This is a genomic window from Sinomonas terricola (assembly GCF_034931225.1).
In the GTDB taxonomy this organism is placed as follows: domain Bacteria; phylum Actinomycetota; class Actinomycetes; order Actinomycetales; family Micrococcaceae; genus Sinomonas; species Sinomonas terricola.
Genome location: NZ_JAYGGQ010000001.1, coordinates 1 through 57,671, shown reverse-complemented (window position 1 = coordinate 57,671; position 57,671 = coordinate 1). Strand labels below are relative to the sequence as shown.

Here is a 57,671-nt window from a genome sequence, read left to right as displayed (position 1 = left end):
GAGCTCGCGCACGAACTTGGAGGCGTTGAGCGGCTCGATGCCGCCCGTGACATTGCGGTGGACGTCGATCACTGGCTGATGCAGGCTAGCGTCCGGCGTCTGCACGAGCACGAATCCCTGCACGTTGAGCTCGGGGAACGCCTCTTGGAACATGCGGACGTAGTTCGCGAGCAGCGGCGGCGCCGCCGCTCGGCTGCCTTGGAGGAGGTGCGCGCCGTCCCAGGCATAGTTGCCGACTGGGACCAGCATCGAATCGACGAGCGCGAGCCGATAGCCCGCGAGGACCGCGTGCGCGACGTACGCGCCGCCAGCGGGGGAATGGAGGCCGTTCACGAGGCGTGCCGAGGGAATCTCGGAGAGGATCTGCCGGCGGATGAGAGCTGCGGTCCGCTGTTCGCGCTCGATCCGGGCAGCAGCGCCGAAGACGCCGCGGCGCCGCGGCTCGCCGTGCTCGCGGCGGGCGGCGGTCTGCTGCGGAACGAGCGGCACCATTCCCGCGGCGTATGGAGGCTCGTAAACCGCGGGCTCGCCGGCGGGATTGCGCTGGGCTCTGGAACCCGGGGTGCGCCGTTCTGTGAAGAACCGGCGGTTGTCGCCGTGGTGCCCGGACGACGGCGGCTGCGCGCCGCCGTCGTCCGTTCCGCCGGCACCCGGGCTCCAAGGAGTCCCGGCGGTCTCCCGCTGCGGGGAGGACATGAAATAGCTGTGGTCGTAGGCCTCGCGGCGCTTGGGATCGGAGAGCACCTCGTAGGCGAGCGTCACCCGGCGGAACTCGGCCGGGTCGCCGCCGTGATCCGGGTGGTGAACCCGCGCCGCTCTGCGGTAGGCGGCTTTGACCTCCTGGGGGCTAGCGGTGACGGGGACGCCCAGGACCTCGTAATGAGAGGGGAGGCGCGACGTCATGGATCAATCCTAGGGTCGCGCCTGCCGTCTCTCTCTCACCGGCAGGCGGCGCCTGCAGTCGTCATGCCCGTCGTGTCGCGAGGCGATTGAGCGCGAGCGCGCCGACGAGGAGTCCGAAGTCGCGGAGTGCGACGTCGAAGAAGTGGCCGAGGACCAGGAGGTTCACGATGATCCCGAGGAGCCAGAGGGCCACGATGAGCGAACCCCAGCGGGGCCTCCACGCGACGATGAGGCCCGCGATGATCTCGACCACGCCCACGCCGTACATGAACATCTGCGGGGTGACCGGGACGACTTGCGTGGCCGCGGGGGCGAGGTACATAGGCCATTGGGTGAGGATGTTGAAGAACTTGTCGAGCCCGAACAGGATCGGTGCGACGGTGTAGATCGTCCGCAGCATGGTGAAGGCCTGATCGGCGCCGGACATGGCCGCGGTGCCCGCACGCTTGGCGGGGAAATGGGCGCGTCCATGGGTTGAGGCGGAAGACATGTGGTGCTCCTTTCCAAAACCGGTGATTGCGATTTTAGACCTATGGCAGATCTAAAACAACGATCTGGCTTTTTGGACTTACACTGGGACACATGGCTGAAAGCCCGTGGTCACAGCGCGTCCGGGTGATCTCGTCGCTCGGAGACCGGAACCGTCGCGCGATCTTCGACTATGTCCGCGCCGCGGCGAGGCCTGTCGGTCGGGACGAAATCGCGGAGGCCCTCGCGATGACGCGCGGCGCGGCGGCCGCCCAGCTGGATCGCCTTGCGGAGGACGGGGTGCTCGAGGTCACGTTCGCCAAGCCTGGCGCCGGGGGGCCTGGGACAGGGCGACCTTCGAAGTACTACGCCCTCGCCCTCCGCGAGGTCGTGGCTTCCGTCCCCGAGCGGAGCTATGAGCTCGCGGGAGAGCTCATGGCCGAGGCCGCCGAACGGTCAATGTCAGAATCGGCCCCCATCGCGGAGTGCCTCGACGCGGTCGGACGGGAGGCGGGGGAGTCGCTCGGGCGCGAGCACGGAAGCATCGAGGCGGTCCTCGCCGCGGCGGGATACGCGCCGGTTGCCGCGGCCCGCGAGGGGACGATCGAGCTCGCCAACTGCCCGTTCCATCGGCTCGCCCAGGGTCACCGCGCCGTCATGTGCGGGCTCAGCGCTGCGCTCCTCGAGGGCGCCCTCGAGGGCTGCGGCGACGCCCTGCGCTGCCTCGAGCCGATCGAGCCAGGCGACGGCGCGGGGGAATGCTGCGCGAGGATCGTGCCCCGGCGAGGGTGAAAGCCGGCCAAACGGAGGGCGGACGTGGCCAGGGGTTCCCATGGTGCACGAGTGGCCAACTCTCGCGTGACGAGTGGCCAGCTCTCGCGCCCGTTCTACAGTTGAAGGGTGCCCGTGTACCTCGACCACGCCGCGACGACGCCCGTCCGGCCCCGCGCCCTGAGCCTCTTCACCGAGCAGGCTGCACTCGGCGGCAACCCCTCGTCCCTTCACGCCGCGGGCCAGCGCGCCCGGCGGGCGCTCGAGGACGCGCGGGAGTCCCTCGCGGGCCTTCTGGGCGCCCATCCGTCCGAGCTGATCTTCACGTCGGGGGGAACTGAGGCGGACAATCTTGCGGTCAAGGGGCTCTTCTGGGCGCGTCGCGAGGCCAATCCGCGGCGCCACCGCATCCTGTGCTCGACCGTCGAGCACCACGCCGTCCTGGACACTGTCGAGTGGCTCGAACGGCACGAGGGCGCCGAGGTCGTGTGGCTCCCCTGCGACGCGGAAGGCGTCACGAGTGTCGAAGCCGTCCGGAGCGAGCTGGAGCGCGACGCGGACTCGATCGCGCTCGTCGCCGTCATGTGGGCCAACAACGAAGTCGGCGCGGTCCAGCCCGTCGAGGAGATCGCCGCCCTCGCGGCCGAACACGGGATCCCCGTGCACTCGGACGCCGTCCAGGCCTTCGGGCATGTGCCGCTCGATTTCGCGGCGTCCGGTCTCGCGACTATGGCCGTGAGCGGGCACAAGCTCGGGGCGCCCGTGGGTGTCGGCGCGCTCGTGGTGCGCCGCGATGTCGTCGTGACACCCGTGCAGCACGGAGGCGGTCAGCAGCGCGGTCTCCGTTCCGGAACCCTTGACGCCGCGGCGGCCGCCGCATTCGCCGCCGCCGCTGGCGACGCCGTCGCGAGCCTGCCCGACGAGGCCGTGCGCCTTGGCTCGCTCCGCGATCAGCTCGTGGAGGGAGTGGTCCGGGAGGTCCCAGGCGCGCGCCTGAGCGGCCCGAGCGACCCGGCGCGGCGACTGCCTGGGATCGCTCACTTCACGTTCCCCGGCTGCGAGGGCGATTCACTCCTGTTCCTGCTCGACATGATGGGCGTCGAGGCCTCGACGGGCTCTGCCTGCACGGCTGGCGTTCCGCGCCCGTCGCACGTCCTCCTCGCGATGGGCCTCACCGAGGAGCAGGCCCGGGGCGCGCAGCGGCTGAGCCTCGGCTGGACGACGACGCAGGGCGACGTCGACGAGTTCCTCGCCGTCGTCGGCCGCGCCTACGAGCAGGCGCGCAAGGCCGGCATGGCAGGTCGCGAGAGCTCGATCCGCACGGCGTCGAGCCGCTAGCGAATCCGGTTCGGAACGCCACAATTCAGATGCCGAAGGGTCCGATTTCACCCGTCTGAGGCGCTGAATTGTGTCGTGGGAGACCCTAAGCCTGTGGCACGAGCTCGGCCAGGGGCACCGCCGGATCCGCGAGGCGCGCGGGATCGACGACCGCGCGCGAGGCGATGAGTGCCTTGAGCGCCTTCTGAGAGCGTGGTGCGTTGACGTTCATCGCCGCGACGGCCTGCCCGTGCTGGAGCCAGAACGCGACGAAGCCGGCGAGGCCCTCGTCGACCGTGTCGATGGACCCGCGCAGGACGAGCTGCGCGCCCCGGGCTCGCTGGACGTAGCCCGAGTACTCGAGGCTCAGGCCGAACTGGTCCGTGTAGAAGTAGGGCGCGATGTCGAGCGCGGCGTCGAGGCCGAGCATCGACTTGGCCGCGACCTTCCCACCGTTGAGGGCGTTCGACCAGTGCTCGCTGCGCACGTGGTCGCCCGTGAACGGCTGAAGCGAGTTCGCGACGTCGCCCGCGGCGAAGATTCCTTCGGCCGAGGTCCGCAGTGCCGCGTCGACCACCACGCCGTTCCCCACGACGAGCTTGGCGTCCCGCGCGAGCCCGATGTTCGGCGTCACTCCGACGGCGGCGACGACGAGATCCGCGCCGAGGCGTTCGCCGGTGTTCGTGACGACGCACGTGACGGCCTCGCCGTCGTCCGCCGCCTTGAACTCGACCGGATGCTCGCCGAGGCGGAACTGCACGCCCTGCGATTCGTGGACGCGCCGGAAGTAGTCGCCGAGCTCGGGCTCGAGCTGCGCGAGCGGCTGAGCGCCGCGCCCCACCACGGTGACTTCGTTGCCATACGTGCGGGCCGCCGCGGCGACCTCCATGCCGATCCAGCCCGAGCCGATGAGCACGACGCGCCGGCCGCCGCCCTCCAGCTCCGACCGGAGCGCGAGTGAATCCTCGAAGCGGCGCAGCGTCACGATGCCCTCGTACTGGGCGCCCGGGAGGTCGAGCGTCCGCGGCTGGGCGCCCGTCGCGAGGAGCAAGGCCCGATAGGGCAGGAGCTGCCCGTCCTCGAGCTTCACGACCCGCGGGGCCGGCACGATCTGGTCGACGTTCTCGCCGAGGCGGAGGTCGACATCGTTCTCGCTATACCAACCCGTGGGATTGACCGCGAGGCCTTCTTCGTCTTCCTTGCCGAGCAGGAACTCCTTCGAGAGCGGCGGCCGGAGGTAGGGGTCGCGATGCTCGGCTGCGATGATCGTGATGGGCCCGTCCCAGCCTTCGGCGCGCAGGGTCTTCGCCGCGCTTCCTGCCGCGAGGCCGCCCCCTGCAATGACCATGCCTTGTTCGTCCACGTGGCCCTCCTTGGCATCGGGCGGCCGCTCGGGCCGCGCGGCTGTTCTGGCTTCGCCGCTAGAATAGACCGGTGCGAGTTCTGGCAGCCATGAGCGGGGGAGTGGATTCCGCGGTCGCCGCTGCCCGGGCCGTCGAGGCGGGGCACGACGTTGTCGGGGTCCACCTGGCGCTCTCGCGCATGCCCGGCACGCTGCGCACGGGAAGCCGCGGCTGCTGCACGATCGAGGATTCGAACGATGCGTGGCGCGCGTGCGACAAGCTGGGGATCCCGTTCTACGTGTGGGATTTCTCGGAACGCTTCAAGGCCGACGTCGTGGACGACTTCGTCGCCGAGTACGCTGCCGGCCGCACGCCCAATCCCTGCATGCGCTGCAACGAGCGCATCAAGTTCGCCGCGCTCCTCGAGAAGGCCCTCGCGCTGGGCTTCGACGCCGTCTGCACCGGCCACTACGCGAAGGTCATCCGGGACGCTGACGGCAACCCCGAACTCCACAGGGCCGCGGACTGGGCCAAGGATCAGTCCTACGTCCTCGGCGTCCTGACCCGCGAGCAGCTCGAGCACTGCCTGTTCCCTCTCGCGGACACGCCGTCGAAGGCGGAGGTCCGCGCGGAAGCGCAGCGCCGGGGGCTCTCCGTCGCGAAGAAGCCGGACAGCCACGACATCTGCTTCATCTCCGACGGGGATACGCGCGGGTGGCTCGCCGAGAAGATCGAGATGACGCCAGGGGACATCGTCGACGAGGCCGGGCAGAAGGTCGGCGAGCACGGCGGTGCGAACGCGTTCACGGTCGGCCAGCGCCGGGGCCTCCGGCTCGGGCGGCCCGCGGCGGACGGCAAGCCCCGCTTTGTGCTCGAGGTCCGGCCGAAGGACAATACCGTGGTCGTGGGCCCGGAGCAGCTCCTTGCGGTCGACGAGATCCGTGGCATCCGCCTCTCGTGGGCTGGCGTGCCGCTCGCCGAGGCGGCCTCGGGCGAGGAGTTCGAGTGCACGGCCCAGGTCCGCGCGCACGGGGACGCGCTTCCTGCGCGGGCGCGCGTCGTCGCCCGGATGGGGCAAGAGGGCGGCGCGGACGACGGCGAGCTGGTCGTGATGCTCGATTCTCCCCTTCGAGGGGTCGCGCCCGGACAGACCGTCGTGCTGTATCAGGGCACGCGCGTGCTCGGCCAGGCCACGATCGACGCCGCGCGCTCGCTCGCGCGCCCGGCCACCTGACCAGGACTCCTCCGAGAGTTCGCCTTCCGTACACCCGCGCGTTCCCTGCGCGGGGGATCCAGATGCCTAGCCTGCGTGCATCCGTGCACCCTGCCTAGGAGTACCCATGATCCCTGCACAGCCCGTCGGCCCCGAGAGCCGCCCCGTTCGCCGTCGTCCGTTCCGTGTCGCCGCAGGCACCGCCGCCGCGCTCCTCTCGGTGGGCGCCGCCGTCGTCGGCCTCAGCAGCCCCGCGTTGGCCGAGCCTCAGGCCGCCGGGCAGCCGGACGCCGCGTTCCGTTTCGCCGTGATTGGGGACACGCCCTATGGGGCCGCCGCCATCCAGGAGTTCCCTCAGCATTTCTCAGCGCTCAACGCGGACGCGTCCCTTGACTTCGTGGTGCACGTGGGGGACATCAAGAACGGCTCGACCGTGTGCTCTGACGAGTACTTCGCCCAGATCAAGGCCGATTTCGACCAGTTCACCCACCCGCTCGTGTATGCGCCCGGGGACAACGAGTGGACGGACTGCCACCGTGCGAACAACGGCGCGTACAACCCGCTCGAGCGCCTCGCGAAGATCCGCGAGGTGTTCTTCGCGGCGCCGGGGAAGACGCTCGGAGCGACGATGCCGGTCGCGAGCCAGGCGGACCTCGGGCTCCCCGAGAACGTGACGTTCTCGCGGAACCGCATCGCGTTCGCGGCCGTCAACGTGCCCGGCAGCAACAACTCGATGCTTCCGTGGACCGGCCTCGGGAAGACCGCACCCACGCCCGAGCAGACCGCCGAGGTGCAGCACCGCACGGACGCCGTGATCGCCGAGCTCCGGCAGACGTTCGCCGAGGCGCGGCAGCGGCATGACCGCACGGTCGTGGTGCTCCAGCAGGCGGACATGTTCGATCCGACCTACGCCGTGCCGTGGAGCGACATCAGCGCGTTCAAGCCGATCGTCCAGACCCTCGTCGACGAGGCCTCGGCGTTCGACGGCGATGTGTACCTCTTCGACGGGGACAGCCATGTCTACAACGCCGACCGTCCCCTCGCGGCCGCTTCGCCTTGGCTCGCGAAGTACGGGGTGGCGGGGCACGCGGACAATCTCCAGCGGATCACGGTCGACGGCGCGGCGAAGGCCACCGACTACCTCCGCGTGAGCGTCGCGCCGAACGGCGCGGCCGGCGCGGGCAAGCCCGTTCTGAGCTGGGAGAACATCCCGTTCGCGAAGTGACTTCGGGTGCGCCGTCAAGTCCGCACGGCATCGAATGTGCGGGCTTGACGGTCGCAACGGCCTCGACGCGGGCCGAATGTCAAGGTTTCGTTTCAATCTCCTCAAACGAGACTTTCATGTCTCTCGAATCGTGGTTCAATGCTTAGTGCATAGGACATGTGATGCATCACACATGGCACGAATGTCCCAGAACTCGAACAGAGACAGAAGGTCAAACCCTCATGGCAAAGACGACCACGGCCGTTCGGGGCGCCATCGCGCTCCTCGGCATCTCCGCGCTGGCGCTCACCGCCTGCACCGGCCCTTCCGGTGGCGGCGCTGGCCAGAGCGGCCCGGCGGGTGGCGGTCCGATCACCGTCGGCACGACGGACAAGGTGACGTTCCTGGATCCTGCGGGCTCCTACGACAACGGGTCGTTCATGGTCATGAACCAGATCTACCCGTTCGTCCTGAACTCGAAGCCGGGAAGCGCCGACCCCCAGCCGGACCTCGCGACGTCGGCCTCGTTCACGGCGCCGACCGAATACACAGTCAAGCTCAAGAGCGGACTCAAGTGGGCGAACGGGGACGCCCTCGACTCCGCGGACGTCAAGTTCTCCTTCGACCGGCAGCTCAAGATCAACGACCCGAACGGCCCCGCGTCGCTGCTCGACAACCTCGCGAGCGTCGACGCGCCGGACGCGACGACCGTCGTGTTCCACCTCAAGCAGGGCAATGACCAGACGTTCCCGCAGGTCCTCACGAGCCCGGCCGGCCCGATCGTCGACCACAAGGTCTTCCCCGCGGACAAGGTCATGACGGACGACGAGATCATCTCCAAGAAGGCCTTCGCCGGCCCGTACACGATCTCGACCTACCAGAAGAACCAGCTCGTCTCGTTCAAGGCGAACTCGGACTACCAGGGCCTCCTCGGCAAGCCCGCGACGGACACGGTCAACCTCAAGTACTACGCCGACTCGAGCAACCTCAAGCTCGACGTCCAGCAGGGGAACATCGACGTCGCGTGGCGCTCGCTGACCGCGACCGACGTCGACAGCCTCGCGAAGGACTCGAAGGTCAAGGTCCTCAAGGGCCCGGGCGGCGAGATCCGCTACATCGTCTTCAACTTCGACACGATGCCGTACGGCGCGAAGACCCCGAACGCGGACCCGGCCAAGGCGCTCGCGGTCCGGCAGGCCATGGCCAATCTCGTCGACCGCGACGCGATCGCCCAGCAGGTCTACAAGGGCACATACACCCCGCTGTACTCGTACGTTGCCGACGGCTTCCCCGGCGCCACGAAGTCGCTCAAGTCCATGTACGGCGACGGCAGCGGCAAGCCGAGCGTCGACAAGGCCAAGAAGGCGCTCTCCGACGCGGGCATCCAGACCCCGCTGAACATCAACCTCCAGTACAACCCGGACCACTATGGGAAGTCCTCGGGGGACGAGTACGCGATGGTCAAGCAGCAGCTCGAGTCGTCCGGGCTGTTCAAGGTCAACCTCCAGTCGACCGAGTGGGTGACGTACTCGAAGGACCGCACGAAGGACGTCTACCCGATGTACCAGCTCGGGTGGTTCCCGGACTTCTCCGACCCGGACAACTACCTCACGCCGTTCTTCACGAAGAACAACTTCCTCAAGAACCATTACGACAACTCCGCCGTCCAGGACCTCATCGCCAAGGAGGCCACGAACCCGGACAAGTCGGCCCGCGAGAAGCAGATCGCTGACGTTCAGGATGCCGTGGCCAAGGATCTCTCGACCCTTCCGCTCCTCCAGGGCGCGCAGATCGCCGTCGCTGGAGCGAGCGTCAAGGGCGTCGAGACGACTCTCGACCCGTCCTTCAAGTTCCGCCTCGGCGTCATCAGCAAGTAATCGGCTTCTAGCCCACCCAGTGCGGCGGCGGGATGCGATCGCGTCCCGCCGCTGCCGTGCGGAGGAAAAACCATCATGACTGCACTCACCGAGACGCCTCCCGAGGCCGCGGGTCTGCCGACGCCGGCCGCCAAGCGAAAGGGAGGTGGCCTCGCCACCTATCTCGTCATCCGCTTCCTGCTCATCTTCCCGACCGTCCTCATCCTCGTGACGATGGTCTTCTTCCTCATGCGGATCACGGGCGATCCGATCACCGCCGCGCTCGGCGGCCGCCTCCCCGCGGACCAGCTCGCGCAGAGGATCCACGACGCGGGATACGACCGCCCCATCCTCGTCCAGTACGCCGAGTACCTCGGCCAGGTCTTCACGGGAAACTTCGGCCGGACCATCTCGGACAACCGCGCCGTGACCGAGATGCTGACGACTTTCGGGACCGCGACCCTCGAGCTCGCCATCAACGCCCTCATCGTCGCGTTCCTCGTGGGCATCCCGCTCGGCATGATCGCCGCGCACCGCCGCGACAAGGGCACCGACGCGGGGCTGCGGGTCTTCGCGATCCTGAGCTACGCGACGCCCGTCTTCTTCGCCGGACTCCTGCTCAAGCTCATCTTCTCGGTGTGGCTCGGCTTGCTCCCCGTCGACGGCCGGGCCTCGACGTCCACCGAGCTCTCGCTCGGCAGCCTTGCCGCCCCGACCGGCATCTACTGGCTCGACGCGCTCCGGAGCGGGAACCTCTCCGCATTCTGGGACGTCGAGCGGCATGCCGTCCTTCCGGCGCTCGCCCTCGGCCTCCTCACGGCGGGCGTGTTCCTGCGGCTCGTGCGGACCAACCTCATCGGGACCCTGGGGAGGGACTACATCGAGGCGGGGCGCTCGCGCGGCGTGAGCGAGTTCCGGCTCGTCACGCGGCACGCGTACAAGCCCGCCCTCATCCCGATCATCACGGTGATGGGCCTTCAGATCGCGCTCCTTCTCGGAGGTGCGGTTCTCACCGAGACGACGTTCGAATGGAAGGGGCTCGGCTTCCAGCTCGCCCAATACCTCACGGCGCGCGATTTCGTGGCCGTGCAGGGCATCGTCGTGCTGCTCGCCGTGATCGTGGCCGTGACCAACTTCATCGTGGACGTCGTGGCCGCGCTCATCGACCCGAGGGTGAGGTACTGATGGCGACTCAGGCAGTTCCCCAGCTCGAGCGGCGCGAGCCGCTGTGGACGCGCGTGCCCGTCCTGACCCACGTCCGCATGAGCGTCGGCGTCCAGCGAGTGATGCTCGTCGTGGGCCTTGCGCTCGCCGCGGTCTTCCTCGTCCTCGCGGTCTTCGCGCCCCTCATCGCGCCGTTCGGGTATTCCCAGATCGCGGACGCCGGGGGTGGCTTCCCGACGCAGGACCCGCCGAGTGCGAAGCACCTCTGGGGCACGACCGTGGGCGGCTTCGACGTCTTCTCTCGCGTCGTGTGGGGCGCGCAGACGGCGGTGCTGGTCATCGTCGTCGCCGTGACCCTCTCCATCTTCGCGGGCGTGGCCCTCGGCCTCGCGTCCGGCTATATCGGCGGGTGGCTCGACCGGATCCTCGTCGTGATCGCGGACGCGGTGTACGCGTTTCCGTCGCTGCTCGTCGCGATCGTCATGTCGATTGTCATCAGCCATGGACAGTCGAGCCTGTGGGGCGGCATCTTCGCAGCCGCGATCTCGATCACGGTCGTGTTCATCCCGCAGTACTTCCGCGTGGTGCGCGCCGAGGCGATTCGCCTCAAGGCGGAGCCGTTCGTCGAGTCGGCGAAGGTCATCGGCGCCTCGAGCTGGCGCATCATGGCGCGGCACATCTTCCGCAACGCGACGCGCAGCATCCCGCTCATCTTCACGCTCAACGCGTCGGAGGCGATCCTCACGCTCGCGGGCCTCGGCTTCCTCGGATTCGGCATCGAGCCGACGAGTGCGGCGGAATGGGGCTTCGACCTCAACAAGGCCGTGGCCGACGTGAGCGCGGGCATCTGGTGGACCGGCGTGTTCCCGGGCCTCGCGATCGTGCTCACCGTGCTGGGGCTCACGCTCGTCGGGGAGAGCATGAACGATCTCTCCGACGCGAAGCTGCGGGCGCGCGGGCGGAAACGGACGACGGCGGCGGGGCGCCGAGGCGGTACGCCCGCGCCTTCCGCGGGCACGGCAGGCAGCGAAGGAGGCCAGGCATGAGCGAGCAGCTTGACGTGCGCCCCGCGGCGCCGGCAGAAACAGTTCTCGACATCGACGATCTCGAGGTCTCGTTCGCGACCGACGCGGGCGAGGTCCGTGCGGTCCGGGGCGTGAGCCTCGATGTCCGCGCGGGCGAGGTCGTCGCCGTCGTCGGCGAATCCGGTTCGGGCAAGACGGTGACGGCCAAGACGATCCTGGGCCTCCTCCCGGAGACGGCGACGAGCTCGGGCGCCGTCGTCATCAACGGACACAACGTCGTCTCGCTCACTCCCGCGAAGCTCCGCGAGCTGCGCGGGCGGGACGTCGCGATGGTGTTCCAGGAGCCCTCGACGGCGCTCAACCCCGTCTTCACGGTGGGGTGGCAGATCATGGAGGGCATCCGGGCCCACCACGACAGGCAAGGTAGACGCGTATCCCGCAAGGAGGCCCGCGAGCGGGCCGTCGAGGCGCTGCGCAAGGTCGGCATCCCCGATCCGGAGAAGCGCGTGGACCACTACCCGCATCAGTTCTCGGGCGGGCAGAAGCAGCGCGTCGTCATCGCCGCCGCACTCGCGCTCGACCCCGAGCTCATCGTCGCCGACGAGCCCACGACCGCGCTTGACGTCACGGTCCAGGCCGAGATCCTCGAGCTCCTGCGCGATCTGCGGGATCTCTACGGAACGTCGATCGTCCTCATCACCCACAACATGGGCGTCGTCGCGGACCTCGCGGACCGCGTCGTCGTCATGTACCAGGGCGAGGTCGTCGAGGAGGCCCCGGTCCGGACGCTCTTCGCGGAGCCGCGCGACGACTACACGCGCAGGCTGCTCGCCGCCGTGCCGCATCTGGGCCACGACTCGGCGTCGGAGGGAGCCACGGAGCGGCTCCATCAGGGCGGCGAAGTGCTCGTGGCCGCCAAGGGGCTCGAGATCGTGTACCCGGGGCGCCTCGGCTCCCCGGCCTTCCGGGCGGTCGACGGCGTCTCGTTCACGGTCTCCGCGGGCGAGGTCTTCGGGCTAGTCGGCGAATCCGGATCGGGCAAGACGACCATCGGCCGGGCGATCGCGGGCCTCAACCGGGCCACGGGCGGCAGCCTCAGAGTCCTCGGGCACGAGATGGTCGGGTTCCGCGAGCGGTCCTTCCGGCCGCTCCGCAAGGATATCGGCTTCGTGTTCCAGGACCCGGCCGCGTCGTTCAACCCGCAGCTCACGGTCGGGGAGTGCGTCGCCGAGCCGCTCGTCGTGCATCTCGAGCTCGAGCCCGCCCAGCTGCGCCGCCGCGTCGGCGAGCTGCTCGAATCGGTGCAGCTCCCGGCGTCGTACGCGTCGCGCTATCCGCACGAGCTCTCGGGCGGCCAGCGCCAGCGCGCGTCGCTCGCGCGGGCCCTCGCCCTCGAGCCCCGCCTGCTCATCGCGGACGAGCCGACCTCGGCGCTCGACGTCTCGGTCCAGGCGAAGGTACTCGAGCTGTTCCGCGAGATCCAGGCCGAACTCGGCTTCGCCGCCCTGTTCATCAGCCACGACCTCGCGGTCGTCGACCAGCTGAGCCACTGGGTCGGTGTCCTCTACAAGGGGCGGCTCGTCGAGCAGGGGATTGGGAGCCGGGTCATGAGCGATCCGCACGACGAGTACACGAAGCGGCTCATCGCCTCGCTGCCGGTGCCGGATCCGGTCGAGCAGGCAGAGCGGAGGAAGGCGCACCGCGCGCTCCTGGGCGGCTGAGACCGCCCCATCGGACTGCAGACCTTCCGACAGACGACGACGGCGCCTCACGCGCCGTCGTCGTCTGCCGTCTCTGCCTCGTCGGCGCCCACGATGCGGATGTTGAACTTCGCCGTCCCGAGGTTCCGCATGAGCTCGAGCCACAGCGGGAGGTACAGCTCGACCCCGCGCGCGGCGGCGATCCCGCCGAGGTCGCGAATCCGGTCCCGATGCCAGCCGAAGGACGCGAGAATGTCTGCTACCTGGGACTTCGCCTCGTCGTCGTCCCCCGCCATGAAGACGTCATGGACACCTTCGCCGACCCGCTCGGGCGCGACCATGACCGGGGCATTCATCGTGTTGAGCGCCTTCACGACGTGGAGCGAGGGAAACGCGTGCTGAAGCTCCTCGGCGAGGCTCATGTGGTGTGAGATCGTGACGAACGGCGGGAAGCCGGCCGAGAAGTCGAGGCGGTTGGCGACGTCGATGAGCACCTTTCCGCCGAGCGCCTCGGCGCCGATCGAGAGGAGCACGTCGAGCGACGCGATGCCTGCCGTTGCGTTGACGAGGAGTTCGGCCGATTCGGCGGTTTCGGCGAAGTCGGTCGCAGCGGCTCCGTGCGCATCGGCCCATTCGATGGCTTCGGGTTTGGCCGCGTCGCGCGAGCCGATCGTGACCCGGTGCCCCAGCTCGAGGAACTTGGCCCCGAGCGTCCGCCCGACAAGCCCGCTTCCGAGGATTCCGATCTCCATGTCTGCTCCTGTCGTCGCTCTCCACGTGGATGTGCGTCTTGAGGTCAACGCCTATCGCGACCGGGCGGGCGAGTCAACGGCTGGGCGGCCCATAGACTGGCACCATGACCGAGCAGCACCGCCCTGACGCCGATTCCGCCGCCCTCGAAGGGGAGGGCGGGTACGATCCCACCGCGAGCTCCCTCCAGGGCAGCGTGGACCCCGCCGTCATGGAGGAGCTCCTCTCGATCCGCTCGAGCATCGACAACTTCGACGCGACGCTCGTCTATCTCCTCGCCGAGCGCTTCAAGGTCACGCAGCGCGTGGGCTGGCTCAAGGCCAAGCACCAGCTGCCGCCAGCCGACCCGGCGCGCGAGGCCGCGCAGATCGCGCGGCTCCGGCGTCTCGCCGAGGAGGCGCACCTCGACCCGGCGTTCGCGGAGAAGTTCCTGAATTTCATCATCAGCGAGGTCATCCGCCACCACCAGGCGATCTCCGAGGACCATCAGGCCCGTCAGGGAGAGCCTCGCGAGGCTCCCGGCGCGAACCAGGCGTAGGGCGTGGCGGATCAGGTCACGGCGACCGCCCTCGGCGACTGGCCGGGCACGGATCCGGTCGAGGCGGAGAAGGCGATCCGCGGCGAGCTCGGCTCGCCCCACCTGCCCTTCCTCCCCGAGCTTCCCGGGCGCGGGGTCGGCTCGGATCCGGTGGGCCGCGCCGCGACCCTCCTCGTCGATTTGCACGCGGATGTCCAGCCCCACGGCTGGCGCGTGGTCGAGCGGCCCGGGCGCGACGCGCTCCGCGCGGCCTCGGCGCTCTCGACCGACCTCAATGTCCTGGCCGACGCCGTCGGGGCCGAGGAGGCGCCCGCCGAGGGACTCCAGATTCGCGTGCTGGGCCCCTTGAGCCTCATGGCGGGCCTCTATCTTCACCAAGGCGAGCGCGTCCTCGTGGACGCCGGCGCCCGCAGGGATATCGCGCAGTCGTATGCGGCGGGGGTCGCCGGGCTTCTCGCGCGTGTCCGCGCTGCGGCTCCCGGGGCGAGGCTCACCGTCCAGCTCGCGGAGCCCGACGCCGCGCGCGTCCTCGCGGGCCTCATCCCTACCGCGAGCGGCTACCGCACGATCCGCTCACTCCCCGGGAGCGAAGCACGCGCGGCGTGGTCCGAGCTCGTGGGCGCCCTGCGGGGCGGCGGCGCCGAGCACGTGATCGTCCATACGGACGCGTGGGAGGCGCCCATCGAGGCGATCCTCGAGGCGGGGGCAGACGGCGTGTCCCTCCCGCTCGGCACGCTCAGCGTCCCCCAGTGGGAGACGGTCGCGGGAGCTGTCGAAGCCGGCGCGCGCGTGTGGCTCGGCCTCCTTCCGCTTGAGGCCTCGCAGGGCGAGCGGACGGGCGACGTCGCCGAGCGCCTCCTGCGGCCGTGGCGCCAGCTGGGCCTCCCGGCCGCGTCCCTCGGCGCTGTTCGCATCACCCCGGCGGGGAGCCTCGTCGACCTCACCCCGGAACGGGCGACGGCGGCGCTCGCCCGTCTCGTCAAGCTCGCCGACGCTGTCAATCAGCTCGCGTTCGGCTGAGCAGGCGCCTTTGGCCCCGGCCTCGGGATGCCGATCCGCGCGAGCCTTGTGCGGACCGTTGCCCCCACTCCAAACTGTGCGGTGGAACGTGCAGTCGACTCATGGTGGTGGCCGGGTGTTGTGGTGCGGACCGCGTTTGTAGGCAGAGTGCGCGAGCTCAGCGCGATGTCGGGCTGCCTGCGTGACGCGATGGCAGGCACTCCGCGATTCGTCCTGCTCGAGGGGGAGGGAGGGACTGGGAAGACGGCTCTCCTTCAGGAGTTCGCGGCAGCCCAGCGGGGCGTTCAGCTGGCGTGGGCGACCGGGGATGAGGCAGAGACGGTGCTCTCCTACGGGCTCTTGAATCAACTGCGAGCGCGGCTTCCACGGCCCGAGGCGGGCACACCGAGGACTGAGGGCAATCAGGACCCGTTCGCCCAGGGGGCCGCGTTGCTCCAAGAGCTGGGCGAGGCGCAGAGGGCGGGGCCTGTGCTGCTCGTCGTCGATGATGCCCACCTCGTCGATCGATCGTCCTTGGCAGCGTTGACGTTCGCGCTGCGCCGGCTGCGCAACGACCAGGTGATGACGGTGCTGGCCACCCGCGAGTCGGGAGTGGAGCACCTTCCAGCCGGTCTGTTGCGCCTCGCCCAGGATCAGGGCACGCGATTGACCCTGCGCGGTTTGACGGTGGCGGAAATATCTGAGCTCGCGGAGGCAACGGGCTTCGGGAGAATTTCGGTTCCCGCGGCGGCCCGTCTGCGCGAGCACACCGGTGGGCATGCCCTCTATCTGCGTGCGTTGCTCGCCGAGGTGGGGTCTGACCAGATCGAGGCTCTCGACGTTCCGCTCCCCGCGCCCCGGTCGCTGGCGCTCACAGTCCTCGCAGGTCTCCGTGAGACATCTGCGGAAGCCCAGCGGCTGGCTGCGGCATGCGCGGTGCTCGGTCCGGGAGCCACGCCCTTTGAGATCGCCCGCATCGGTGGGGTCGTTGATCCGCTGCCCGCGATCGAGGAGCTCCAGAGGCTCGCGCTGGTCGTGGCCGAAGACCACCCTGACGGACGCCGCATCGGCTTCGCGCATCCGCTTCTTCGGGCTGCGGTCTACGACGATCTGGGGCTCGCGACCCGAGCCGCTCTCCATGTCCGAGCCGCCTCGATGAAGAGCGGACGCGAAGCGCTGCGGCATCGGGTCGCTGCCGCGTCGGAACCCGATCCGGGGCTTGTGGCCGCTCTTCGGGAACAGGCCGGGGCCGATCGCGAGATCGGCGCCTGGGAAGCGGCCGCGGAGGCGCTGTTCGCCGCGGCGCGGCTGAGCCAGCCTGGGCCGGCTCGCGATCGGCTGTGGGTGGACGGGATCGAACTGCTCCTCGCAGACGGTGACGTGCCCTCCGCCCAGATGCACCTGCGCCAGCTCGCTAGTCGGCGCGAGGACCCGCATGCCTTGCAGCTGAGCGCCAGGATCTGCCTGCTGCTGGGCGACCTCGGGGCCGCCGCCGAGCAGGCTGGGGAGGCCTGGAGGCTTGCGCGCCAGCACGACCCTGGCGCGCGCGACAGCGCGGCAGGCATTCTCGCGCTCCTCTGCCTTCTGCGAAACGACGGAGACGGAGCTGCAATGTGGGCCGAGCGAGCCCTCCTCTCGGGGCTATTGCCCCCAGAAGCTGCGTCTCCGACTCGGGCGATCTACGCGTTCGGCCGTGCCCTCGCCGGACGAGCCGACGACGGCCTCAGGATTCTCGCGGAGGTCTCCGATGTCCCCTCCCATCGCCCTGAGATCGACGTGCGCGGCTTCCTGCGGCTCTGGACTGACGACATCGCCGGCGCTCTTGCGGACTTGAGGAGCGTCGATTGGGTGGAGGGGTTCGGCCGGGGGAGGGGGCAGGATATCTTCCACGTAGCCGCCCTCAGCTACCTTGCCGAAACCAACTTCCGCCTCGGGGACTGGGATGCGGCGTGGGTGACCTCCGAGCACGCGGTGTCGCTCGTGGAGGACACGGGCCAGATCTACCTTCTCGCCCAGGCACACGCCATGGCGACACTGGTGCCTGCCGCCCGTGGGCGTTGGGATGAGGCTGAAAGGCACCTTGAATTGGCCGTCGCCGCCGCGGAGGCAAACGGGGATGCGCCGAGCCGCTGCTACGCCGACAACGCAGCCGTGCACCTTGCCGCTTGCCGGGCTGACCCTCGTGCCGTGGTCGGTCGCGCCCAATGGCTGCTCACCGACGGGCCGGGCGGCACGCATGAGCCGGGCTTCTACAGCTGGCCGATCCATTTCGTCTCCGCGCTCGTGCAGCTGGGCCGTTTCGAGGAGGCTGCTGTCATCGCGGAGCGGTACGAGGCAGTTGCGAGATTGCGCGGCAGGCGGTCGAGGCTCGCCGGACTGGCCCGAGTGCGGGGCGAACTGGCCGCCGCCCGTCGCGACACCGCGACCGCGAGGGCGCTATTCGAAGAATCGATCCGGCTCGGCGATGGATCCGTCGATGCGCTCGAGGCCGCTACGGCGCGGGCATCCTATGGAAGGTTCCTCCGGCGCCGTGGTGAGCGGCGCGGAGCCGTCGAGCAATTGGGTATGGCCAGAGCGATGTTTGCGTCCTTGGGCGCCGACCCCTTCGTGCAGCGATGCGACGCCGAGCTGGCCGCGTGTGGCCATTCTCGTGGCAGCGGTCCTGGTGCCATGGTGCCGGAGCTCACTCCCCAAGAGCTGGCCGTTGCGCGCCTCGTGAGCGCGGGCAGGACTAACCGGGAAGCGGCCCAAGAACTCGTGCTGAGCGTCAAGACGGTCGGCTACCACCTGGGCAACGTCTACGCCAAGCTCGGTGTTCGTTCCCGAACCGAACTGGCCGCCAGGCTCGGCAACCGGGCGTGATGGGCGGATCCCGGGCATTTGACCGGGGCGCCGACGGACCCCGGGTTCTTATCCTTGGATCAGCGGCCTGACGCAACGGTCCGCGAAAGCGCAGCCGTTCGAGAGAACGCAACTTCCGAGGTCGGATCCCCTCGGCGCAAAGGAGGCCGGGGACCTGTCCGGGTCCGGGGCAAGTAGCGGTGCCCCATGCGCAGGTCCCCGTACTCCGACAGCCGGACCGTGAGCCGACTCGTGATCCAGCCCCGCAATCCGAGGAAACAACGATGGGCCACCTGCACCTCGCCCTCGTCCGGCCGCCCGCGAGGCATCTGCCGATGAGCGCGTCATCGTCGAGGCATCGTCTGCCGGTGCACAGCGTGGCGACTCTCGTTGCTGCCGCTCTCCTTGCGCTGGCGGCGGTCGCGGGTGCCCTCTCGTTCGCGAGCGAGCAATCGACCACGTGGCCTTCCCCGGCCCCTGCTCCCGCGCCGGCAGTCACTGTCCCTTGGGGGCCCGGATGGAGCCGGCGTCCAACTTCCCCTGGTCACTGTCCGCTTCCCGTATCGGTCGCGCTTCTAACCGGAATGCGCGGCGGTCCCCTGGAACTGAGAGCACACTGACTGAGCGCTCAGTCGCCCCGCTGCCGCAGATGCGCCTCGGCGAGCGCTTCCATCTCCTCGTCGCTCAGCTCGTCGTAGCTGCGCGCCTCGTGCCGGTCGTTGCGGCTGAACCGGACGAACATGAGGATGATGAGCGGAAGGTCCACGATCTCCGCAATGAACCACAGGATGTCCCCGGCGAGCTGCTGATCCCGCAGCGGCGTCGGGAACCACGCGGGCGAGCCCGGGGCCCAAGACGTCACCCCGTCGAGGACCGTCGCGTTGAGCCGGAGCGCGATGCCGGGGACGGCGTCGGCGAGGAGCTCGATGAACACGTAGACGAACTCGAGCAGGATGAAGGTCGACGACCGATGGAAGTCGTCCGACTCGACGATGGGCAGGGCGAGGATGAGCCCGACCAGTGGCACGAGGATGCTCAGGGCGCCGCTCGCGATGGGGTTCGAGCGGTACACGTCCAGAAGCGGCGTGAGGAATGTCGCGAACAGGACGAGGCCGATCACAGGGGCCACGAATGCATTGCCGAGCACGCGCATCGGGCGGCTGCCCATGACGGCGTCGAGGCGTCGTCGTCCGCCCTCGCCGAGAGCGGCTCGCGCGAGGCCCAACGGCCGCCCGAGCCCCGCGAGCAGCGGGACGACGAAGAACATGAGCGCGATCTTGAGCGTGAACGCCCAGCGGAGCTGGCTGCCGTACGCGCCCGTGAAGCCGCATGCGAGGACGAGATAGGGAAGGATGCCGAGGGCGTAGAAGCACAGCGTCCGCCAGAGGGGCCACGCCTCGCCGTTGCGCCGTGCCGCCCGAAGCCCCCAGCCGTAGGCAACCCCGGCCCCGAGAACCAGCGCGAGCGCGGCGGGGTCGACGACGACGGCGGTCAGGAGGGTGGCGATGGGTGGCACGAGCGGATTTTAGGCGATGAGGCTGGGCGGCGGCTGAATCCCGTGAGGTCCGCTGGCCTGCCGGGCGATCAGCCTCCGCGCGCAGGCGGCGAATAGAATGGATCAACGCATTGACTGGCGTGCCGTCAGCACGCGGCGGGCGGACGTGGGGGAGAGTGGAAGGCATGAAGGCACGCATCCTGGTAGTGGACGACGACGAGGCCCTCGCCGAGATGATCGGCATCGTCCTGCGCAATGACGGCTTCGATCCCGTGTTCTGCGCGGACGGGGCGGAGGCCCTCGACGTGTACCGCTCGCAGAAGCCGGACCTCGTTCTCCTCGACCTCATGCTGCCCGGTCTCGATGGCATCGAGGTGTGCCGACGGATCCGCTCCGAGTCCGATGTCCCGATCGTCATGCTCACCGCGAAGTCGGACACCTCGGACGTCGTGCGGGGCCTCGAATCGGGCGCCGACGACTACGTGCCCAAGCCGTTCAAGCCGGCCGAGCTCGTGGCGCGCGTGCGCGCCCGCCTCCGCCCGGGCGAGGCCAAGACCCCCGAGACCCTGCGGATCGGCGACGTCTCGATCGATGTCGCGGGGCACACCGTGAAGCGCGGGGATATTCCCATCGCGCTCACGCCCCTCGAGTTCGACCTGCTTGTCGCACTCGCCCGGAAGCCGTGGCAGGTCTTCACGCGCGAGCTCCTCCTCGAGCAGGTGTGGGGCTACCGGCATGCTGCGGACACGCGCCTCGTCAACGTCCACGTTCAGCGCCTCCGCTCGAAGATCGAGCGCGACCCGGAGGCCCCGGAGATCGTCCTGACCGTCCGCGGCGTCGGGTACAAGGCCGGGAGCTAGACCACATCGATGGACCATGAGGAGGGCGTGCGCACCGCGCGCGAGGGCGTGGGGCCCGCGTATCTCCGCGCGCGCCGTCGCCGGATCGCTGCCGCCCGGCTGGCACGCCGGGTACGCCGGACGTTCGCCTGGAGGCCGCGGCACATCGTCGTGCGGCGGCTCTGGATCGCGTTTGCAAGGCTCCGCCGCCTTGGCCTGCGGACGCTCGCGGGGCTCGTGCGCGTTCCCGGGCGCGTCCGCCGGGCCTTCGCGCGCCGGTGGCGGCGCTCGCTCCAGTTCCGCACGGTGCTCATCACGCTCGTGCTCTCGTGCGTGTCGATTCTCGGCGTCGGCGTCTACCTCTCCAACCAGATCGCGAACAGCCTGTTCCAGGAGCGGCTCACCCAGGCCGAGCTTCAGACCCGCCAGAGCGTGAGCCAGGTTCAGGAGACGTTCGACGGCGCGCAGGTCACCGATCAGCAGGGCGTGCTCAAGCTTGTCAACGACACGCTCGCGACCCTCGAGGCCCGCGATTCGGGAACCCCGCGCCAGTATGTGTTCCTCGCTGTGCCGAATCAGGATCAGCCCCGCAACCGGTGGGTCGACAGCCGGGCCTCGTACCTGCGGACCGAGAACGACATCCCGCAGTCCCTCCGCCAGGCGGTCGAGGGCTCGCAGCAGCCCCAGCAGTTCTGGGAGTCGATCCCGCTCACGGTGGACAACACGGTCCACCCGGCCATCGCCGTCGGCAACAAGGTCAGCTTCGGCGGCACCGTGTACGAGCTCTACCTCCTGTACGACATCAAGTCGGCCCAGGACACGCTCGACGAGATGCAGAGCGTCCTGTGGTTCGGCGGCATCTTCCTCATCCTGCTCATCGGCGCGATCGTGTGGATCGTGACGCGAAGCGTCGTGAGCCCCGTGAGCCATGCGGCCTCCGTGTCGGAGAAGCTCGCGGCGGGCCAACTCGAGGAGCGCATGGCCGTCGAGGGTGAGGACGAGGTCGCGCGGCTCGCGAAGTCGTTCAACCACATGGCGGCGAGCCTCCAGGAGCAGATCACCCAGCTCGCCGCGCTCTCGCAGATGCAGCAGCGCTTCGTGTCCGACGTCTCGCACGAGCTCCGCACCCCGCTCACGACGGTCCGCATGGCTGCCGAGGTCCTGTACGACGCCCGCGAGCAGTTCGACCCCGTGAACAAGCGGTCGGCCGAACTCCTGTACAACCAGGTCGAGCGCTTCCAGGCGCTGCTCAACGACCTGCTTGAGATTTCCCGCTTCGACGCGGGCGTCGCACGCCTCGACGTCGAACCGCAGGACATCGTCGCCGTCGTCCGCAATGTCGTCGACACCGCGGAGCCGATCGCGCTCGCGTGCGGCTCCGAAGTGCACCTCTACACGCGCACGGCCGGCATCGTCGTCGATATGGACGCGCGGCGCATCGAGCGAGTGCTGCGGAACCTCCTGCTCAACGCGCTCGAGCACGGCGAGGGTAAGCCAGTCGAAGTGTTCGTCGCGGCGAATGCCGACGCCGTGGGCGTCGCCGTGCGCGACCACGGGATCGGCATGTCGCCGTCCGAGGCCGCGCGGGTCTTCGACCGCTTCTGGCGCGCCGATCCGGCGAGGGCCCGCAAGACAGGCGGCTCCGGCCTCGGGCTCTCGATCGCGACCGAGGACGTCAAGCTCCACAGCGGCTGGCTCCAGGCCTGGGGCCGCCCGGGCGAGGGGTCGTGCTTCCGGCTCACCCTCCCGCTCCACTCTGGCGGGACCATCGCGGAGTCGCCCGTCGCGCTCGAGCCCGCCCGCGCCGCCCTCCCGCTGCCGGGGGGGAGCACGCGGGGCATCGTCGTGGGCACGTCGGCGGTCCTCGCCTCGGGTCCGGGCCGCGGCACGAAGGACGACGGCGCGTGACCGTCCGAGTTCGAAGGCCGCGACGGCGGGGCGAGGGGCGACGACGGCCCGCCGCCGTGACTCCTATGTCCGCCATGCTCGCGGTGTTCGCCGTGATCGTCGGGCTTGTCGCGATGGCCGGCTGCGCTCAGATCCCCACGGCGAGCTCGGTCGGCACGAGCAAGGACGGCGGATCCGTCATCGGCAACGCGCCGCAGTACATCCCGCCTGGGCCCCAGGCCGGCGCGGGGCCGCAGGCGAACATCGAGGGCTTCTTCAACGCGGGCTCCGGGTACCAGAACGACTTCACGGTGGCCCGGCAGTTCCTCGCACCTGCCACCGCGGTCTCGTGGAAGCCGAGCCAGCGGACCCTCGTGTACCGTGGGAGCGCGTCAGTGGTGCCGGGCGATCGGCCCAACACATACCGGTTCGAGCTCGACGTCTCGTATTCCGTGGACCAGGACGGGATCATGACCCAGTTCCCCCCGGGCACGAAGCAGTCCGTCGAGGTCGAGGTGGCCCAGGTCGACGGCCAGTGGCGGCTCTCGAAGCTCCCGGACGGGACGGTCATCCCCGAGGAGACCTTCAAAGTCCTCTACCGCCCGTTCTCGATCTACTTCTTCGATCCGGACTACTCGGTGCTCGTCCCGGACGTGAGGTGGTTCATCGACAACTCGGGTGTCGCGAAGTCCCTTGTGAGCGCCCTCATCGCAGGGCCCGCTCCGTACCTCAAGACGGCGGTCGCGACGGGGTTCCCGGCGGGCATCAAGCTCGAGCGCGAATCCGTGCCGATCGTCGGGAACCTCGCCCAGGTGGACCTGACCGCCGAGCTGCGCGACACGTCGTTCACGGACCGGCAGCGCATGCGCAGCCAGCTCGTGCGCACGCTGTCCGCCATCCCGTCGGTGGGCGGGGTGGCGCTGAGGACGAACCAGACCGAGGTCGCGATCGAGGATCCCGCGAGCGGCAAGTCCCCGGATCCAATCGTGGATCCCAAGATCCCCTCGTGGCAGGTCGGAATCGCCGACGGCGGGATCGTCCAGTACGGCTCGAAGCAGACCTCGAAGATCGACGGACTCGGCTCCGCGGGGACGTACGGGCCGGAGTATCCCGCGGCGGCCGCGTCCCAGCACGTGTACGCCTTCCTCGGCGCGGACGGCAAGGCGCTTTACTCCCTGCTCCCGGGCCAACCCGCGCGGCTGCTCGATTCGCGGCAGCACCTGAGCCCGCCGTCCGTGAGCCCGAGCGAATGGGTGTGGACGGCCGGGCCTGGGGCTAACGGGGCGACCGAGGTCGTCGCGTTCAAGCCCGTCGGGACCCAGGCAGGCTCGGACGTCCCGCACGCGACCGTCTCGGCACCATGGCTCGTGGGCCGCGTCGTCAAATCGCTGCGGGTCGCGCGCGACGGCGCGCGGGTCCTCGTCCTGTCCGAGGCGAACGGCCAGTCGCAGCTCAACGTCGCGGGCATCGTCCGAGCGCAGGACGGCTCCCCGCGGGCTCTGACCGATCCGCTCGCGCTTCCCATGACCGCCAAGAACCCCGAGCTCGCCTTGTGGGTCGACGAGGCGACCATTGTCGTCTCCGGCACGTCGGCGGCCGATCCGGTCGCGCCCGAGCTTGTGAGCCTCCAGGGCGGCGATCCGCGCCAGCTCTCCTCGCTCAACGGGATCCAGTCGATGTCCGCGGGCAACGGGGACCAGTCGATCTATGCCGTGACGCACGACGGGATCTTCCTCCTCGTCCGCACGTCGTGGACGGAACAGGGCAAGGGGGCCTTGCAGCTCGCGTTCGCGGGCTGAGCCGGAAGTCCTCGGGCGCTGCGAGGCATTCGTCCTCCCCAGGAATCGTGTCGGGGTGTCGTCTACAGCCCGCCTCCATTCGACGGCATGCGCGGTGCGGCCTGTCAGGCTGGGTCCATGGGGGAATCGCCAGCGCGGCACGCAGCGAGGCCAGCTGGGCCGCTGCGCGGGGTCGTGAGCGCCGCGCGCGCCGGAAGCGGCGCCCTGCTCTCGCTCGTCGTTCCGGTCGAGTGCGCAGGGTGCGGTGTTCCGGACGTCCCGCTGTGCGTTGACTGCGCGCGCAGGGTGCGGTCCGCCACGGCCCGGCCGCGCCGGGTCGAGCAGCATGCGCCGGCGCTCGTCGAGTACGACGGCGGGGTTCTCACCGCCGCTGTCGCGTCCGGCCCGTACCGAGGCGAGCTCGCACAGGTCCTTCTCGCGTACAAACGCCATGGAACGGCCCGCCTCGAGAGCGAGCTCGCGTCCGCGCTCGCCCGCTCGCTGCGTTCCGCCGTCGGCCCCCGAGAGGCAGGACAGAGCGTTTGGCTCGTCCCGGTCCCCACGAGCACGGGTGCCTACCTCCGCCGGGGATTCGATCCCCTCGGGGCGCTCCTGTCCTGCCTGGGACGCGACGGGCGCCTTCCTCCAGGGACGGTGTGCGCCCGCGCGCTCGCAAGACGGCGACGCGGAGTGCTGCGAGCCGCCAGGGCCTTCGTGGACAACCCGTTCGGGGCCCGAGGAGGGCAGAAGGGCCTCGGCCGCGGGCAGCGGCGCGGACGCGTCGCGGGCGCCTTCATCGCGCGGGATCCGGGAGGCCGCCGGATGTCCCGTACGCGGCCGTCGCTCGCCGGCCGGAGGGTCGTGATCGTCGACGACGTGCTCACGACCGGCGTGACCATCCGGGAGGCGGCCCGCGCGCTCGAGGCCGCGGGCGCCGTCGTCCTCGGAGCGGCCGTCATCGCATACGTGCCCCGTCCCGCGGAGACGACACGCCCAACTACGCATATGGCGGACACGAAGTGAATTACAAGCCAAGAGGGGGTGTGCAATCGATGACGATCTACTAACGTCAGTAATGGGTTCCAGGTTGAGGGGAACCTCTCGATAGCGGCTCGGAAAGGGGCTCGACTGTCAATCAGTGGCCCTCAGAGCCGTCATCGGGCTGACCGAAGCAAACTCTGGAGGGCACCATGGAGTTCAAGATCAGCGGGCGCAACCTGACTGTGTCGGACCGATTCCGCGAGTACGCCACTGAGAAGCTCGAGAAGATCGAGCACCTCGCGGACAAGGTTCAGCGGGTGGATGCCAAGTGCTCCAAGCAGACCAGTTCGAGGTCGGGAGGCGACCAGCTCACTGTCGAGCTGACCGTCACGGGACGGGGCCCGGTGATTCGCGCTGAGGCGACCGCCCCGGACAAGTTCGCTGCCTTCGATCTTGCGTACGGGAAACTGCTTGAACGGCTCAGGCGGGCCAAGGACCGCCGCAAGGTGCATCACGGCAAGCACACTCCCGTGGCCGTGAACACGGCGACGGCCTCGCTTCCCGTCGTGAGCGGCAACACGCCGATCTATGCCGAGCACGCGATGGATGTCCCTGCCAACTCGTCCGACTCGACGCCGTCTCCGTACGACATTGACAACGACATCCCCGCCGGCGATTCGCCCGTTCTGATCCGCCGCAAAGTCTTCCCCGCGGCAACTCTTACGCTCGATGACGCCGTGGACAACATGGAGCTCATCGGCCACGACTTCTACCTGTTCATCGACGCCGAGACCAACACCCCATCCGTCGTGTACCGTCGTCGCGGATGGACGTACGGTGTCATCAGCCTCGACCAGGCGTGCGAGCCCGGCGCGAGCGCCGTCGAGGATCGCATCCTCGCGTACCGCTCGGATGACGAGGGCGCGGTCGTCGTCTGACGGCCGGAAAGGAGAACACATGGGCGGTGCCTTGAGCCTTTCCCAGGCACGGCGCATCGCCCTCTCCGCACAGGGACTCATCGGCGAGCGGCCCACGGCTCATGCGACAGCGAGAGCCGTGGGCCGCACGTTCGACCGGCTCCAGCTCGTGCAGATCGACTCCGTCAACGTCCTTGTCCGGAGCCACTACCTGCCCTTCTTCTCCCGCCTCGGGCCGTACGACCGCTCTCTTCTGGACCGCCTGGCGTCCCGCAGCCCGCGGCGCATGGTCGAGTACTGGGCACATGAGGCGAGCTTCATCAAGCCCGAGCACTTCGAGGCCCTGCGCCTGTGGCAGAACCGCACGTGGGTCGGCGCGGGGAGCCTCGAGACCGCGATCCGCGAGGACCTCGCGGCGCGCATCCTCGACATCCTCGCGACGAGCCGGCCCCTCACGTCGGCCCAGCTCACGGAGCGCCTCGGGCACATCGAGGAACGCCGGAACGACAACTGGGGGTGGAATTGGAACGCCGTCAAGCGCGTCGTGAGCGACCTGTTCGCGCAGGGGATCGTGAGCTCGGCGGGCCGCACGCCGTCGTTCGAGCGGCGCTACGCCCTCACGGAGGCGGTCCTGCCCCCCGGCTGTCGGGGTGCCGGGATTGCCCCGGGAGCCCCGATCGGGATCGGCCCGGGCGCCACTCTCGGGGTCGGGCTCGAGGCGGACCGCGACGAGGCCGCACTCGTCCTCTCCCGCGCCGCCCTCGCCGCGCACGGCATCGGGACGTCGCGGTGCATCGCCGACTATTTCCGGCTGCCCGTCAGGGCGACGGAACGGGCGCTCGCCGAACTCGTCCGCACGGGTGAGGCGGAGCCCGTATCGGTGCACGGATGGGGCACCCGTCTCTACAAGGATCCGGCGGCGGCCGTTCCGCGCTCGGCGAAGGGGCGCGCGCTCCTCAGTCCGTTCGACTCGCTCGTCTTCGAGCGGCGCAGGCTTGAGGAACTCTTCGATTTCCACTACCGCATCGAGATCTATACCCCGTCGCACCGCCGTCGCTTCGGCTACTACGTCCTGCCGTTCCTGTTCGGCGAGACGATGGCGGCCCGGGTTGACCTCAAGGCGGACAGGCCCGGCCGAGCGCTCCTCGTCCAAGCCGTGCACGGGGAACCGGATGCGCCCGCCGAAACCGCCGTCGAGCTTGCCGCCGAGCTGCGGCTCCTCGCGGACTGGCTCGGTCTCGACGACGTTCGGATCGCCGAGAACGGAAGCCTCTCGGCCGCCGTCGCCCATTCCCTCGGCGAGCGGCAGTCCCGGGAACCCTGATTCGCTGCCGTGCGTGTCTCCCGTAGACTGAAACCCGCCCGCTGCGCACGCAGGTCGCGGCAGGAACCCATGCAGGCCGCACAGGCCATTGACGAGGGAGCGAAAGCCACGTGGCAAACCTTCTCGAGAAACTCCTCCGGTCGGGCGACCGCCGGGTCCTGAAGCAGCTGCGCGTCTACGCCGATGCGATCAATGCGCTCGAGGAAGAGTTCGAGGGATTCACCGACGCCGAGGTCCGCGAGGAGACCGATCGGCTCAAGGCCCGCTACGACGACGGCGAGAAGCTAGACGACCTCCTGCCCGAAGCATTCGCCGCCGTCCGCGAAGCCTCGCGCCGGACGCTCGGCATGCGCCACTTCGACGTCCAGCTCATGGGTGGCGCGGCGCTGCACCTCGGCAACATCGCCGAGATGAAGACCGGCGAGGGCAAGACGCTCGTCGCGACGGCCCCCGCCTACCTCAACGCACTCACGGGCAAGGGCGTCCACGTCGTCACCGTCAACGACTACCTCGCCGAATACCAGTCCGAGCTCATGGGCCGCGTCTACCGCTTCCTCGGGGTCTCGAGCGGCTGCATTCTCGCGAGCATGGATCCGGCCGAGCGCAAGAAGCAGTACGACGCGGAGATCACCTACGGCACGAACAACGAGTTCGGCTTCGACTACCTGCGCGACAACATGGCCTGGGACAAGGACGAGCTCGTCCAGCGCGGCCACCACTTTGCGATCGTCGACGAGGTCGACTCGATCCTCATCGACGAGGCCCGCACGCCGCTCATCATCTCCGGCCCCGCGCAGGGCGACGCGAACCGCTGGTACTCCGAATTCGCGAAGATCTCCCTGCGTCTCGGCGAGGGCGACTACGAGGTCGACGAGAAGAAGCGCACCGTCGGCGTGCTCGAGCCCGGCATCGAGAAGGTCGAGGACTACCTCGGTATCCACAATCTGTACGAGTCCGCGAACACCCCGCTCATCGGCTTCCTGAACAACGCCATCAAGGCCAAGGAACTGTTCAAGCGGGACAAGGACTACGTCGTGCTCGACGGCGAGGTGCTCATCGTCGACGAGCACACGGGCCGCATCCTTCCGGGCCGCCGCTACAACGAGGGCATGCACCAGGCGATCGAGGCCAAGGAAGGCGTCGAGATCAAGGCCGAGAACCAGACGCTCGCCACGATCACGCTCCAGAACTACTTCCGCCTCTACGAGAAGCTCTCGGGCATGACCGGCACCGCCGAGACCGAAGCGGCCGAATTCATGAGCACGTACAAGCTCGGCGTCGTGCCGATTCCGACGAACAAGCCCATGGCCCGTACGGATCAGCCCGATCTCGTGTACAAGAACGAGGTCTCCAAGTTCGATGCGGTCGTGAAGGACATCTCGCGGCGCCACGCAAAGGGGCAGCCGGTCCTCGTCGGCACGACGAGTGTCGAGAAGAGCGAATATCTTTCGCAGGCCCTCGCGAAGGCGGGCGTCCGCCACGAGGTGCTCAACGCGAAGAACCACGCGCGCGAGGCAGCGATCGTCGCGCAGGCGGGCCGCAAGGCCGCCGTCACGGTCGCGACCAATATGGCGGGCCGCGGAACCGACATCATGCTCGGAGGCAATGCGGAGTTCATGGCCGTCGCCGAGCTTGCGTCCCGCGGGCTCGACCCGGAGGCGGATTCCGAGGCCTACGAGGCAGAGTGGCCCGCCGCCCTCGAGGCCGCGCAACGCGCCGTCAAGGATGAGCACGAGGAGGTGCTCGAACTCGGTGGCCTGTATGTGCTCGGCACAGAGCGGCACGAGTCGCGCCGCATCGACAACCAGCTGCGTGGCCGCTCGGGGCGCCAGGGTGACCCGGGGGAGTCGCGCTTCTACCTCTCCCTCACCGACGACCTCATGCGGCTCTTCGGCACCGGTGGCGCCGAGCGGCTCATGGCGAGCAGCCTTCCCGACGACACCCCGCTCGAGTCCAAGCTCGTCTCGCGCGCCATCCAGTCCGCCCAGGGGCAGGTCGAGGGCCGCAACGCCGAGCAGCGCAAGAACGTCCTCAAGTACGATGACGTCCTCAACCGCCAGCGCGAGGCCATCTACGGCGATCGCCGCCGGATCCTCGAGGGCGACGATCTCCACGAGAAGGTCCAGTTCTTTATCGAGGACACCCTCGTCGCGATGATCGAGTCCGCGACGGCGGAGGGGAACGGCGACGATTGGGACTTCCACGGGCTCTGGAACAACCTCCGCACCGTGTATCCCGCGACCATCACGCCTCAGGACGTCATCGAAGAGGCCGGCGCCAAGTCTCGCGTGACCGTCGACATGCTCAAGGAAGAGGTGCTCTCCGACGCGAAGCTCGTCTACGAGCGGCGCGAGGAGATGATCGGCTCCGAGACGATGCGCGATCTCGAGCGTCGCGTCGTGCTTTCCGTCATCGGGCGGAAGTGGCAGGAACACCTGTACGAGATGGATTACCTCAAGGAAGGCATCGGCCTCCGGGCTATGGCCCAGCGCGATCCGCTCGTCGAGTATCAACGCGAAGGCTACGCGATGTTCCAGACCATGATGGAGGGCATCCGCGAGGAGTCTGTCGGCTTCCTCTACAACCTCGAGGTTCAGCCGGTTGTGGCGGCGGGCGAGGAGCCGCAAGGGATTGAGGCGCCCGAGCGCCCCGCGCGGCTTGAATACTCGGCCCCCGCCGAGGACGGCACGACCGAAACCCACGTCGAGCAGAGCCGGCCCGGGAAGGCTTCGCAGAACGGGTCCTCGAACCGGGGGGATCGCAGGGCCCCCGCGAGCCGCACGTCCGGCCAGCAGCAGGCGCCGCGGCGCGCGAAGGGCCGCCGCCGCTGACCGCACACTGTGGGGCCGCGTCGGCCAGGCCAGCGTCGGCCAAGCCGCCGGCGGACGGAGGGACGTCAGCCAGGCCGGCGTCGGACGGACCGACGTCAGTCAGGCGGACGCAGACCCGTCAGCCGATCTCGAGCGCCGTCACCCGCCAGCCCGCGCCGCGGATCTGTTCGAGCCGCATCGCGACGGCGCGGCAGCGCAGGCGGTCCGAGACGACAGCACTCGCTTCGTACACGCCTGGCCGCACCATGCTCGCCTGTGACGAGAGGATCGCCGCGCCACGGTGGACAAGGGCAAGCTCCGGCGAGGCCCCGGGGGCGTCTGCACGGCTGAGGTTCGCACGAAGCTGAAGCGCGGCAAGAATGTCCCGGTGGGCGACGTGCGCGAGCTGATGGACCGGACGAACTCCCGCGAGGACCTCGATCGCGGCCCCCGTGATGCGGGCCGCGAGCCGCGCGACCCACCGCTGCTCGTCGGCTGATCCGACGGCATGGAGGTGGCGTGGGGCGGGCATGGCGAACGGAGCGGCGAGAGCGGACGTCCCTTCGCTGCGGATCCCACCTTCAGGCTCGGCCATCGTGCCGCGGCGATGCGTGCGAAGGCGGACGACGGTGTCGTCGCCGTGCCCGTCGACCGGCGCAGGCGTTCGTCGGTTTCGGTGGTCCGGGATCGGGTGCAGGGAAGTCATGCGGATGTCCTTTCGGCGGCCCGCGTGGGGCGGGGTCGTAGTGGCGATTGCTCGGTATCCGTCACAGGGGCGCCTACCGGGTCGGCGGGGTGAGGAGCTGGCCGGGGCGGATCACGTCGGGGTCGTTGCCGATGACCTCCCGGTTTGCGTCGAACCAGCGCGGCCATGCCTCGGCGACGTCGAGCTCGGTTGCGCCGGGTCCGAGTTGTCGGCCGACGATCGTCCACAATGAGTCTCCTGGCCGCACCTCGACGGCCCCAGTGCCGCCGGTCGCCACGGGCCTCGTCTCCGTCCGAAGGAGGGGGCTGTTCGACGGCTCGGGCGACGTCGGCGTCCACGCAGGCTCGATCGGATCCTCGGCGGAACGTGGGTGATATTCGGAAGATGTCACCGCCGCGCCCGTAGCCGGGGCGGGTGCATCCTCGCTTGCCACGGCTTCGGCGGGCGGCTCGCGAGGCGCGGGGCTTTCGGCCCGCGGCACGTTGTCCGAGGGCGGGGGTGCTTCCGGTGCAGAGTAAGGAGTGGGTGGGGGAACCTGCGTCGTCTGCGCGCCTGGCACCGAGGCGGCAGAGGTCGCCGTCGCCGGCGTCATCGGCGCCCACGCCGGGTCCAAGGAGTCTGGCGCGGCCTGCGCGGCGGTCCCTGTCACGAGACTCATGCCGAGCACCGCCAGTGTGAGGCGGCGCATGAAGGCCGGGGACACCGCACCTGCCCATCTCGCGGAGCGGCCGTGGCCCGCCGCGGTAAGGAGTGCAGCGGCGATGGCGAGGGTCATGGCAAGGAGCCACCACGCGACGACGGCGAGGCCCGCAGCGCAGGCCATGAGGCCTAGGACGACGTCGAGACTGGAGCTGCGGTCGGATGCGACGACCGATGCGGGGTCTCCCCAACTGCCGGGCGACGAGCGGTCGATGAGCACGCGACCCGCCGCGACGAGGATGGCGCCAACTCCGAGAATCGTGACTGCTGTGATGGCGTCGACCACAGCTTGCTGCGATCTGCTGTTCATGAATCTCCCCCAGACGTCCAGCCCGAAGGCCTTCAGTGCTCGATCATGTCATTTGATGCAGTTTGATGATGTTTAGACAGTTTGAACATCTTAGGCACGGTTTGTCCAATCGTGGTGCTTTCCCGTGCGATTAGCCGCGACGAGAAGTGTGCGCCTAAGGTGTCGTCATGCGGTGGGAGGCGCTCTTCGACGATTTCGAGGCTCAGGCGGCGGAAGCAGTGCGAGCCCAGTTCGAGGCCCACGTCGGCGAATTGGCGCGGACCGAACAGTCCGCCGCGACACTCGCTGATCGCCTTCGCGGGCAGGGGAGCGCCTCGCTCGACTTCGAACTGCGGGGAAACTCGAGGTTCAGCGGCCGGGTCGTCACCGTCGCGGAGACGTGGTGTTCAATCGAGTCGGGGCCTCGCGCGGTGCTCATTCCGCTGGCTGCAGTTGTCTCCGTCGCGGGGCTTGCGAGGCGGGCCCTCCAGGAGCCGATCGGCGTTCGCCGTCAGATGGGGATCACGTCCGCGCTGCGGGCCCTTGCCCGCGATCGTTCGTCCGTGGCGTGTCATCTCGATACGAGGAACGGCGAGCCGCGTGTGGCCACGGGCATGATTGACGGCGTGGGACGCGACTATCTAGAGCTTGCGTCGAGCGGAGAAGGGGTCACGAGATCGACCACCCTCGTGCCGCTGGGGGCGCTGGTCGCCGTGGCCTCGCAGCGGTAGGTGGCCTCGCAGCGGCAGCCCGTTCAGTCGGCCGCCGGGCCCGAACGGTGTTCGGCGAGCATCTTCGCCGTCTTGGCGTAGCCCTCCTGGATGTACTCCTCGAGCTTGACGTCCTCGACGCGCCATTGCCCTCGGCCACCCACTTGGATCGCCTTGAGCTCGCCGTTGCGCACGAGGGCGTAGGCCTGAGCCGAGCTGATCTGGAGCTGTTCGCAGACGTCGGCGAGCGTGAGGAAACGAGGCATGACACTATTGTGCCATCGGTTGGTACCGATTGACCCAGTTATCCACATACAGGTGCCGGTTGGTGTCCTAAGTTGGCTCTTGGGCCGATCTGAGACAGAATGGCGCAGGAAGCCGGTGTCGCGCCGGCGGTGACACAAGGGGGAGTGCACCTGATGAGTTCTGCCGACATGCCCAGCGCCACGCGCCTCACCAAGCCGTCGTGGAGGGATCCGCGGCTCTTCGTCGGCGTTCTTCTCGTCCTGGCGTCTGTTGCCGGAGTTGTCGCGCTGGTCCGCGCGGCCGATACGAGCACGGCAGTCGTCGTCGCGAAGGAGGACATCGCCGTCGGCCAGCCCATCTCCGCCGAGCAGCTCGAGACTGTCGACGTACGGCTCGGCGGGGTCGAGGGCCGGTACATCGTCTCCGGCGCGCCGACGGACGGCAAGGTTGCCATCCAACGCATCGCGAAGGGTGACCTGGTTCCGGCGTCCAGCCTCGGCTCGCCGGATGCGCTTGGCCGCAAGCCTGTGGCGATCACCGTCGTCGAGGCTCTTCCGACCGAGGCGGTCCCCGGTGCGCGCGTTGATGTCTGGATTGCCGCGCCGGATGGACGGAATGGCTTCTCCGAGCCGAAACTCGTCGTCGCCGCGGCCGAGATCGCACATGTTGCGATGGCGCAGGCGGCTTTCGGAGGAACGCGGGAGACGGTCGTCCAGGTGCTCGTGGACGACGTGCGACTTCCGCAGCTTCTTGCTGCCCAGGCGAACAAGGCCAAGGTCTCCGTCGTGTGGAATCCCGCTGCCGGGCGGGCGCAGTGAGTATTCCGGTCGTCACAATCGGCAGCGAACAGGCCGAGCTTGTCGGCGGACTCGAGCGGCTCCACGGGCCGGTCACCGTCGTGCGCCGCTGCGCGGAACTCGCCGAGCTCGTCGCCGCATGCCAGAGCGGGCTCGCGCGGGTCGCGGTCGTCGTGGGGGACACCGCGGACATCACGGTGACACTCGTCGATCGGCTCGCCGCCGTCGCGGTCGGCATCGTGGGACTGTCGGACGACGACGGCGAGCGTCGTCGCCTAGACGGCCTCGGTGTGGGCGCGGCGCACGAGCGGGTTCGCGCCGAGGATCTTGCCGAGCTCATCGCGGAGGCAGCCCGGCGGGCCGGCGCGCTCGCCGCGGCGGGGGCATCGGCGTCGTCGTTCTCGCTGGCCGGCGCTCGGCCTGTGGCAGACGTTCCGACGACGGCGGATGAGGTCGGGGAATCGGGTGACGGCGGAGCTGCGGCGACGGGCGAGATCATCGCCTTCTGGGGGCCCACGGGGGCCCCGGGCCGCACGACCCTCGCCATCAACGCCGCGGCGGAGCTGGTGCGTGCGGGGAAGAGCGTGCTTGTGGTTGACGCCGACACCTACGGCGCGAGCGTCGCCGCGCAGCTCGGCCTCCTCGACGAGGCGGCGGGGCTCGCGCAGGCGTGCCGTCTAGGGGATCAGGGAGCGCTCGACGCGGGTGCCCTTCGTCGTCTGGCGACGCCCGTCGTAACCGAGGCCGGGATCCTGCTCGTTCTCACGGGCATCACGCGTGCGGATCGGTGGCCAGAGCTTCGCGCGGCGGCACTTGGAACCGTGCTCGAGCGAAGTAGGGAGATCGCCGACGTCGTGGTCATCGACGCGGGGTTCTGCCTCGAGGCCGACGAGGAGCTGTCGTTCGACACGATGGCGCCCCGCCGGAATGCGGCGACGCTGCGCTCCCTCGAGCTCGCCGATCGCATTGTGGCCGTCGGAGCGGCCGATGCCGTGGGAATGCCGCGGCTTGTGCGTGCGCTGGCGGAGCTTGAGCAGGCCGTGCCGCACGCGAGCCCGGACGTCGTCTTCAACAAGGTCCGCAAGGGTGCGCTCGGACGCTTTCCCGAGCGTGCTCTGCGCGACGCGTGGGATCGATTTGGGCCGCGCCGGCCGATCACGGCCCTCGTGCCGTACGACGTCGAGGCTGCCGACGCGTCCCTCCTCGGCGGCTCTCTCCTGCTCGAATGCGCCCCGCAGTCGCCTCTCCGGACCGCCGTCGCCAATGTCGTATGTTCACCTGTACAGCGAAATCGCAAAACTGCTGTAGCAAGTGCTAGGGCACTCGTTACGCGGCCGCGCTAGGCTCGGGACAGCGCTGCAAAGCTGCAGCGCGGACAGTCCGTCCCGTGGAGGCGATTTCTACCGTGTCGACCGGAACTGCGCAGCAGACCCCGTTCCCTACCTCCGAGCAGGAGCCTCGATTCCTGGCCGACTACTACGAACATCTCGCGGATGAGGACCGGCAGTCCTACGCTTCCGAGACGCTCGCCGAGCGCGCGAGGCACCACCGCGACCTCGCGGAGCAGCGGAGCACCGGAACGGCCAAGGTCGAGATCATCGACGAAGGCGGGCGCAGCATCGTCTATATCGTCACGGATGACATGCCGTTCCTCGTCGACTCGGTGACCGCCGGGCTCATCCGCGAGCACTGCGCGATACACCTCGTGGTCCACCCGATGTTCGTCGTCAACCGGCGCCGCGAGGACGGCGTCCTCGTCGGTGTCGAGCGCGTGCCCGCCCAGTGGGGGCTCGCGAGCGGCGACACGGCCGCGCTCCCGAAGTTGAGCCATCTGGTGTCGGACGGCGATGTCACGACCCACATGGAGTCGTGGATCGCGATCGAGACGGACCGTGTCTCGGCCGCCCGCAAGACGGAGTTGCGCGAAGGCATTCGGCGCGTGCTCGGGGACGTCCGCGCGGCGGTAGACGACTGGCAGCCCATGCGGGCGAAGGCCCTCGAGATCGCCCGCAGCCTCGACAACGTCGTCGGGGGAGAGGACATCTCCGACCTCAAGCCCACGCAAGAGCTTCTCCACTGGCTTGAAGCCGGAAATTTCACGTTCCTCGGATACCGCGAATACGACCTCACGACCGAGAACGGCGAAGACGTCCTCGCGCTTGTCGAGGGAAGCGGCCTGGGCCTCTTGCGCGGCGACGGCTCACATGCGATGCAACACCTCACGGCCGAAGGCCAGGCGCACGCGCGCGAGCGTCGCGTGCTCAACATCACGAAGGCCAACTCGCGCAGCACCGTCCACCGCCCGGCCTACCTCGATTACATCGGCATCAAGCGCTTCGACGCCCAGGGCCAGGTGGACGGCGAGCGTCGCTTCATCGGCCTCTTCGCCTCGACGGCGTACACACAGTCGGCGCGCAGCGTCCCGATCGTGAAGGACAAGATCGAGTCGGTCATGCGGCAGTCGGGATTCCCCGCCGATTCCCACTCGGGCAAGGACCTCCTCGCGATCCTTGAGACGTATCCGCGCGATGAGCTCTTCCAGATGGATGCTGAGCTCCTGTTCGATACCGTCACGAGGATCCAGCTCCTCCAGGAACGCCGCCGCACGCGTCTCTTCCTCCGCCCGGATCTCTTCGGGCGCTTCATGAACGCCGTCGTCTATCTCCCCAAGGACCGCTACAACACGGCCGTCCGGCGCCGCATCGAGGTCGAGCTCGAGAAGGAGTTCCATTCCGATCAGATCGACTACGACGCCCACCTGAGCGAGTCCGCGCTCGCGCGCCTCTACTTCCGCATCCGCCTGCCCAAGGGTGCGGCCGTGAAGGACGTCGACACGAACGCCCTCGAGCAGCGGCTCGTCACGGCGACTCGTTCGTGGGCCGAGGGCATTGCCCAGGTGCTCCACGAGAGCCGGCCCCTTGACGACGCCGAACATCTCGCCGCCGTATGGTCCGAGGCATTCCCGGCCGCGTACCGCGTCGACTACAGCATCGAGGATGCGCTCGATGACATCGAGTGGTTCGAGGACTACGCGGCAGAGCGCGAGGAAGCGGAGAAGGCCGAGGGCGAGGAGGTGCCCGAGCGCCCGGCCGTGCGGGTCTACGTCCCCGAGGGCGTCGGCGCCGAGCTCGAGGAGGATGCGCGCGTCAAGCTGTACCTCCTCGAGCCGAAGAGCCTGAGCCAGATCCTCCCCTACTTCCACAACCTCGGCCTCGAGGTCCTCGACGAGAAGCCGTTCGAGATCGAGACCGCGGATGCTCGCGACTTCTTCCTCTACGACCTCGGCCTCAAGTACCCGGCGAAGGTGGATCCGCTCGAGACGGGCGATCTCCTCGCGGAAGCCTTCGGAGCGGCGCTCTCGGGCGAGACGGAGTCCGACACGCTTGACCGCCTCGTGCTGCGCGAGGGGATGACCTCGCGTCAGGTGGTGATCCTTCGCAGCTACGCCAAATACATGCGCCAGACGGGGAACACGAATTCGCTTGGGTTCATCGCGGACACGCTGCTCGCGAACTCTGCCGTCACCCGGCGCCTCATCGCCCTGTTCGAGGCCCGCTTCGACCCGAGCCTCTCGGAGGATGAGCGGAGCGCCGCGTCAGCGCGGCTGCGCGATGAGCTCACGGAGGCCCTTGAACAGGTTCCGACCCTCGACGCCGACAGGCTTCTGCGCACCTTCATCAACCTCATCGAGGCGACTCTGCGCACGAACTACTACCTCGGCAAGTCGTACCTGAGCCACAAGCTGCGTCCGGCCGATATCGAGGGTCTGCCCTCGCCGAAGCCGATGTTCGAGATCTGGGTCTACTCCCCGCGCGTCGAGGGCGTCCACCTGCGCTTCGGCAAGGTGGCCCGCGGCGGTCTCCGCTGGTCCGACCGGCGCGAGGATTTCCGCACCGAGATCCTCGGCCTGGTCAAGGCGCAGGTCGTCAAGAACGCGGTCATCGTGCCGACCGGCGCGAAGGGCGGCTTCTTCGCGAAGCGCCTCCCGAACCCGGCGCTCGACCGCGCGGCGTGGCTCGCCGAGGGCATCGAAAGCTACAAGACCTTCATCCGTGGCCTCCTCGATCTCACCGACAACCGCGTGACGACCGCGGAGGGGAGCGAGCGCGTCGAGGCGCCCCTCGACGTCGTACGACATGACGACGACGATCCGTACCTCGTCGTGGCCGCCGACAAGGGCACGGCGAGCTTCTCCGACATCGCGAACGGCATCTCGGCCGAGTACGGCTTCTGGCTCGGCGACGCCTTCGCATCCGGCGGCTCGGTCGGCTACGACCACAAGGCGATGGGCATCACCGCGCGCGGCGCGTGGGAGTCGGTCAAGCGGCACTTCAGCGAGCTCGACGTCGACACCCAGACCGAGGACTTCACGGTCGTCGGCGTGGGCGACATGTCCGGCGATGTCTTCGGCAACGGCATGCTCCTCTCCGAGCACATCCGCCTCGTCGCGGCGTTCGACCACCGCCATCTGTTCCTCGATCCGAACCCGGACCCGGCGACGTCGTTCGACGAGCGCCGTCGCCTGTTCGAGCTTCCGCGCTCGTCGTGGGACGACTACAACAAGGAACTCCTGAGCGCAGGCGGCGGGGTGTTCCCGCGCACCGCGAAGTGGATCCCGGTCTCGCCCGAGGTGCGCGACGCGCTCGGGCTGCCCGAAGACACCAAGCAGCTCAGCGTCAACGAGATCCTCCGCGCGATCCTGCTCGCGCCCGTCGACCTCCTGTACAACGGCGGCATCGGCACGTACGTCAAGGCGAGCAGCGAGACCCACGCGCAGGTCGGCGACAAGGCCAACGACGGGATCCGTGTCGACGGGCGCGAGCTGCGGGTCAAGGTCGTGGGCGAGGGCGGCAACCTCGGCTTCACCCAGCGGGGCCGCATCGAGGCGGCGCTTCAGGGCGTGATCCTCAACACGGACGCGATCGACAACTCGGCCGGCGTCGACTGCTCCGACCACGAGGTCAACATCAAGATCTTCGTGGACCGCCTGGTCGCGGCCGGCAAGCTCGCCGAAGGCGATCGCGCAAGCCTCCTTGCGTCGATGACGGACGACGTCGGGCGGCTCGTGCTCGAGGACAACATCGACCAGAACATCCTGCTCGTCAACGACAGGGCGCTCGTCACTCCGCTGAGCCCGGCGCTTGAGCGGCTCATGGACTGGCTCGAGGTCAACGCCGACCTCAAGCGCGATCTCGAGGCGCTGCCGACGACGGCGGAGCTCCACCGCCGCCTCGAACAGGGCCAGGGCCTGACGTCGCCCGAGCTCTCGGTGCTTGCGGCCTACGCGAAGATCGAGCTTGCCGAGTCGCTCCGGGAGAGCGACCTGGCCGACGATCCGTGGTTCCAGGAGACCCTGCGGAACTACTTCCCCGCCGAGCTGAGGGAGCGCTTCGGATCCGAGCTCGACACGCACCCCCTGCGGCGCGAGATCATCGCAACGATCGTCGCGAATGACATGGTCAACCTCGGGGGCATCACGTTTGCGTTCCGCGCGATCGAGGAGACGAGCGCGACAGACGCGGCCGTCGCCAAGGCGTTCGTTGCGCTGCGGGAGGTCTACAAGCTCGACGAGATGACGGACGCGCTCAACACCCTCCCGGCGTCGTTCCCCACCGAGCACTGGACGGCGATCCACCACGACATCCGCCGTCTGCTCGACCGGGCCGTGCGCTGGCTCATCCACCAGGGCACGGGCGGCCGCACGATCGGCGAGGTCGTCGAGCTGTATGCCCCGCCCATGGCGGCGCTTCGCTCGCAGCTCCTCAAGTACCTCCGCGGCCAGGACGCCGAGCGTGTCGCGAGCTGGCTCGAGCGGGCGCAGGAGTGGGGCCTCCCGGACGGCCTCGCCCACCGCTGGGCCGAGCTGTTCGAGAGCTACGCGCTCCTCGACGTCGCCCGCATCGCCCAGACTTCGGACGAGTCCGTCGAGGAGATCGCGGGCGTCTACTACACGGTGTTCGACCGTTTCACCGTCGATTCGCTCCTCGAGCGGATCACGGCGCTCCCCCGGAGGGACCGCTGGCAGGCCCTCGCCCGCGCCGCCCTCCGCGACGACCTCTACAGCACCGTCGCGGACATCACCCGGTCGATCATGGAGATGTCCCCGGCAGGGAACGATCCGCTGCAGCGGCTCGAAGCGTGGGAGGCGGAGAACGCGGAGTCCCTCGGCAGGGCGGCGACGATGTTCCGGGAGGTCAACGCCCTCGAGAGCGACGACATGGCGTCGCTGTCGGTAGCATTGAGGCTGCTCCGGTCGATCGTGCGCCATTAGGGCTTTCCTCGAACACGCAGGCTCCGGAGGCCGCGGGGACTTAGGTCCCCGCGGCCGGTTCTCTTTTCGACACTCTTCGACAAGGCGGTGCTGTGGCGCTCTTCACGGACACAATCCGGGAACAGGCTGACTTCGGTCCGGGCGACGCCGAGTGGCTGCATCTGCTCGTCGGCGACTGGCAGCTCGTGGCAGATCTGGCGTTCGCGGATCTGGCCCTGTGGTTCCCGGATCCTGATGACGGCTACACCGCACTCGCGCATGTTCGTCCCTCGACGACGCACACGGTGTTCCACGAGGACATCGTGGGGGAGAGGATCCGGGGCGACCTCAGGCCGCTCGTCGACCGTGCGTGGGAGAGCCAGACGATTGAGCGCAGCCACGAGACGAGCTTCAGCGCCGAGATGGCCCTGCGCGTCGAGGCCGTGCCGTTCGTGCGCAATGGGCGCACGCTCGCCGTCGTGACATCCCACATGGACCTCTCGAGCTCGCGCATGCCCTCGCGTCTCGAGCTCACGTACCGGCAATGCGCGTACGATCTCCTCCGCATGGGCACGCTCGGCCTCTGGCCGGATTTCGCGTCCCCCACGGGCTCCCGGCGCGGCGCCCCCCGCGTCGGCGACGGCCTCATCCGCCTCGACGCGGAGGGGATCGTCCAGTACGCGAGCCCCAACGGCGTCTCGGCGTTCCGACGGCTGGGCGGCATCGACACGCTCGAGGGCCGCTCGCTTGCCGAGCTCACGACCAACCTGCTCAAGGATCGTCGGCTCGTGGACGAGACCCTTCCTCTCGTCGTGACGGGCCGGATGCCGTGGCGCAGCGAGATCGAGTCGCGCGGGGTGAGCCTGTCTCTCCGTGCCATCCCGCTGCGCGACGAGCGCGAGCGCTTCGGCGCCCTCGTCCTGTGCCGCGACGTGTCCGAGCTGCGCCGTCGCGAGATGGAGCTCGTGACGAAGGATGCGACGATCCGCGAGATCCACCACCGTGTCAAGAACAACCTCCAGACCGTCGCCGCGCTCCTGCGCATGCAGTCCCGCCGCATGAAGAGCGAGGAGGCGCGGCAGGGTCTCGAGCAGGCCATGCGGCGCGTCGCGACGATCGCGCTCGTGCATGAGACGCTTTCGCAGGGCCTCGCCCAGAACGTCGATTTCGACGAGCTCATCGACCGCCAGTTCAGGCTCTCAGCCGAGGTCGCGACCGGCAATCAGCACGTCGGGACGGAACGGGAGGGGACGTTCGGCCACCTGCCGAGCGATCTCGCGACTCCGCTCGCGCTCGTCATCAACGAGCTCGTGACGAATGCCGTGGAGCACGGGCTCGAGGACCGTTCGGGCACAGTGTGGCTCATCGCGCGCCGCGGGCGCGACGATTCCGGAGAGGAGACGCTCGACGTCACTGTGGCGGACGACGGCGTCGGCATGCCTGCGCAGCAGAACCGCCACGAGGGGCTGGGCCTCCAGATCGTGCGCACGCTCGTCACCAGCGAGCTCGGCGGCTCGATTCACTGGGGCCCCCGTGACGGGGGCGGCACCGAGGTCACCATTACGTTGCAGCTCGGCCGGGGCTGATGCTCAGCGCGGCTCGTGGCTCGGGCCCAGCGTAAGCCTTGCCGAGGACGACGACGCCCGCCGAGCCGTGAGGCTCGACGGGCGATGCGTTCGTGCGACGCTCGGGATCAGGAAGCGCGCCGGGCGCGGGCCGCGCGGCGCTTGAGCGCACGGCGCTCGTCTTCGCTCATTCCACCCCAGACGCCCGCATCCTGGCCGCTCTCGAGGGCCCACTGCAGGCACGTGTCGATCACCGGGCAGCGGCGGCAGACACTCTTAGCTTCCTCGATCTGGAGCAGCGCCGGGCCCGTGTTCCCGACCGGGAAGAAGAGCTCGGGGTCCTTGTCGAGGCAGGCCGCGCGATCACGCCAATCCATGGTTCTAGAAGTACTCCGTGTTTCGGGGGACGAACCTTGTGAAGTTTTTCACGAGTCGTCCCAAAGCAAAGGGGCCTGTGGGGCCCCGCGATCATCTTCGTTAAGGTTGTCACGTTAACTGTGTGTAAACAAGGGGTTCAGGCGAGGATTTGGGCCTGAAAGAGAGAGGGATTCATCACATCTGAGCCGTCCGGTAAGGTCGGTCCCTCGGGCGGATCAACCTCCTGCGGGTACTCTCAGGCTGTGCAGTCATCGACCCCCTCTGGGCCCCTTCGGGGCAAGCCAGTCCAACTCGCCGTGCTTGTCGGCATCGTTCTGATCGAGGCGATCGCGCTGCTGGCGTTCGCGGTCTTCTACGCCGCAGCGATAGCTTCCGGGCAGGCTGAAGTCTCGCCTGCGGGGGCGGCCTTCACGATGGTTCTGCTCGCAGTGTTCGGTGCGGGGGTCGGCGCCGCCGGTTTCTTCCTCTGGCGAGGTTACCGCTGGGCGAGATCTGTCGTGCTTGTCGTACAGCTGTTTGCCGCCACCATCGGATTCCCCGCGCTCACTGGCGGCTCAATCGGCTACGGACTTCTCATCCTCGTCCCGGCGGCCGGCGCCGTCGTGCTGCTCTTCAGCAAGCGTGTGTTCGCCGTCACTCAGCGCTCGGCCCGGGAGACGCCTCCCGAGTGACCCGGATGGGTTCGGCCCAGCCGAGCTGGGCGTCGACGGTCCTGCCGCCGACGACCACGACGGCGCGTCCAGGCGGGCCTCCGACCGGCGGGTCAATGCGAACGCCGAATGCCTCCCCGTCCGAGGGCGATCGGGGCAGGATCGCGATTCCGATGCCGGAACGCCGCGCGCGCAGCGCGAGCGGGCATTGCGTGTACAAGCTTGGGCTGAAGCTCGCCGTCGCCACGACCGCGGCACCCGCGTCGAGCGCCGAGCGAAGCCTCTGGTGTTCCGATGCCGTCAGACGGTCGGCGTCGTCGACGACCAGAATCGGGACTTCCCCAGCGTCGATCGCCGTCGTCACCGCAGCCAGCGTGTCCGTCCGATCGCGCTCCGTGAAGGGGTAGATGTGCCATGGGGCGCGGCCGGGATTCATGGCGGGCAGGGCTTCGAGGAACGAACTCTTGCCCGAGCCCGGGGAGCCGAGCACAAGGAGCACGTCGCCGGAACCAAGCGGAACGCCGAGGGGTGAGATCTCATCTCCGGTGAGACCCACTGTGAGCCGAACGCGCCGGCGCACGGTGCTCGGCGCGGCAGGGGGTGGCCCGTGCATCGGGGGCTCACCATCGGCGCTTGCGGGGCCCTTTGCCGCAAGGGCTTGGGCCACCACCACGTCCGGGGGGCGCCGCACTCGGAACGGGCGGGCAGGTGAAGGCTCTCGCGGGACTGCGGCTTCTCCGAGATCGGACGGCGCTTCGAACCAGTGGACGGCAAGGGGCCGGTCTGGCGCGAGTGTTCCCGCAGCGATGGCCCGCCCTGGGCGATCGCTTCCGGGGATGGGCCGAGGCCAGCCGAGCCTAGCCTCCTCGGGCGATCCCCAGGGGAAGAAGAGCCTGCAGGGAATGCCCGCGAAGGCGCGCGACGCCGCGAGGTCGCGCTCGCCCGACAATGCGACGACGAGACCGCCCGCACCCCCGTCCCGCACGAGGTCCATCAGCCGCTCTTCGGCGCGAGCCTGAGGGCCTTGACGCCAGGCCGCGAGCCAGCTGCCCCACCCGGAGATGACCAAGACGAGGCGAGGCTGGGCACCTGTCACACCCTCGTCGTCGCGCCGGCATGCCACCTCGTCCCCGAGCCGATCCAGGACTCGGGTCGCGAGGCGGACGTCGCCCAAGCCAACATAGGCGCCGACCCGCGGGTGCGACGACAGGGCGGCGAGCGTTCCGTCGGCGTCCAGGATGTAGAGGTGGCGTTCCGGTGTTGCCGACGCCAGATAGGCCACCGTGGACTTGAGGGCGTCGCGGGCGCCCGATGATCCGGCCCCGACGAACGCGAGATGCCCCTGTTGTTCGGGGGACCAGAGCAACAGGTCGGTGCGCTGTTCGTGGGGGATATCGGCGATCCCGAGGGGCACCTCCCGTCCGTGACGACGAGGAGCAGGCACCGCCCCGTCCGGGAGCGGCTCGGCCACGGGCCGGCGCGGCGGGACGCCATCCAGATCGCGCCAGGCTTTCTGAGCCGAGGCCACGTAGGGGGACGATGCCTCATTGGGCGAAGCACTCGCGGCGGCCTCTCCTCCGGGGCCTGATTCGAGCCATTCGTGTGCCGTCATGAGTCGTATCTCGTGGCCGCGCGCAGCCGCCACGCCGAGTGACGCAGTTTGAAACTCGATCGGCGGTTCTCCCGGAGTAGCGAGGAACGCGCGGCCCGGGATGGCCGCAGGAATCCGGGCGGCTTCCGGGGTTCCGAGCACGTCGCGGGACTCCGACTCGTTCGCGACGCGGAGCACGATCGTCGAGGCGACATTGGCGCGGATGTCCGTGCTGATCGCGCCCTGGGGCCGCTGGGTCGCCATGACGAGGTGGAGGCCGAGTGAACGGCCGATCGTTGCCACGCGCAGGAGCTCCGCGAGCGACTCCGGGGCATCGTCGACAAGCATTCGGAACTCGTCCACGACGATGACGAGCCTCGGGACGGGCTCGGTGCGCTCGCTGGAGGCGTACCCCTCGATGTCCGCGCATCCTGCCTCGGCGAACAGGCGTTCTCGGAGCTCGAGTTCCGCCCTCAACGATGTGAGCGTGCGAGTGATGCTGCCCTCAAGGTCGCTGACGACGCCGACGCAATGCGGGAGGCCAGCAAGGGGTGAGAGTCCCGAGCCGCCTTTGAAATCGATGAAGAGAAAGGTGAGCACAGCGGGGGAGTGCGTCGCTGCTGCCGAACAGACGAGGGTCCGGAGCAGCTCGGATTTGCCCGAGCCGGTCGTCCCTGCCACGAGGAGATGCGGACCATGGGCCACGAGGTCCAATCCGACCACGCCCTCCGCACCGCGTCCGAGCGGGATCCAGAAGGACGGTTCGTCCGGTCCGGGGGTATTTCGGCTTCGATTCCAGCTTCGGGCGAGATCCTCCGTTCCGATCCTGGCGATTTCGGCGAGCCCGCAGCGCGAAGGGGGCGTCCCGCCGTCGTCCGCCGACTTCCGCAGGCCAAGCTTCCGTGCCGCGGTTTCGAAGGGACGTGCGGGAAGCAAATCGGCAGCGAAGTCGGGGCGGCTTCCGTCGATGGTGAGCGAGGCATTGGGGCCGTTGAGATCGATCGTGGTCTCGGCGACGCCGACCCCGACCGCGTCGATGACGCTGAGCCCCCGCGCGGCCGCCGCCTGGGCAAGCTGGGCGGCTGTGTTCAACTCGACGGGTGGAAGGATGACGACGACGCCGCGCCCGGCTGGCAGGGCCTCGCCGACTGTGCGCTCTGTCGCCGCGCTCGGGAGGATGGTGACTCGAGGCAGGAAGCGGGCCGCCAGGCGCAGGGCCGACGAGCCGCCGGCGACTACGACGCCAAGGCCCGAGGCGGCAGATGTCGAGGCGAGCTGGAGCAGCACGAACCGGACAAGACCTTCAACCGAGGATTCAGGGCCGTGGACCACTGCACGGCACGGCAACTGAATCGCCATCGGCGCGGCGGCGTGGCGCGGTAACGGGCCCCCATCCGCTGGTTCGATGATGATGTCCGCTGGCTGGGGTGCTGTGCCGAGACGGACCACGAGGTCGTCGCGGGGCGCGCCCGCAAGCGCGGGGGAGACCGCCGCCCGGCAGAACTCGACTGCGTCCGGGGCCGCACGAGTCCGGCGACTCAAGTCCTGGTCGATGGCCTGCGCCAGGCGCTCGCGGAAGGAAGCACGGTCATTGCGAGCCCCGAGACCTGCCACAAGGCCGGTCACGATCGAAAGGCCCGAGAAGGCGAGGAACGTCCATTGCCCCGTCACAGCGGCGAGCCCGATTCCGACGATGAGTGGCAAGATGACCATCGCGATTGCCGCCCCGCGGCGCGGAGGCTGGCCCTGCTCGACGCGAAGGGGCGCTCCGTGGTGGGACCCCGCCGCGTCATCGAGGATGACCTGATCGGCGAACTCGAGCGAGAGCGTTGAGGAGCCTATTCTGACGAGATCGCCTGCGCGCAGGGTGGCGGACCTTGTGCGCCGTCCGGTGACCCAGGTTCCATTCGCGCTGCCCTCGTCGGCAATCCGGGCGGAAGTCTCGGTCACGATGAGCCTCGCGTGGCGGCGCGATGCCTCGGGGTCGGGGAGTGGAATCTCGATCGGCCCATCCGAATCTGACGAGCGGCCCACGACATGCAGACCGCGCGCCAAGGGGAAAGCCGTTCCCGCCGCAGGCCCCGTTCGGACGACGAGTTCGAGGCGCGACTCCGTGTGGCGGAGCGCGGCCGCACCACGTGAGAGCAGCAACGCGCCGTCACGCAGGGGCGGGACTCCGACGGTCAGGCTCTCGAGAGGCTCGCCGTCGACTGTGATTCCCGTCGCGTTGCAAGTGTTGGCCAATACTGAGGCGAGTTCCTTGCCCGGCGCTCCCATGGCGGCTTCAGCTACGAGGTCATCGCGGATGTCCGGGCGCCCGTCGATGGGCGAGATGAGCGTGAAGTGAAGTTCCATGGCCCCCCAACCTTGTTCCGCAATCGAGGCTACGGAGGGGCACCGACATCGCGCCACCCGATCTCGCGCTATGTGGATAATCCGGCCGTTTGGCCGAGTGAACAGGGTCGTCCGGTAGTCTTGGACCGCAGGAAGGCCCGGGCCGAGCGCTTAGGCATGCCCTTACCCAGGAGAATGTGTGGACGCTGATCTCGTCGTCGTAGGATCCGGCTTCTTTGGCCTCACGGTGGCTGAGCGGGCCGCCAAGGAACTTGGCCTCAAGGTCACGGTCATCGATCGTCGCCATCACATCGGTGGCAACGCGTATAGCGAGGACGATGCCCAGACCGGCATCGAGGTTCACCGGTATGGAGCCCACCTCTTCCACACCTCGAACCAGCGCGTGTGGGAGTACGTGAACGAATTCACAAGCTTCACCAACTATGTGCACCGCGTCTACGGCGTGCACAAGGGCGAGGTCTTTCCGCTCCCGATCAACTTGGGCACGATCAATCAGTTCTTCCGCGCTAACTACACGCCCACTGAAGCTCGCGCCCTTATCGAGGAACAGGCCGGCGAGCTCGCGGGGACCGACCCGCAGAACCTCAACGACAAGGGCATTCAGCTGATCGGCCGTCCGCTTTACGAGGCCTTCATCAAGCACTACACCGGCAAGCAATGGCAGACGGACCCCAAGGATCTGCCCGCGGGCATCATCTCTCGCCTCCCCGTGCGGTACACGTACGACAACCGATACTTCAACGACACGTACGAGGGCCTGCCGACGAACGGCTACACAGCGTGGATTGAGCGCATGGCCGATCACCCGAGTATCACGGTCCAGCTCAACACCGACTTTTTCGACGACTCACAGCCCTTCAGCAAGGGGAATGTCGTGGGCAACGTACCTGTGGTCTACACCGGGCCTGTCGATCGGTACTTCGACTACGCCGAGGGCGACCTCTCGTGGCGCACGATCGACTTCGAGGAGGAAGTGCTGGACGTCGGTGACTTCCAGGGCACCTCGGTGGTGAACTACAACGACGACGACGTTCCTTGGACCCGCATTATCGAGCCGCGCCACTTCCACCCCGAGCGCAACTACCAGACTGAGAAGACGCTCATCATGCGCGAATTCTCGCGCTTCGCCGAGAAGGGCGATGAGCCGTACTATCCGATCAACACGGAAGCTGATCGCGCCAGGCTTCTCGCCTACCGCGATTTGGCAAGCGCCGAAAGGTCGGTTCTGTTCGGCGGCCGCCTCGGCACCTACAAATATCTCGACATGCACATGGCCATCGGTTCGGCCCTGAGCGTGTTCGACAACAAGATCAAGCCGCACTTCGCAGAGAAGGCGGCCTTGGTGAGCGGAGGAGTGGACGAGTGACGACTGCGGCGGTTTCGGCCGAGCTTCAATGGAGCCTGCTTCAGCGCACGATCCTCCCACTTGAGGGGCAGGCGGACGTCGTTCCGCTGTACGTTGACGCGGGAACGGCCAACGGCATTCGCCTCGTGGAAGACGACGGCATGTATCGCGTCCCGAAGCGCCGCGAGGAAAAGCTCAATCTCGTGAGCTCAAGTGAGGCTGAGGCGCACTATGAGGACTTTCTCTCGCGGGAGTCTATGACAGTCCGCCCAGGCCAGCATGTCTCGTTCGGCACGTACTTCAACGCATTTCCCGCGAGCTATTGGCGTCGGTGGACTTCGGTGCGAGATGTCCGGCTGGTCGTCGAGACGAAGGGGCGGGGTGCTGTCGTTGTCTATAAGACCAACGCGCGAGGGGCCATCCAGCGCGTTGCTGGGAAAAGGGTCGACGGCGATGCGACCACGACGGTCTTTGATCTCACCCTGACGCCGTTCGGCGATGGTGGGTGGTACTGGTTTGACGTCAACGCGAGCGTGGACGGTCTTGAACTCACCTCGGCGCGCTGGGAAGGACTTGTTTCGGCTCGAGCGCGCGACACGACCGTCACCTTGCAGATCACCACGGTGAATAAGACTCAGTTCTGCATCGACAATGCGCGTATTCTTGCGGACAGCCTTGATCGACTTGACGCGGTGCGAGAAATCCTCATCGTCGACCAGGGAACTGACAAGGTCCGCGACCATCCTGACTTCCCGGAGATCGAGGCTGCACTCGACGGACGGCTGCGCGTCATCGAACAGGCCAATCTGGGTGGCTCTGGCGGATTCGCAAGGGGCATGTTCGAGGCGTTGGAAAGCGGTCATGATTATGCGCTTCTCCTTGACGACGACGTTGTGATCGAGCCCGAGAGCATCACGCGTCTTGTGACGTTCGCCGATCTGTGCCGGAAGCCGACCATCGTCGGTGGGCACATGTTTGACCTGTACAACCGAACGACGCTGCACACCTTCGGCGAGGTCGTCGACCTGCATCGGATGCAGCCGGCTCCGCCGCACGAGGACATGCAGCTGGGCCATGATTTCAGCCGGTCGAATCTTCGCCAGACGCCCTGGCTGCACCGCCGGACCGATGTCGACTACAACGGCTGGTGGATGTGCCTCATCCCGACCGAGGTCATGCGGGAGATCGGTCTCGCGATGCCGGTGTTCATCAAATGGGACGACTCCGAATATGGGCTTAGGGCACGCAATGCCGGGTTCAACACGGTGAGCTTCCCGGGTGCTGCCGTATGGCACGTGTCATGGGTTGACAAGGACGATCTTGTCGGCTGGCAGGCATATTTCCACGAGCGGAACCGCACCATCACTGCCTTGCTTCACAGCGACTTCCCCAAGAGCGGACGAGTTCTGCGTGAATCCGTGCAGAACGATGTCAAGCACCTGGTCTCCATGCAGTACTTCACGCAGCACGGCCGCATCATGGCGCTCAATGATCTGTTCGATGGCCCGGAAGGGCTGCACGATAAGCTTGCAGCCAAGCTTCCCGAGATCAACGCGCTGCGAGCCCAGTATTCCGATGCGCAAATCAAGAGTGACGTCGATGATTTCCCCTCGCCCAAGGCAGGCCGGAGCCTGACCGGGGGACCCGCGATGGCTCCGTCTAAGAAGCAGCTCGTGCCGTGGGCACTCAAGACGGTGAGCCGCCAGCTGCTGCGGGCACCTCTCGAGGATTCGGCCGTGCGACCGCAGGGGTTCCTGGCACACCGGGACAACAAGTGGTGGCGACTTGCCGGGTATGACAGCGTGATCGTCTCCAACGCCGAGGGCACCGGCGCCTCGTGGTACCAACGCAAACCCGAGCTCCTGCGTGCGATGCTGGCGGAGGCCACGAGACTTCATGCGCGGCTCTTCCGCGACTGGGAGCAGCTTTCGGAGCGGTATCGCGCGGGCATGCCGAAAGTCACCTCGATTGACGCATGGCGTGTGACATTCAGCACGCAAACTGTTTTCGACACCGGTCGCGTTGGCTCCGGCGAAGAGGCTTCCGTGGCCAAGGCCGAGGCATGACGATGCCTTCCGCGCTGAATCCTGAAGCTGGCCTCAGCGCCCCCGGCCGCAGCGGTGGGCTCAGGGACGTCTACCGGAACCGCTTCCTGCTCAAGCTTCTTGTCCGCAAAGAGATCAAAGTCCGCTACCGTGGGTCTGCCCTCGGGATTGTTTGGTCTTACATGAAGCCGGGGCTGCAGTTCCTCGTGTTCTACGTGGCGCTTGGCCTCTTCCTCAATGTCCAGGGTTCCACGCCTAACTATCCGATCTATCTCTTCGCTGGCATTGTCTTGGTGAACTTCTTCACGGAAGCGCTCGGCAATGCGACTCGATCGATAGTCGGGAATCGCGACCTGATCCGCAAGATCTACCTTCCGAGAGAACTCTTCCCGGTGGCGAGCGTTTGGGTCTCGGCGGCACATTTTCTGCCCCAGGTGCTGATCCTCGTGGTCGTATGTCTCTTCTTCGGATGGCTGCCCACGGTGTGGTCAGTTTTGGCGCTTGTAGCGGCTTTCGCGATCGTTGCCGTGCTCGCCGTCGGTTTGGGTTTGTTTTTTGGTGCGGTTAATGTCTACTTCCGAGATTCAGAGAACCTGGTTGATCTCCTCATCATGATGGTCACCTGGGCGTCACCTGTCCTTTATCTCTGGAGCCAAGTCCAGCACGTCCTGGGACCGGCGTTCGCTGCTTATCAGCTCAATCCGATGACAGTAGGCGTTGAAGTCTTCCACTGGGCCTTCTGGCGTCCAACGCTCGACGGAGGTCAGCTCACTGCGGCAGCTGCTGCCGAGGTGCCGGGTCTATTTACCTTGTGGCTGCCACTGGCCGCGGTGGTTACCCTTCTGATCCTCGGACTGGGCCAGTGGGTCTTCGCCCGCCTGTCCGTCAAGTTCGCCCAGGAGTTGTAATTGGCTGAACACGCAGTCAACATGAAGACCGCCATCACAGTCGAAGACATCCGCAAGGAGTTTGTCCTGCGGCACACGCGCTCGCTCAAGGAAGCCGTGATGTGGGTTATCCGCGGTCGACGCGGAGACATTACGAAGAAGTTCGATGCGCTCAAGAACGTCTCGCTCCACGTTGAGGAAGGCGAAACCGTTGCACTCTTGGGCCTTAACGGATCTGGGAAGTCGACGCTCCTGAAGCTCATCTCTGGGGTCCTTCAGCCGGACGGCGGGTCGGTTCGAACAAGAGGGCGAGTGGCGGGACTCATCGAAGTCGGCGCCGGTTTCCATCATGATTTGAGCGGACGAGACAACGTCTACCTCAACGGTGCGATCCTCGGGATGAGCGAGCAACAGATCGACGAGATGTTCGATTCGATCGTCGAGTTCTCTGAAATCGGCGAGTTCATTGACACCGAGGTCAAATTCTATTCGTCGGGCATGTATCTGAGGCTGGCTTTCAGCATTGCCGTCCACACTGACCCTGAGGTTTTTCTGATCGACGAAATTCTTGCGGTCGGCGACGAACCATTCCAACGCAAATGCATCGCGAAGATCAAGGAACTTGCGGCGGCGGGCAAGACGCTCTTCGTCGTGAGCCACGATCTGGACCTCGTATCGACCGTCTGCGAGAGGGGAGTGTTGCTTGAACACGGCCAGATCGTGATGGACGGCGAAGTGCACAATGTGGTGGCCGAGCTGCGCAGACGTAGCGCAGAGCCGTCGGACAGGGGAAGCCAGGGGGAGACCGAGTGAGCTGGTGGCAAACCGCGCCCTCGGTGCTGGTCGCGATCCTTGTTTTTCTACTCCCAGGGCTCGGGTTTGCGTATGCCGTGAAAGTAAGGGGGCTGAGCCGGCTTCTCCTCGCACCGCTGTTTACCGTTGCCTTGGCTGGGGTCGCCACGTTGGCGCTTCCAGTCTTACGACTTCCTTGGCGACCGCTGACCTTCGCGGCGACATCTTTGGTCCTGATTGCTGTTGCCTGGATCGTTCGAAGGCTGATTGATCGTCGTTGGCCCGAGTCGGTGTTTGTGCCAGTGCGTCGATCGTCGACAAGGGCTGCATGGGCAGGCCTTGCCGTCGGTGTGCTCCTTGTGGCGAGCACGCTCGTCTGGGCGATAGGAGCGCCGGACAACATCTCTCAGACCTACGACAACGTCTTCCATCTTAACGCGATCGAATGGGCAATCGAGTCGGGTAACGCCTCGCCCCTGAGTCTGGGGGCTTTCACGGGGATCTCAGCCTATCCTGCGGCATGGCACGCGTTTGTCGCTTTGGTCGCGGAGCTCAGCGGCGTCAGCGTTCCGGTTGCGGTATCAGCAACCACTATTGCAATCGGTGCTGTGGCTTGGCCATTGAGCGCTATGTACTTCGTCCAGATGGTCTGCGGCCCAAGGGTCGCCGTCAATCTGTTGGCGGGTCTCTTCAGCGCGAGCTATTCGGCGTTCCCCCTCCTCATGGTGGATTGGGGAGTTCTCTATCCAAACCTCCTATCGATCGCCGTTCTTCCTGCGGCTCTGGGACTCGGAGTGTCTGCCCTCGGGCTCGGGCGTCTGCACCGTCCGTCGGCACCAGTTGCCTGGATCCTCTTTCTTCTTTCTTTGCCCGCGGTCGCGCTCGCCCACCCGAGCACGTTGATGGCTATTCTCGTCTTCCTGCTGCCGGCTTTCGTGGCCGTCTACACGTTTCGCTTACGGGCTCTTGCGCCGTTCGACGAGCCGCGGGCTCGGCTTCGGGCCGCTGGGCTTACGTCTCTTCTTCTCTTTGCGGCCTTTTCCATGGTCGTCCTTTGGCGGGTGTTTCGCCCTCCGGCCGGTTCCGCCGACTGGGCTCCTGTCGAGAGCTCAGCTCAGGTAGTCGGAGAGATATTCTTGAGCGCCCAGATGGGGCGGCCCGCGGCTGTCATTGTTGGACTCTGTCTTGTTGTGGGTTTGGTTCACCTGTGGCGGTCCAGGAGCCGGAGGTGGCTGCTCGGGCTATTCCTCGTTGCGTCGGTCCTCTTCTTCTATGCCGCCGGACTCAATGCGAGTCCGCGGTGGTTCCTGACGGGGGTGTGGTACTTCGACAGCTACCGGCTCGCGGCCCTGATGCCCACGGCCAGCTTGCCGCTTGCCGTGATTGGTGGTGTGTTCGTCTGGGACTCCGCGCGACGATCGCTTACATCGGCTAGCGCTGGGGGAAGGCTCGACCGGATCTTGCGTGCGGTGCGTCTTAACCGGCGTGTCGCGATGTCGGGCTGTGGCGTGGTTACGGTCTTGCTCGTTGTCGGAACCCAATATGGCATCACCACCTTTGGGGCTGAGCAAGCCCGCCATCGGTACGTCATGACCGAAAACGCACCGCTTCTGTCCAACGATGAGCGAACTTTGTTGGAGCGGCTGCCGGGCGAGGTTCCCCCGGACGATGTGATTGCCGGTATGCCGAGCAATGGTAGTTCGCTTGCGTTCGCCTATTCGCACCGTCATGTTGTACAACCGCATATCCTCACGACTCATGGCACGGACGTCGATCTCGTCAATGCAGGGCTCAAGTCCGCCGACACTATTCCGGAGGTTTGCCCGGCCATCAAGGCGCTCAACGTCAAATGGGTTCTCGACTTCGGTACGCGAGCCGTGACGGGGACGCTGCCTGGCTACGGTGGAGTCATCGGCTTGGACGGGAGTAATGCGGTCTCGCTCGCGGACTCCCAAGGCGACGCGAAGCTCTATCGAGTCACGGCCTGCTGGCGATAGGCCTCTACTGGCATTGACGTGGGTTCTCGGCGGTCTCGCACCGCCGAGAACCCACATGTGTCCCTGGAAAGAGTTGACTAGCCGTCAAGGAGTTCGAGCAGGTACTTTCCATAACCGCTCTTCGTGAGCGGTTCCGCGCGCTCCCGGAGCTCGTCGTCGGACAGGAACCCAAGGCGCCACGCTATTTCCTCAGGCGCGCCGATTTTGAGGCCTTGCCGATTTTCTACCGTGCGGATGAAGTTCGACGCGTCATTCAGATCCGCGAACGTCCCCGTGTCGAGCCAGGCCGTTCCGCGGGGCAGGATCTCGACTTGAAGCTTTCCTCGCTCGAGGTACTCCTTGTTGACATCCGTGATCTCGAGCTCCCCACGGGGCGAGGGGGAGAGGCCCTTGGCGATGCCGACGACGTCGTTGTCGTAGAAGTAGAGGCCCGGAACGGCGTAATGGCTCTTCGGTCGTACTGGCTTCTCCTCGAGGGAGATGACCTTCCCGTTGCCGTCGAACTCGACCACGCCGTAGGCTTGGGGGTCCTTGACCCAGTAGCCGAAGACAGCACCGCCGTCGATATCGGCGTGGCGGCGGAGCTGGGAGCCCATGCCGGGGCCGTAGAAGATGTTGTCGCCGAGGATGAGCGCAACAGTCTCCTGGCCGATGTGCGACTCGCCCAGAATGAAGGCCTGTGCGAGTCCATCAGGGGAAGGCTGCTGAACGTAGGAGAGGCTCACGCCGAATCGCGAGCCGTCCCCGAGCAGCCGCTCGAACTGGGGAGCGTCATGAGGCGTCGTGATAATGAGGATGTCGCGGATGCCCGCGAGGATGAGGGTTGAAAGTGGGTAGTAGATCATCGGCTTGTCGTAGACCGGGACCAGCTGTTTGCTGATGCCGTGCGTGATCGGGTGGAGGCGTGAGCCGGTCCCGCCGGCAAGGATGATTCCGCGCATCCTCCCATCCTTGCGTCTCTCGTCCGCGCCTGCCAACTCGGGGCCGTGGCTGCCCCCGGTAGAATATGGAGAAAACCGCGCCAGCGCATGAATCCCGCCGCTGGAGAATTGGAGGCTATGTGTGGTCGCGACGTAACCCGCAAGGATTGGTGATCGGTCGTCCCCTCGACACGCGGAACAACAGCCTCAATCTCATCAGGCTCGTGTTGGCACTGCTCGTTCTCGTGCATCACAGTTGGCCCCTCACGGGCGCTCCGCATGAGCCCGCGTTCGCCGGTGACACCTTGGGCGGGTGGGCCGTGGCCGGCTTCTTCGGGATCAGTGGCTACCTCATTACCGCGAGCCGGTGGACACACGGCCTGGGCGACTATTTGGTCCACCGAGTGGCGCGCATCATGCCGGCTTTTGTGGTCTGCCTTGTGATGATGGTCGTGGTGTTTGCGCCTATTGGGTATTTTGTGGCGAAGGGGAGTCTAAGTGGCTATTTTACGACCCCCACGTCGCCGGCGGACTTTCTCGTGTCCAACCTGACGCTCAAGATGAATCATTACGACATCGCGAAGACGCCGCTCAATGTGCCGTACGCGGGCGCGTGGAATGGTTCGCTGTGGAGCCTGTATTACGAATTCCTTTGCTACCTCATCGTCGCGGTCCTCGGGAGCCTCGTTGTCGTTCGGCGATCGCCATGGCCTGTCACCGTGATGTTCGGCCTCAGCGTCTTGGGCCAGGCGAACATAGATCTGGTCAATCGTCTGACGGACAGCAATTTCGACGTTGTCCTGCTTCTTAAGCTGCTCCCCTTCTTCCTCGGGGGAGCCACGGTTTTCGTGTGGCGCGAGAAGATCGGCATACATTGGTCGCTCGGAGTCGGCTGCTCCGTGGCCGCCTTGATCATCGCGACTGTGTTTCCTGCGTGGGGCGGCCAGGCGTCGGGAGCGTTCATTGCCTACGCGACGCTGTGGATTTCGACGTGGCTACCGCAACCGATGATCATCGCCAAGAACGACATCTCGTATGGCGTCTATATTTACGCTTTTGCGTGCCAGCAGCTCATAGCCGTGTTCGGCGGCGCCGCGTGGGGCATACTCGTTTTCGCCCTCGCCGCGTCGGCCCTGACCATTCCCCTGGCCGCAGCGAGCTGGCTCTTCGTTGAACGCCCCGTGATGCGGAAGGTGCGTCGGAAGGATCACCCGGCTCGGAAACCCGCCGCAGTGGTCGCAACATGAGCGGAGGTCGTCGGAGAGGGCTCATCATCAGGTCGGCCCTCGGTCTCGCCGTCGGCGTGCTCGCTGCCGCCGTGACGCTCGCAGCGCGGCGAGCAGGGTGGCTTGAGGGGACGTGGGTCAACGCGCTCTTCTTTGCCGTGCTCTTGGCGCTCCCGACGGCGCGTTCCCTCGCACGGAGGATCACGCTCGCGTTGGCTCTCTTGCTGGGCCTTGTACCGATGCTCTGGTGGATCCCCTTCGGCTTCTGGGGTCTCGGAAGGTCAGCGGTCCTGTTGGCGCTCGCCATCGGGCTCCTCGCGGGGCTGGTCATCGGCAACCGTCGGCTCGGCGTCCGGCAAATCGTCCCTGAGCTTGCCCTCCTAGACCTCGCCCCGCTCGGCGCCGGGGTGCTAGGAGTTGTCGTTCAGTGGCAGCTTCTGACCGTTCGGACCTTCGACAAGGCTCTGTCTTTGGCCGTGCTGCACTGGGACCATGCGTCGCACTTCAACATGTTTTCGATGATTCGGACCCATGGCGTGGTAATTCCACTCCTCGGGAATGCGCCGGACGGCAGCGCTTGGTCGTTCCGAGACTATCCGCAAGGGTTTCACGCCCTCGTGGCCGCGCTTGCCGAAATGGCACGGACGCCTGCCGTCGGTGACGCCGGTGCCGAGCTCGTCAGCTACGCGAACTACAGCTCGCTCGTCGCGGTCCTGACCGGCGTTCTCGCGGTCTCGGCTGTCTGTTCGCTTCCGGCGCTCCGACGGCGGCCCCTTCTGGGCTTTCCAGCGGCCGCCCTTGTCACGAGCGGATGGGTCTTCGGCCCAGGCGCTTCGGCGTCGCTTAACGGCTTCACGAACTTCCTCGTTGCCGCAGTTTTGACGGCCGTGGCAGTCCTCGTCTTGGCGACAGCGCAAGACCGGTTCAGCTTCGGAACGGTCTGGCTCCTCACAGCGTGCGTCGTCGGCATCGCCAACAACTGGGCTCTCATGGGGGTGTTCTTGGCCGGCGCGGCGATCTCCTTCGTGCTGCCGTGGCGTCGGTTGATCGTCGACCTGCCGCGCACCCCGTGGTCAATCACGTCCTTCGCACTCGCCGTCGCCGTGATGCTCGCGGGAGTCATGGCCGCCGGCTCGCAGCTCATTCGCGTCAAGGCAGAGGACGTCGTCTTCGGCATCGGGGGAGTTCCGATCCCGGATTTCGGAACTGTCATCGCGGTGCTGTTTGCGTGCGTCGTGGCCTTTGCGGTTCCGCTGGGCGCGATGAGCCGTGAACAGCTCCAGACATCCCGCCGGCTGGTTCTCGCCGGACTGTCGCTGGCCGCTGCCATCGTACTGATTCTGGCGATGTCCGCCGCCCAGCTCCTCAAGGGCGGGACGGTCAGCTATTACACCCACAAGCTGGTCATCGCCCTCGTGCTTGTCGCCGTCGTCGTTCTCGCCTTGGGACTTGCCCGCATCGCTGACGGTCGAACGGACGTTGCGGTAGCTGAGGTGGCCCGCCGTCGGCACCCCAAGGGTTCCTGGGCCGTCGTGACGGCCGCGGGGAGCCTCGTGGGCCTCTTCGCGTTCGGCTTTCCGTTTCCGTTCAAGACGGCGGGGCTGCCTGCGACCGCGAGCGCGGGCGTTGAATTGCAGGCCCAGCTCAAGGAGAACGCTCAGCCGCGTACCGTCGCAAGGAACCTCATTGATGCGACGGCAGGACGTACAGGTCAGCCAGCCTTCTATCTCACCACGAGGCCCGACCAGATCGACGCGGTCCTTGCAAAGCAGTGGTATGACGCGCTGACCTCGACCTACACGGAGCACGGGTGGAAGCTGTCCCTGTTCATGTTCCCGCTCAGCGGCGGACCCGCGAATTTGCCGTCGGTTGTGGCGGACATCCGCGCACAGGACCCGTCGTCTGTCTTCATCACGGACCCCGCGGACAAGCCGCTCCTAGACCGAGCGCTCGGGCTCTGAAGCCGTAACGAAGCGGGGCGCCCCCCCCCGCCCGGGGGGGGGGCCCGGGGGGGCGGGCGGGGGGGCGGGCCGGGGGGCTCAGGGGGGGGGGGGGGGGCCCCGGGGGGGGCGCGCCGGTGCCAGCGGCCGGGTGCAGGGG

The 57,671-nt window shown here is 67.7% G+C and carries 42 protein-coding genes (1 of these 42 running past the window's edge); 31 read left to right on the top strand and 11 right to left on the bottom strand.

Annotated elements, in window-relative coordinates; all coding sequences use genetic code 11:
* A protein-coding gene (locus tag SPF06_RS00210) for a J domain-containing protein (RefSeq protein ID WP_323276903.1) crosses the window boundary here: on the bottom strand, positions 1-903 show its 5' portion. The gene continues 81 nt to the left of window position 1, outside the view; the window shows 903 of its 984 coding nt (coding positions 1-903); its start codon is at positions 901-903; the stop codon falls past the left edge of the window.
* 61 nt (positions 904-964) lie between these two features.
* Positions 965-1,393: a hypothetical protein gene (locus SPF06_RS00205; protein ID WP_428985666.1), complete on the bottom strand. Its 429-nt coding sequence runs from the start codon at positions 1,391-1,393 to the stop codon at positions 965-967.
* A gap of 92 nt (positions 1,394-1,485) precedes the next feature.
* Between SPF06_RS00205 and SPF06_RS00200 the strand changes: the two genes are divergently transcribed.
* Both SPF06_RS00200 and SPF06_RS00195 read left to right on the top strand, forming a co-directional pair.
* Entirely contained in the window at positions 1,486-2,163 is a 678-nt protein-coding gene (locus SPF06_RS00200; protein ID WP_323276902.1) for a helix-turn-helix transcriptional regulator, read from the top strand.
* Between the two features lie 108 nt (positions 2,164-2,271).
* Positions 2,272-3,480: a cysteine desulfurase family protein gene (locus SPF06_RS00195; protein ID WP_323276901.1), complete on the top strand. Its 1,209-nt coding sequence runs from the start codon at positions 2,272-2,274 to the stop codon at positions 3,478-3,480.
* Positions 3,481-3,565: 85 nt separating this feature from the next.
* Here SPF06_RS00195 and SPF06_RS00190 read toward each other — a convergent pair whose 3' ends face one another.
* Complete coding sequence (locus SPF06_RS00190; protein ID WP_323276900.1) at positions 3,566-4,822, bottom strand: NAD(P)/FAD-dependent oxidoreductase; 1,257 nt, start codon at positions 4,820-4,822, stop codon at positions 3,566-3,568.
* Positions 4,823-4,893: 71 nt separating this feature from the next.
* On the opposite strand from SPF06_RS00190, the gene mnmA reads away from it, so the two are divergent.
* The 6 genes from mnmA to SPF06_RS00160 all read left to right on the top strand — a co-directional run bounded on the left by mnmA (position 4,894) and on the right by SPF06_RS00160 (position 12,985).
* Positions 4,894-6,036 (top strand): tRNA 2-thiouridine(34) synthase MnmA, encoded by a 1,143-nt coding sequence (gene mnmA / locus SPF06_RS00185; protein WP_323276899.1) that lies wholly within the window; start codon positions 4,894-4,896, stop codon positions 6,034-6,036.
* 106 nt (positions 6,037-6,142) lie between these two features.
* Complete coding sequence (locus tag SPF06_RS00180) at positions 6,143-7,240, top strand: metallophosphoesterase family protein (RefSeq protein WP_323276898.1); 1,098 nt, start codon at positions 6,143-6,145, stop codon at positions 7,238-7,240.
* A 221-nt stretch (positions 7,241-7,461) separates the two neighbouring features.
* On the top strand, positions 7,462-9,096 hold the full coding sequence (locus tag SPF06_RS00175; protein WP_323276897.1) for an ABC transporter substrate-binding protein: 1,635 nt from the start codon (positions 7,462-7,464) through the stop codon (positions 9,094-9,096).
* 75 nt (positions 9,097-9,171) lie between these two features.
* The gene (locus SPF06_RS00170; protein WP_323276896.1) at positions 9,172-10,260 is read left to right on the top strand and encodes an ABC transporter permease; all 1,089 of its coding nucleotides are present in this window, start codon (positions 9,172-9,174) and stop codon (positions 10,258-10,260) included.
* Complete coding sequence (locus tag SPF06_RS00165) at positions 10,260-11,285, top strand: ABC transporter permease (RefSeq protein ID WP_323276895.1); 1,026 nt, start codon at positions 10,260-10,262, stop codon at positions 11,283-11,285. Before SPF06_RS00170 ends, SPF06_RS00165 begins: the two co-directional genes overlap by 1 nt.
* Positions 11,282-12,985, top strand: a complete 1,704-nt coding sequence (locus tag SPF06_RS00160; protein WP_323276894.1) for an ABC transporter ATP-binding protein — start codon at positions 11,282-11,284, stop codon at positions 12,983-12,985. Before SPF06_RS00165 ends, SPF06_RS00160 begins: the two co-directional genes overlap by 4 nt.
* Positions 12,986-13,032: 47 nt before the next feature.
* On the opposite strand, the gene SPF06_RS00155 is transcribed toward SPF06_RS00160, so the two are convergent.
* The gene (locus SPF06_RS00155) at positions 13,033-13,716 is read right to left on the bottom strand and encodes an NADPH-dependent F420 reductase (protein ID WP_323276893.1); all 684 of its coding nucleotides are present in this window, start codon (positions 13,714-13,716) and stop codon (positions 13,033-13,035) included.
* 104 nt (positions 13,717-13,820) lie between these two features.
* On the opposite strand from SPF06_RS00155, the gene SPF06_RS00150 reads away from it, so the two are divergent.
* The 3 genes from SPF06_RS00150 to SPF06_RS00140 all read left to right on the top strand — a co-directional run bounded on the left by SPF06_RS00150 (position 13,821) and on the right by SPF06_RS00140 (position 18,113).
* Complete coding sequence (locus tag SPF06_RS00150; RefSeq protein ID WP_323276892.1) at positions 13,821-14,252, top strand: chorismate mutase; 432 nt, start codon at positions 13,821-13,823, stop codon at positions 14,250-14,252.
* Between the two features lie 3 nt (positions 14,253-14,255).
* Positions 14,256-15,272: a uroporphyrinogen decarboxylase/cobalamine-independent methonine synthase family protein gene (locus SPF06_RS00145; protein WP_323276891.1), complete on the top strand. Its 1,017-nt coding sequence runs from the start codon at positions 14,256-14,258 to the stop codon at positions 15,270-15,272.
* 147 nt (positions 15,273-15,419) lie between these two features.
* Complete coding sequence (locus tag SPF06_RS00140) at positions 15,420-18,113, top strand: AAA family ATPase (protein WP_323276890.1); 2,694 nt, start codon at positions 15,420-15,422, stop codon at positions 18,111-18,113.
* 607 nt (positions 18,114-18,720) lie between these two features.
* Here the strand turns inward: SPF06_RS00140 and SPF06_RS00135 are convergent.
* Positions 18,721-19,608 (bottom strand): cytochrome c oxidase assembly protein, encoded by an 888-nt coding sequence (locus tag SPF06_RS00135; protein ID WP_323276889.1) that lies wholly within the window; start codon positions 19,606-19,608, stop codon positions 18,721-18,723.
* 164 nt (positions 19,609-19,772) lie between these two features.
* Here SPF06_RS00135 and mtrA point away from each other — a divergent pair, with 164 nt between their 5' ends.
* The 7 genes from mtrA (at position 19,773) to secA (ending at position 30,144) form a co-directional block, all read left to right on the top strand.
* Positions 19,773-20,447: an MtrAB system response regulator MtrA gene (gene mtrA / locus SPF06_RS00130; RefSeq protein ID WP_323276888.1), complete on the top strand. Its 675-nt coding sequence runs from the start codon at positions 19,773-19,775 to the stop codon at positions 20,445-20,447.
* Between the two features lie 9 nt (positions 20,448-20,456).
* Positions 20,457-22,334 (top strand): MtrAB system histidine kinase MtrB, encoded by a 1,878-nt coding sequence (gene mtrB / locus SPF06_RS00125; RefSeq protein ID WP_323276886.1) that lies wholly within the window; start codon positions 20,457-20,459, stop codon positions 22,332-22,334.
* A gap of 65 nt (positions 22,335-22,399) precedes the next feature.
* Entirely contained in the window at positions 22,400-24,112 is a 1,713-nt protein-coding gene (locus tag SPF06_RS00120) for an LpqB family beta-propeller domain-containing protein (RefSeq protein ID WP_323277756.1), read from the top strand.
* 117 nt (positions 24,113-24,229) lie between these two features.
* A complete protein-coding gene (locus SPF06_RS00115; RefSeq protein ID WP_323276885.1) occupies positions 24,230-25,114 on the top strand; it encodes a ComF family protein in 885 nt (294 codons plus the stop codon).
* A 167-nt stretch (positions 25,115-25,281) separates the two neighbouring features.
* Complete coding sequence (gene hpf, locus SPF06_RS00110; RefSeq protein WP_323276884.1) at positions 25,282-26,010, top strand: ribosome hibernation-promoting factor, HPF/YfiA family; 729 nt, start codon at positions 25,282-25,284, stop codon at positions 26,008-26,010.
* Positions 26,011-26,029: 19 nt separating this feature from the next.
* Positions 26,030-27,313, top strand: coding sequence for a winged helix-turn-helix domain-containing protein (locus SPF06_RS00105; protein WP_323276883.1), 1,284 nt, complete (start codon positions 26,030-26,032; stop codon positions 27,311-27,313).
* A gap of 110 nt (positions 27,314-27,423) precedes the next feature.
* Entirely contained in the window at positions 27,424-30,144 is a 2,721-nt protein-coding gene (gene secA, locus SPF06_RS00100; RefSeq protein WP_323276882.1) for a preprotein translocase subunit SecA, read from the top strand.
* Positions 30,145-30,262: 118 nt separating this feature from the next.
* Here the strand turns inward: secA and SPF06_RS00095 are convergent, their stop codons facing one another.
* Together SPF06_RS00095 and SPF06_RS00090 are read right to left on the bottom strand one after the other, a co-directional pair.
* On the bottom strand, positions 30,263-30,829 hold the full coding sequence (locus SPF06_RS00095; RefSeq protein WP_323276881.1) for an Rv3235 family protein: 567 nt from the start codon (positions 30,827-30,829) through the stop codon (positions 30,263-30,265).
* 73 nt (positions 30,830-30,902) lie between these two features.
* Entirely contained in the window at positions 30,903-31,838 is a 936-nt protein-coding gene (locus SPF06_RS00090; RefSeq protein WP_323276880.1) for a LysM peptidoglycan-binding domain-containing protein, read from the bottom strand.
* A gap of 167 nt (positions 31,839-32,005) precedes the next feature.
* Here SPF06_RS00090 and SPF06_RS00085 point away from each other — a divergent pair, with 167 nt between their 5' ends.
* Positions 32,006-32,548, top strand: a complete 543-nt coding sequence (locus tag SPF06_RS00085; RefSeq protein WP_323276879.1) for a hypothetical protein — start codon at positions 32,006-32,008, stop codon at positions 32,546-32,548.
* A gap of 23 nt (positions 32,549-32,571) precedes the next feature.
* Here the strand turns inward: SPF06_RS00085 and SPF06_RS00080 are convergent, their stop codons facing one another.
* Positions 32,572-32,793: a helix-turn-helix transcriptional regulator gene (locus SPF06_RS00080; protein ID WP_323276878.1), complete on the bottom strand. Its 222-nt coding sequence runs from the start codon at positions 32,791-32,793 to the stop codon at positions 32,572-32,574.
* Positions 32,794-32,946: 153 nt separating this feature from the next.
* Here SPF06_RS00080 and SPF06_RS00075 point away from each other — a divergent pair, with 153 nt between their 5' ends.
* From SPF06_RS00075 to SPF06_RS00060, 4 genes are all read left to right on the top strand, one after another.
* Entirely contained in the window at positions 32,947-33,591 is a 645-nt protein-coding gene (locus SPF06_RS00075) for an SAF domain-containing protein (protein ID WP_323276877.1), read from the top strand.
* On the top strand, positions 33,588-34,913 hold the full coding sequence (locus tag SPF06_RS00070; RefSeq protein WP_323276875.1) for a CpaE/TadZ family protein: 1,326 nt from the start codon (positions 33,588-33,590) through the stop codon (positions 34,911-34,913). Before SPF06_RS00075 ends, SPF06_RS00070 begins: the two co-directional genes overlap by 4 nt.
* A 62-nt stretch (positions 34,914-34,975) precedes the next feature.
* Entirely contained in the window at positions 34,976-39,841 is a 4,866-nt protein-coding gene (locus SPF06_RS00065) for an NAD-glutamate dehydrogenase (protein ID WP_428985665.1), read from the top strand.
* Positions 39,842-39,933: 92 nt separating this feature from the next.
* Entirely contained in the window at positions 39,934-41,406 is a 1,473-nt protein-coding gene (locus tag SPF06_RS00060; protein WP_323276874.1) for a sensor histidine kinase, read from the top strand.
* A gap of 107 nt (positions 41,407-41,513) precedes the next feature.
* Here SPF06_RS00060 and SPF06_RS00055 read toward each other — a convergent pair whose 3' ends face one another.
* Complete coding sequence (locus SPF06_RS00055) at positions 41,514-41,762, bottom strand: WhiB family transcriptional regulator (RefSeq protein ID WP_043127419.1); 249 nt, start codon at positions 41,760-41,762, stop codon at positions 41,514-41,516.
* A gap of 243 nt (positions 41,763-42,005) precedes the next feature.
* Here SPF06_RS00055 and SPF06_RS00050 point away from each other — a divergent pair, with 243 nt between their 5' ends.
* Positions 42,006-42,434, top strand: coding sequence for a hypothetical protein (locus SPF06_RS00050; protein ID WP_323276872.1), 429 nt, complete (start codon positions 42,006-42,008; stop codon positions 42,432-42,434).
* On the opposite strand, the gene SPF06_RS00045 is transcribed toward SPF06_RS00050, so the two are convergent.
* Positions 42,397-46,359, bottom strand: coding sequence for an FtsK/SpoIIIE domain-containing protein (locus SPF06_RS00045; protein WP_323276871.1), 3,963 nt, complete (start codon positions 46,357-46,359; stop codon positions 42,397-42,399). The genes SPF06_RS00050 and SPF06_RS00045 overlap by 38 nt on opposite strands.
* 178 nt (positions 46,360-46,537) lie before the next feature.
* Between SPF06_RS00045 and glf the strand changes: the two genes are divergently transcribed.
* From glf to SPF06_RS00020, 5 genes are read left to right on the top strand one after another with little or no spacing between them, the layout of a single operon-like run.
* Positions 46,538-47,725 carry a UDP-galactopyranose mutase gene (gene glf / locus SPF06_RS00040; protein WP_323276870.1) on the top strand — a complete coding sequence of 396 codons (1,188 nt, stop codon included), beginning with the start codon at positions 46,538-46,540 and terminating at the stop codon, positions 47,723-47,725.
* Positions 47,722-49,770 carry a glycosyltransferase gene (locus tag SPF06_RS00035; RefSeq protein WP_323276869.1) on the top strand — a complete coding sequence of 683 codons (2,049 nt, stop codon included), beginning with the start codon at positions 47,722-47,724 and terminating at the stop codon, positions 49,768-49,770. The genes glf and SPF06_RS00035 overlap by 4 nt, the downstream gene beginning before the upstream one ends.
* Positions 49,767-50,657, top strand: coding sequence for an ABC transporter permease (locus tag SPF06_RS00030; RefSeq protein ID WP_428985664.1), 891 nt, complete (start codon positions 49,767-49,769; stop codon positions 50,655-50,657). Before SPF06_RS00035 ends, SPF06_RS00030 begins: the two co-directional genes overlap by 4 nt.
* Before the next feature lie 21 nt (positions 50,658-50,678).
* The gene (locus SPF06_RS00025) at positions 50,679-51,449 is read left to right on the top strand and encodes an ABC transporter ATP-binding protein (protein WP_323276868.1); all 771 of its coding nucleotides are present in this window, start codon (positions 50,679-50,681) and stop codon (positions 51,447-51,449) included.
* Positions 51,446-53,425 carry a DUF6541 family protein gene (locus tag SPF06_RS00020; RefSeq protein WP_323276867.1) on the top strand — a complete coding sequence of 660 codons (1,980 nt, stop codon included), beginning with the start codon at positions 51,446-51,448 and terminating at the stop codon, positions 53,423-53,425. The genes SPF06_RS00025 and SPF06_RS00020 overlap by 4 nt, the downstream gene beginning before the upstream one ends.
* Before the next feature lie 77 nt (positions 53,426-53,502).
* Here the strand turns inward: SPF06_RS00020 and rfbA are convergent, their stop codons facing one another.
* Complete coding sequence (gene rfbA, locus SPF06_RS00015) at positions 53,503-54,366, bottom strand: glucose-1-phosphate thymidylyltransferase RfbA (RefSeq protein ID WP_323276866.1); 864 nt, start codon at positions 54,364-54,366, stop codon at positions 53,503-53,505.
* Between the two features lie 149 nt (positions 54,367-54,515).
* Between rfbA and SPF06_RS00010 the strand changes: the two genes are divergently transcribed.
* Positions 54,516-55,592: an acyltransferase family protein gene (locus SPF06_RS00010; protein WP_323276864.1), complete on the top strand. Its 1,077-nt coding sequence runs from the start codon at positions 54,516-54,518 to the stop codon at positions 55,590-55,592.
* On the top strand, positions 55,589-57,532 hold the full coding sequence (locus tag SPF06_RS00005) for a hypothetical protein (protein WP_323276863.1): 1,944 nt from the start codon (positions 55,589-55,591) through the stop codon (positions 57,530-57,532). Before SPF06_RS00010 ends, SPF06_RS00005 begins: the two co-directional genes overlap by 4 nt.
* The last annotated feature ends 139 nt before the right edge of the window (positions 57,533-57,671 follow it).

Excerpts from the sequence above, each read along its gene's own strand:
- SPF06_RS00165 (WP_323276895.1), top strand. The coding sequence starts at position 10,260 with ATGGCGACTCAGGCAGTTCCCCAGCTCGAGCGGCGCGAGCCGCTGTGG.
- SPF06_RS00030 (WP_428985664.1), top strand. The coding sequence starts at position 49,767 with ATGACGATGCCTTCCGCGCTGAATCCTGAAGCTGGCCTCAGCGCCCCC.
- SPF06_RS00160 (WP_323276894.1), top strand. The coding sequence starts at position 11,282 with ATGAGCGAGCAGCTTGACGTGCGCCCCGCGGCGCCGGCAGAAACAGTT.
- SPF06_RS00170 (WP_323276896.1), top strand. The coding sequence starts at position 9,172 with ATGACTGCACTCACCGAGACGCCTCCCGAGGCCGCGGGTCTGCCGACG.
- SPF06_RS00200 (WP_323276902.1), top strand. The coding sequence starts at position 1,486 with ATGGCTGAAAGCCCGTGGTCACAGCGCGTCCGGGTGATCTCGTCGCTC.
- mtrB (WP_323276886.1), top strand. The coding sequence starts at position 20,457 with ATGGACCATGAGGAGGGCGTGCGCACCGCGCGCGAGGGCGTGGGGCCC.
- SPF06_RS00090 (WP_323276880.1), bottom strand. The coding sequence starts at position 31,838 with ATGAACAGCAGATCGCAGCAAGCTGTGGTCGACGCCATCACAGCAGTC.
- SPF06_RS00080 (WP_323276878.1), bottom strand. The coding sequence starts at position 32,793 with ATGCCTCGTTTCCTCACGCTCGCCGACGTCTGCGAACAGCTCCAGATC.
- SPF06_RS00055 (WP_043127419.1), bottom strand. The coding sequence starts at position 41,762 with ATGGATTGGCGTGATCGCGCGGCCTGCCTCGACAAGGACCCCGAGCTC.
- SPF06_RS00075 (WP_323276877.1), top strand. The coding sequence starts at position 32,947 with ATGAGTTCTGCCGACATGCCCAGCGCCACGCGCCTCACCAAGCCGTCG.
- SPF06_RS00025 (WP_323276868.1), top strand. The coding sequence starts at position 50,679 with ATGAAGACCGCCATCACAGTCGAAGACATCCGCAAGGAGTTTGTCCTG.
- SPF06_RS00085 (WP_323276879.1), top strand. The coding sequence starts at position 32,006 with ATGCGGTGGGAGGCGCTCTTCGACGATTTCGAGGCTCAGGCGGCGGAA.
- SPF06_RS00005 (WP_323276863.1), top strand. The coding sequence starts at position 55,589 with ATGAGCGGAGGTCGTCGGAGAGGGCTCATCATCAGGTCGGCCCTCGGT.
- SPF06_RS00095 (WP_323276881.1), bottom strand. The coding sequence starts at position 30,829 with ATGACTTCCCTGCACCCGATCCCGGACCACCGAAACCGACGAACGCCT.
- SPF06_RS00105 (WP_323276883.1), top strand. The coding sequence starts at position 26,030 with ATGGGCGGTGCCTTGAGCCTTTCCCAGGCACGGCGCATCGCCCTCTCC.
- SPF06_RS00045 (WP_323276871.1), bottom strand. The coding sequence starts at position 46,359 with ATGGAACTTCACTTCACGCTCATCTCGCCCATCGACGGGCGCCCGGAC.
- SPF06_RS00120 (WP_323277756.1), top strand. The coding sequence starts at position 22,400 with ATGTCCGCCATGCTCGCGGTGTTCGCCGTGATCGTCGGGCTTGTCGCG.
- SPF06_RS00175 (WP_323276897.1), top strand. The coding sequence starts at position 7,462 with ATGGCAAAGACGACCACGGCCGTTCGGGGCGCCATCGCGCTCCTCGGC.
- SPF06_RS00155 (WP_323276893.1), bottom strand. The coding sequence starts at position 13,716 with ATGGAGATCGGAATCCTCGGAAGCGGGCTTGTCGGGCGGACGCTCGGG.
- SPF06_RS00115 (WP_323276885.1), top strand. The coding sequence starts at position 24,230 with ATGGGGGAATCGCCAGCGCGGCACGCAGCGAGGCCAGCTGGGCCGCTG.
- SPF06_RS00180 (WP_323276898.1), top strand. The coding sequence starts at position 6,143 with ATGATCCCTGCACAGCCCGTCGGCCCCGAGAGCCGCCCCGTTCGCCGT.
- hpf (WP_323276884.1), top strand. The coding sequence starts at position 25,282 with ATGGAGTTCAAGATCAGCGGGCGCAACCTGACTGTGTCGGACCGATTC.
- rfbA (WP_323276866.1), bottom strand. The coding sequence starts at position 54,366 with ATGCGCGGAATCATCCTTGCCGGCGGGACCGGCTCACGCCTCCACCCG.
- mtrA (WP_323276888.1), top strand. The coding sequence starts at position 19,773 with ATGAAGGCACGCATCCTGGTAGTGGACGACGACGAGGCCCTCGCCGAG.
- SPF06_RS00150 (WP_323276892.1), top strand. The coding sequence starts at position 13,821 with ATGACCGAGCAGCACCGCCCTGACGCCGATTCCGCCGCCCTCGAAGGG.
- SPF06_RS00205 (WP_428985666.1), bottom strand. The coding sequence starts at position 1,393 with ATGTCTTCCGCCTCAACCCATGGACGCGCCCATTTCCCCGCCAAGCGT.